The organism is Shewanella sp. Isolate13, assembly GCF_022398325.1.
Classification (GTDB): Bacteria; Pseudomonadota; Gammaproteobacteria; order Enterobacterales; family Shewanellaceae; genus Shewanella.
This window is the reverse complement of the sequence record NZ_JAKEVD010000020.1, coordinates 1-57,671: the sequence shown is the minus strand read 5'-3', so window position 1 is coordinate 57,671 and position 57,671 is coordinate 1. Positions and strand designations below refer to the sequence as shown.

Annotated in this window: 50 protein-coding genes and 1 pseudogene (1 of these 51 running past the window's edge); 28 read left to right on the top strand and 23 right to left on the bottom strand. The window is 46.6% G+C overall.

Translation table 11 applies throughout. The annotated features are described in order from the left end of the window. Both L1D44_RS13620 and L1D44_RS13615 read left to right on the top strand, forming a co-directional pair. A protein-coding gene (locus tag L1D44_RS13620; RefSeq protein ID WP_028768110.1) for a DMSO/selenate family reductase complex B subunit crosses the window boundary here: on the top strand, positions 1 to 177 show its final stretch. It extends 489 nt beyond the left edge of the window; only the last 177 of its 666 coding nucleotides appear in the window; its start codon lies beyond the left edge, outside the window; it ends in the stop codon at positions 175 to 177. A 102-nt stretch (positions 178 to 279) separates the two neighbouring features. After that, positions 280 to 990, top strand: a complete 711-nt coding sequence (locus L1D44_RS13615) for a molecular chaperone TorD family protein (RefSeq protein ID WP_239891433.1) — start codon at positions 280 to 282, stop codon at positions 988 to 990. A gap of 84 nt (positions 991 to 1,074) precedes the next feature. Here L1D44_RS13615 and L1D44_RS13610 read toward each other — a convergent pair whose 3' ends face one another. Further along, entirely contained in the window at positions 1,075 to 1,566 is a 492-nt protein-coding gene (locus L1D44_RS13610; RefSeq protein ID WP_239891431.1) for a hypothetical protein, read from the bottom strand. 174 nt (positions 1,567 to 1,740) lie between these two features. Between L1D44_RS13610 and L1D44_RS13605 the strand changes: the two genes are divergently transcribed. Continuing rightward, on the top strand, positions 1,741 to 2,088 hold the full coding sequence (locus L1D44_RS13605) for a RidA family protein (RefSeq protein WP_239891429.1): 348 nt from the start codon (positions 1,741 to 1,743) through the stop codon (positions 2,086 to 2,088). Between the two features lie 83 nt (positions 2,089 to 2,171). Here the strand turns inward: L1D44_RS13605 and L1D44_RS13600 are convergent, their stop codons facing one another. Beyond that, positions 2,172 to 2,609: a hypothetical protein gene (locus tag L1D44_RS13600; protein ID WP_239891427.1), complete on the bottom strand. Its 438-nt coding sequence runs from the start codon at positions 2,607 to 2,609 to the stop codon at positions 2,172 to 2,174. A 334-nt stretch (positions 2,610 to 2,943) separates the two neighbouring features. Between L1D44_RS13600 and nrfA the strand changes: the two genes are divergently transcribed. Further along, positions 2,944 to 4,329: an ammonia-forming cytochrome c nitrite reductase gene (nrfA, locus tag L1D44_RS13595; protein WP_239891425.1), complete on the top strand. Its 1,386-nt coding sequence runs from the start codon at positions 2,944 to 2,946 to the stop codon at positions 4,327 to 4,329. Between the two features lie 620 nt (positions 4,330 to 4,949). On the opposite strand, the gene L1D44_RS13590 is transcribed toward nrfA, so the two are convergent. The 10 genes from L1D44_RS13590 to L1D44_RS13545 form a co-directional block, all read right to left on the bottom strand. Beyond that, on the bottom strand, positions 4,950 to 5,990 hold the full coding sequence (locus L1D44_RS13590; protein WP_239891423.1) for an aminoglycoside phosphotransferase family protein: 1,041 nt from the start codon (positions 5,988 to 5,990) through the stop codon (positions 4,950 to 4,952). A 129-nt stretch (positions 5,991 to 6,119) separates the two neighbouring features. Continuing rightward, positions 6,120 to 6,776, bottom strand: a complete 657-nt coding sequence (locus L1D44_RS13585) for a 3-oxoacid CoA-transferase subunit B (protein WP_239891421.1) — start codon at positions 6,774 to 6,776, stop codon at positions 6,120 to 6,122. A gap of 12 nt (positions 6,777 to 6,788) precedes the next feature. Beyond that, positions 6,789 to 7,505 (bottom strand): CoA transferase subunit A, encoded by a 717-nt coding sequence (locus L1D44_RS13580; RefSeq protein ID WP_239891419.1) that lies wholly within the window; start codon positions 7,503 to 7,505, stop codon positions 6,789 to 6,791. 202 nt (positions 7,506 to 7,707) lie between these two features. Beyond that, on the bottom strand, positions 7,708 to 8,604 hold the full coding sequence (locus L1D44_RS13575; RefSeq protein ID WP_275660482.1) for a hydroxymethylglutaryl-CoA lyase: 897 nt from the start codon (positions 8,602 to 8,604) through the stop codon (positions 7,708 to 7,710). Continuing rightward, a complete protein-coding gene (locus tag L1D44_RS13570) occupies positions 8,605 to 8,757 on the bottom strand; it encodes an HlyD family efflux transporter periplasmic adaptor subunit (protein WP_239891417.1) in 153 nt (50 codons plus the stop codon). Continuing rightward, positions 8,754 to 10,871: a biotin carboxylase N-terminal domain-containing protein gene (locus L1D44_RS13565; protein WP_239891415.1), complete on the bottom strand. Its 2,118-nt coding sequence runs from the start codon at positions 10,869 to 10,871 to the stop codon at positions 8,754 to 8,756. Before L1D44_RS13565 ends, L1D44_RS13570 begins: the two co-directional genes overlap by 4 nt. A gap of 1 nt (position 10,872) precedes the next feature. Further along, entirely contained in the window at positions 10,873 to 11,754 is an 882-nt protein-coding gene (locus L1D44_RS13560) for an enoyl-CoA hydratase-related protein (protein WP_239891412.1), read from the bottom strand. A 57-nt stretch (positions 11,755 to 11,811) separates the two neighbouring features. After that, the gene (locus tag L1D44_RS13555) at positions 11,812 to 13,419 is read right to left on the bottom strand and encodes a carboxyl transferase domain-containing protein (protein WP_239891411.1); all 1,608 of its coding nucleotides are present in this window, start codon (positions 13,417 to 13,419) and stop codon (positions 11,812 to 11,814) included. A 93-nt stretch (positions 13,420 to 13,512) separates the two neighbouring features. Further along, a complete protein-coding gene (locus L1D44_RS13550; RefSeq protein WP_239891410.1) occupies positions 13,513 to 14,682 on the bottom strand; it encodes an isovaleryl-CoA dehydrogenase in 1,170 nt (389 codons plus the stop codon). Between the two features lie 174 nt (positions 14,683 to 14,856). Then, positions 14,857 to 15,255, bottom strand: coding sequence for a MerR family DNA-binding transcriptional regulator (locus L1D44_RS13545; RefSeq protein WP_202721612.1), 399 nt, complete (start codon positions 15,253 to 15,255; stop codon positions 14,857 to 14,859). Positions 15,256 to 15,617: 362 nt separating this feature from the next. On the opposite strand from L1D44_RS13545, the gene L1D44_RS13540 reads away from it, so the two are divergent. Beyond that, positions 15,618 to 17,522 (top strand): propionyl-CoA synthetase, encoded by a 1,905-nt coding sequence (locus L1D44_RS13540; protein WP_239891408.1) that lies wholly within the window; start codon positions 15,618 to 15,620, stop codon positions 17,520 to 17,522. Between the two features lie 833 nt (positions 17,523 to 18,355). Further along, positions 18,356 to 19,894, top strand: coding sequence for an NADP-dependent phosphogluconate dehydrogenase (gene gndA / locus L1D44_RS13535; RefSeq protein WP_239891407.1), 1,539 nt, complete (start codon positions 18,356 to 18,358; stop codon positions 19,892 to 19,894). A gap of 149 nt (positions 19,895 to 20,043) precedes the next feature. Here the strand turns inward: gndA and L1D44_RS13530 are convergent, their stop codons facing one another. After that, entirely contained in the window at positions 20,044 to 20,934 is an 891-nt protein-coding gene (locus L1D44_RS13530; protein WP_239891406.1) for a 1,4-dihydroxy-2-naphthoate polyprenyltransferase, read from the bottom strand. A 339-nt stretch (positions 20,935 to 21,273) separates the two neighbouring features. Here L1D44_RS13530 and L1D44_RS13525 point away from each other — a divergent pair, with 339 nt between their 5' ends. From L1D44_RS13525 to ompW, 6 genes are all read left to right on the top strand, one after another. Continuing rightward, complete coding sequence (locus L1D44_RS13525) at positions 21,274 to 22,206, top strand: SDR family NAD(P)-dependent oxidoreductase (protein ID WP_239891404.1); 933 nt, start codon at positions 21,274 to 21,276, stop codon at positions 22,204 to 22,206. Between the two features lie 79 nt (positions 22,207 to 22,285). Continuing rightward, positions 22,286 to 23,152 carry an acyl-CoA thioesterase II gene (tesB, locus tag L1D44_RS13520; RefSeq protein ID WP_239891402.1) on the top strand — a complete coding sequence of 289 codons (867 nt, stop codon included), beginning with the start codon at positions 22,286 to 22,288 and terminating at the stop codon, positions 23,150 to 23,152. A gap of 43 nt (positions 23,153 to 23,195) precedes the next feature. Next, on the top strand, positions 23,196 to 23,597 hold the full coding sequence (locus L1D44_RS13515) for a YbaY family lipoprotein (protein ID WP_239891401.1): 402 nt from the start codon (positions 23,196 to 23,198) through the stop codon (positions 23,595 to 23,597). Between the two features lie 91 nt (positions 23,598 to 23,688). Beyond that, entirely contained in the window at positions 23,689 to 24,297 is a 609-nt protein-coding gene (locus tag L1D44_RS13510) for a nucleotidyltransferase family protein (protein ID WP_239891399.1), read from the top strand. A gap of 145 nt (positions 24,298 to 24,442) precedes the next feature. Further along, positions 24,443 to 25,165 carry a hypothetical protein gene (locus L1D44_RS13505; protein ID WP_239891397.1) on the top strand — a complete coding sequence of 241 codons (723 nt, stop codon included), beginning with the start codon at positions 24,443 to 24,445 and terminating at the stop codon, positions 25,163 to 25,165. Between the two features lie 656 nt (positions 25,166 to 25,821). Continuing rightward, positions 25,822 to 26,469: an outer membrane protein OmpW gene (gene ompW / locus L1D44_RS13500; RefSeq protein WP_239891395.1), complete on the top strand. Its 648-nt coding sequence runs from the start codon at positions 25,822 to 25,824 to the stop codon at positions 26,467 to 26,469. Positions 26,470 to 26,558: 89 nt separating this feature from the next. On the opposite strand, the gene L1D44_RS13495 is transcribed toward ompW, so the two are convergent. After that, on the bottom strand, positions 26,559 to 27,332 hold the full coding sequence (locus L1D44_RS13495) for an SDR family NAD(P)-dependent oxidoreductase (protein ID WP_239891393.1): 774 nt from the start codon (positions 27,330 to 27,332) through the stop codon (positions 26,559 to 26,561). Positions 27,333 to 27,548: 216 nt separating this feature from the next. On the opposite strand from L1D44_RS13495, the gene L1D44_RS13490 reads away from it, so the two are divergent. Next, positions 27,549 to 27,950: a YbaY family lipoprotein gene (locus L1D44_RS13490; protein ID WP_220769601.1), complete on the top strand. Its 402-nt coding sequence runs from the start codon at positions 27,549 to 27,551 to the stop codon at positions 27,948 to 27,950. A gap of 76 nt (positions 27,951 to 28,026) precedes the next feature. Continuing rightward, on the top strand, positions 28,027 to 28,965 hold the full coding sequence (metA, locus tag L1D44_RS13485; protein WP_239891391.1) for a homoserine O-succinyltransferase: 939 nt from the start codon (positions 28,027 to 28,029) through the stop codon (positions 28,963 to 28,965). Positions 28,966 to 29,086: 121 nt separating this feature from the next. Here the strand turns inward: metA and L1D44_RS13480 are convergent, their stop codons facing one another. The 5 genes from L1D44_RS13480 to L1D44_RS13460 all read right to left on the bottom strand — a co-directional run bounded on the left by L1D44_RS13480 (position 29,087) and on the right by L1D44_RS13460 (position 34,545). Next, complete coding sequence (locus L1D44_RS13480; protein WP_239891390.1) at positions 29,087 to 29,986, bottom strand: hypothetical protein; 900 nt, start codon at positions 29,984 to 29,986, stop codon at positions 29,087 to 29,089. Beyond that, complete coding sequence (locus tag L1D44_RS13475; protein ID WP_239891388.1) at positions 29,973 to 32,162, bottom strand: fimbrial assembly protein; 2,190 nt, start codon at positions 32,160 to 32,162, stop codon at positions 29,973 to 29,975. The genes L1D44_RS13480 and L1D44_RS13475 overlap by 14 nt, the downstream gene beginning before the upstream one ends. A gap of 248 nt (positions 32,163 to 32,410) precedes the next feature. Then, positions 32,411 to 33,103: a fimbria/pilus periplasmic chaperone gene (locus tag L1D44_RS13470; protein ID WP_239891386.1), complete on the bottom strand. Its 693-nt coding sequence runs from the start codon at positions 33,101 to 33,103 to the stop codon at positions 32,411 to 32,413. Positions 33,104 to 33,163: 60 nt separating this feature from the next. After that, positions 33,164 to 33,691, bottom strand: a complete 528-nt coding sequence (locus L1D44_RS13465) for a hypothetical protein (protein ID WP_239891384.1) — start codon at positions 33,689 to 33,691, stop codon at positions 33,164 to 33,166. 182 nt (positions 33,692 to 33,873) lie between these two features. Then, the gene (locus L1D44_RS13460) at positions 33,874 to 34,545 is read right to left on the bottom strand and encodes a response regulator transcription factor (RefSeq protein WP_239891382.1); all 672 of its coding nucleotides are present in this window, start codon (positions 34,543 to 34,545) and stop codon (positions 33,874 to 33,876) included. A gap of 568 nt (positions 34,546 to 35,113) precedes the next feature. Between L1D44_RS13460 and L1D44_RS13455 the strand changes: the two genes are divergently transcribed. The 10 genes and pseudogenes from L1D44_RS13455 to L1D44_RS13410 all read left to right on the top strand — a co-directional run bounded on the left by L1D44_RS13455 (position 35,114) and on the right by L1D44_RS13410 (position 45,813). Further along, positions 35,114 to 36,304 carry an acetyl-CoA C-acyltransferase gene (locus L1D44_RS13455; protein ID WP_239891380.1) on the top strand — a complete coding sequence of 397 codons (1,191 nt, stop codon included), beginning with the start codon at positions 35,114 to 35,116 and terminating at the stop codon, positions 36,302 to 36,304. A 196-nt stretch (positions 36,305 to 36,500) separates the two neighbouring features. After that, a complete protein-coding gene (locus tag L1D44_RS13450; RefSeq protein WP_239891378.1) occupies positions 36,501 to 38,000 on the top strand; it encodes a CoA-acylating methylmalonate-semialdehyde dehydrogenase in 1,500 nt (499 codons plus the stop codon). Positions 38,001 to 38,173: 173 nt separating this feature from the next. Then, entirely contained in the window at positions 38,174 to 39,331 is a 1,158-nt protein-coding gene (locus L1D44_RS13445; RefSeq protein ID WP_220769605.1) for an acyl-CoA dehydrogenase family protein, read from the top strand. A gap of 50 nt (positions 39,332 to 39,381) precedes the next feature. Continuing rightward, the gene (locus L1D44_RS13440; protein WP_239891376.1) at positions 39,382 to 40,173 is read left to right on the top strand and encodes an enoyl-CoA hydratase; all 792 of its coding nucleotides are present in this window, start codon (positions 39,382 to 39,384) and stop codon (positions 40,171 to 40,173) included. Next, entirely contained in the window at positions 40,173 to 41,342 is a 1,170-nt protein-coding gene (locus L1D44_RS13435; RefSeq protein ID WP_239891374.1) for an enoyl-CoA hydratase/isomerase family protein, read from the top strand. The genes L1D44_RS13440 and L1D44_RS13435 overlap by 1 nt, the downstream gene beginning before the upstream one ends. A 120-nt stretch (positions 41,343 to 41,462) precedes the next feature. Then, complete coding sequence (gene mmsB / locus L1D44_RS13430; RefSeq protein ID WP_239891373.1) at positions 41,463 to 42,374, top strand: 3-hydroxyisobutyrate dehydrogenase; 912 nt, start codon at positions 41,463 to 41,465, stop codon at positions 42,372 to 42,374. Positions 42,375 to 42,385: 11 nt separating this feature from the next. After that, positions 42,386 to 43,144, top strand: coding sequence for an SDR family oxidoreductase (locus tag L1D44_RS13425; RefSeq protein WP_239891371.1), 759 nt, complete (start codon positions 42,386 to 42,388; stop codon positions 43,142 to 43,144). 100 nt (positions 43,145 to 43,244) lie between these two features. Further along, positions 43,245 to 43,352: pseudogene (locus L1D44_RS13420) on the top strand (short chain dehydrogenase); the annotation flags it as partial. A gap of 124 nt (positions 43,353 to 43,476) precedes the next feature. Continuing rightward, positions 43,477 to 43,704, top strand: a complete 228-nt coding sequence (locus tag L1D44_RS13415) for a hypothetical protein (RefSeq protein ID WP_220769610.1) — start codon at positions 43,477 to 43,479, stop codon at positions 43,702 to 43,704. A 75-nt stretch (positions 43,705 to 43,779) separates the two neighbouring features. Beyond that, the gene (locus L1D44_RS13410; RefSeq protein WP_239891369.1) at positions 43,780 to 45,813 is read left to right on the top strand and encodes a prolyl oligopeptidase family serine peptidase; all 2,034 of its coding nucleotides are present in this window, start codon (positions 43,780 to 43,782) and stop codon (positions 45,811 to 45,813) included. Between the two features lie 105 nt (positions 45,814 to 45,918). Here L1D44_RS13410 and cueR read toward each other — a convergent pair whose 3' ends face one another. Continuing rightward, entirely contained in the window at positions 45,919 to 46,320 is a 402-nt protein-coding gene (cueR, locus tag L1D44_RS13405; RefSeq protein ID WP_239891366.1) for a Cu(I)-responsive transcriptional regulator, read from the bottom strand. A 119-nt stretch (positions 46,321 to 46,439) separates the two neighbouring features. On the opposite strand from cueR, the gene L1D44_RS13400 reads away from it, so the two are divergent. Further along, positions 46,440 to 48,677, top strand: a complete 2,238-nt coding sequence (locus tag L1D44_RS13400; protein WP_239891364.1) for a heavy metal translocating P-type ATPase — start codon at positions 46,440 to 46,442, stop codon at positions 48,675 to 48,677. A gap of 321 nt (positions 48,678 to 48,998) precedes the next feature. Next, positions 48,999 to 50,591 (top strand): ABC-F family ATPase, encoded by a 1,593-nt coding sequence (locus L1D44_RS13395; protein ID WP_239891362.1) that lies wholly within the window; start codon positions 48,999 to 49,001, stop codon positions 50,589 to 50,591. Between the two features lie 233 nt (positions 50,592 to 50,824). On the opposite strand, the gene L1D44_RS13390 is transcribed toward L1D44_RS13395, so the two are convergent. Beyond that, entirely contained in the window at positions 50,825 to 52,063 is a 1,239-nt protein-coding gene (locus L1D44_RS13390; protein ID WP_239891361.1) for a ferric reductase-like transmembrane domain-containing protein, read from the bottom strand. 524 nt (positions 52,064 to 52,587) lie between these two features. On the opposite strand from L1D44_RS13390, the gene L1D44_RS13385 reads away from it, so the two are divergent. Together L1D44_RS13385 and L1D44_RS13380 are read left to right on the top strand one after the other, a co-directional pair. Next, on the top strand, positions 52,588 to 54,150 hold the full coding sequence (locus L1D44_RS13385) for a hypothetical protein (protein ID WP_239891359.1): 1,563 nt from the start codon (positions 52,588 to 52,590) through the stop codon (positions 54,148 to 54,150). 86 nt (positions 54,151 to 54,236) lie between these two features. Beyond that, a complete protein-coding gene (locus L1D44_RS13380; RefSeq protein ID WP_239891357.1) occupies positions 54,237 to 55,124 on the top strand; it encodes a helix-turn-helix transcriptional regulator in 888 nt (295 codons plus the stop codon). Between the two features lie 338 nt (positions 55,125 to 55,462). Here L1D44_RS13380 and L1D44_RS13375 read toward each other — a convergent pair whose 3' ends face one another. Both L1D44_RS13375 and L1D44_RS13370 read right to left on the bottom strand, forming a co-directional pair. Continuing rightward, positions 55,463 to 56,638 (bottom strand): multidrug effflux MFS transporter, encoded by a 1,176-nt coding sequence (locus L1D44_RS13375; RefSeq protein ID WP_239891355.1) that lies wholly within the window; start codon positions 56,636 to 56,638, stop codon positions 55,463 to 55,465. 11 nt (positions 56,639 to 56,649) lie between these two features. After that, entirely contained in the window at positions 56,650 to 57,291 is a 642-nt protein-coding gene (locus L1D44_RS13370) for a recombinase family protein (protein ID WP_345773637.1), read from the bottom strand. Between the last annotated feature and the right edge of the window lie 380 nt (positions 57,292 to 57,671).

The following is a 57,671-nucleotide window of genomic DNA, read 5'->3' as shown; positions in this document are numbered from 1 at the left end:
TGCCCACTACGTGCACTAGACTTTGACACTATGGATAACCTACGCGCTAAGTACGGTAACGGCGATGGTCATATCGCACCATTACCACCTGAGTCTATTACTTCACCGAACCTTATCATTAAGGCTAACGTGAATGGTGGACAAGGCGGCGATATCCTAAACCCAACTGAAGTATAACTTCGGTTATAAGTTCAGGTATTAGTTAGCTATCAATGCATTAGTATTTAAGGATCACAAGCGCTGCGGGTTGTATGGCCCGCTTAACTTGTAAGGTAAATTATGTCTTCAAAATCTGAGTCGTTAAGTCATTCATCTATCGCAGCAGTGGACTTTGTCGAGTACCAAGGGGTAGCGCGAATATTGCATCATTGCCTTATTCGTTATCCTGAGGCCGACTTTATCAACGGCTTAAAAGAGTGTGATGTTGCTGGCAGCTGGCCTGAGTTTGGCGGCCGCGAGCAAAATAGCGCTGGTCGCCGAATGCTGGGAGATTTTTTACAGCAATGGTCGAGCGAGGCGGGTGCAGCGGATGCAGAGAAGGCATTAATTACCTTAAAGCTGGATTACGGCCAACTTTTCTTTGGACCTGGCGAACCGACAGCTGTGCCGCAAGGCTCAGTTTACCTGTGTGAAGAGCAGTTAATTAACGATAGAACCACGGTTGAACTGATGGATTTTTATCGGGCTCATGGCGTTGAGTTACAACTCGATTATAAGCAACCCATTGACCATATAGGTCTGTTTTTTGCTGTACTCGATCAAACATTTGGTCGCTTGCAGAGCGAAACAGACAACCAAGCTTTGATCCGCTTTACTCAAGTGCTGTTGCAGCAGCACCTGTTGCCTTGGGCAATGCGCTGCTGCCAATTAGCGAATGAGCATGCCAAGACGGATTTTTATCGCGGCTTTGCCTTGTTAACCACTGACTTCTTATTGCAACTGCAGCAAGATTTCCAAGTGTTACCAGTGGATAAACGTTTATTCCGCTAATACGTTAGTGCTGATGTGAAGTCTAAAATAATAAAAAGCCCGCTATTTGCGGGCTTTTTTTTTCAGTTCAACCTTGAGTCATATTTAAAAATGACTGCCCATATTGCGACTGGAGTGACGTTTTTCACTGCGAACCTTCTCTAGCTGAGTATTGATCGTCTGCAATAGTTGGCAGAGGCGCTGGGCATCGCTGCTGAGTGTCTGTTCGGAGGTGTGGGTTGGGGTATTAATGAGTGACTGACTCCATTGATAGGCAATGGTTAGCACTAAATGTTCTGCCTGTCCTAGCTCACCTTGCTCAATCTCTTTGACAAACAGCAGACGGCTAGCGGCGAACAAGCAGTGCAGGGCAAGCTCATGCTCGAGCGGCGTCTGCTCGCTACTCTCCATTGGCGGTAGCCAAACCGGTTCGCCCTCAGCAAATACCAGTGCAGCAATGGTATTGGTGACTGTCGCTAGTGAAGTGGCACCACCAAATAACTGCTGTACTTTGTCTGACTTTTTTAAAGTTAATGCTAAGCGGTTGGCTAGAATGGATTTGCTCCATTGTTGGCCTAAAGAGCGTCTAAGAGTCATGTCGGTAACTTAAAAATTAAAAGTAAAACACACAAGAATTGAATTTTAGCATCAAAGCATATTGGGCTATGTGCGCGGCATGGCAAATTGGCGTTCTCTTTGCGATATAGCTAGGTAAATAATCTATTTCTGCTAAAATCTGCCTCTTATTTCGATGAGTTTTTAAGGTTTAAAATGGATATTCAACGCGTTAACCCATGTGCAAATTGGTCCGATGCAACAGTGTTTAACAACATCGCGCATTTTGTTGAGATTGCTGCCGATGTAGAGGGTGATATGCAAAGCCAGACTGCACAAATTTTTGAGCAGGCAGAAGCGACCTTAGCCAGTGTGGGCAGCGATAAGTCACGCCTACTATCGGTGACTATTTATGTTACTGATTTCGCAAACGTGGCAGCCTTTAATCAGGCATGGCAGGTCTGGTTGCCAGAAGGTTGTGCTCCAAGCCGTGCTTGTTTGAAAGTAGAGCTTGCAGACCCTGCTTATTTGGTTGAAATTGCCTTTGTTGCGGCGGTTAACTAAGACCCGCTGACGGGACAGAGATTAAGCCCGCCTTAGGAAATAAAACCTAAGTTAGTCTAGGTTGAGCTAGCAAAAGCACTGGCTCAATCTAGTTGCTTAAGTAGCTGACGCACTTGGGCGCGAGTATCATCAATTTCAGTCACTACCGCTTGTGCGCTGGCCTCATCATGAGGGAGCAACTCCCAATTTGATTGCCAGCTTAGTTTCAGCTCCTCTGCTGCCACACTGAGTTCCGGTTCGGTTATCATGCTTAAGTCGGCAATTAAATTGACCTTCACCCAGCCTTTACGTGGGTTGCCTAGAATCACATCTTTATCATAGTGTGCGGCGTATACAATCGATTCGAGTTCAGATAGCTGCAAAAGCAGCTCAAAACTTGCCGAACGTACATTGCTGTTGTATTCGGTGATCTCCATGCGCCAGACGTTATAACTAAATCCCACCAAAGCAAACAACATACTAAACACCGCGGTTAACTGAAACACGGAAATGGTTTGTTTGCCAGAGATATCAATTTTCAACCTTGCCCCCTTTGCAGAGTTATTTGAATTCACTCCGCCCTTGCTAAACCGACGGTGACTTATCTCTACTACTAATACTAGTAGAGTTCGCCGATTAAATTTCAAGGGTGGTAAGCCTAAATTCAGGGGCTGGGGCAGGTGACAGATACCGCTAATGTAAGCCGTGAATATCAGTGGCAGAGCTCCCCATTTTTAGCCGCTGCAATTATTACATTCATTTGCAAAATCCCCTTTGAAAATAAAAGAAAACTAAATTGCGCTAGCTTTTGACAACGTGGTTTTAGCGACTACATTTCATATATCTAAATACCCTCACATAATGGATGGATAACCTATGAAATCATGCACTATCCCTTTGATAGCTGGCGTCTGTATCAGCATTTTTAGTAGCGCTGCCGTGGCAAAATCGAATCCAGCAGATAATGCCCAGTATGAGAAGCGCTTTCCTAAGCAATATCAAAGCTGGCAAAAAACAGCTGAGAGTAAAGAGGTTACCGATGCATTATCCGCCGATCCGAACTTAGTTATCCTGTGGGCAGGATACGGGTTTTCTAAAGATTACAACGCCCCAAGAGGGCATCAGTATGCGATTACCGATGTGAGAACCACACTGCGAACAGGCGCGCCAATGAAAGAAGATGAAGGGCCTATGCCTATGGCTTGCTGGAGTTGTAAGAGTCCTGATGTGCCGCGTGTTATCGAGGGGCAAGGTGAAGGGGAGTATTTTAATGGCAAGTGGGCTAAAGGTGGCCCTGAAATCGTTAATGTCATCGGTTGTGCAGATTGTCATAAACCCGGCACGCCAAAGCTAAGAGTTGCACGGCCATTTGCCGAGCGGGCCTTTGCAGCAATAGGTACACCATTTGATAAGGCAGAAAAGAGCGAAAAGCAAAATATGGTGTGTGGCCAGTGTCACGTGGAGTACTACTTTGAAAAAACTGCCGAACATCCAAACTGGGTTAAATTTCCTTGGGATAACGGTACCTCAGTCGAAGAGATGGAAGCTTACTATGACAAGCTGAAGTTTAAAGACTGGACCCACCAATTATCAAAAGCGCCGATGTTAAAAGCTCAGCATCCGGGATATGAAACGACAGCATTGGGCATGCATGGCGACATGGGGGTTTCATGTACCGATTGTCATATGCCACGGGTAACCAATGCTGAGGGTAAGGAATACACTGACCATAATGTTGGTAATCCGTTTGATAAATTTGAGTTTACCTGTGCAACCTGTCACGAACAGACCAAAGAGCAGTTGCAAGGTCTAGTGCAGGCAAATAAAGACAAGATTAATACGCTCAAGTTAAAGGCTGAAGCTGAATTGGTGAAAGCTCACTTCGAAGCCGACGCAGCCTGGAAAGCGGGAGCGACAGAGCAGCAAATGACCGCGGCGTTAACGGACATTCGTCACGCTCAGTGGCGTTGGGATTTTGCCATTGCATCCCATGGTATTGCAGCTCACGCACCTGAAGAGGGACTTCGTATTTTAGAGACGTCATTAACTAAAACTGCAGAAGCGCGGGATAAGCTTGCAAAAGTATTAGCCACTCAAGGCGTTAAAACGGCTGTCGCTATTCCAGATATTTCTACCGAGGCCAAAGCCCAAGCTGTCTTAGGAATGGACATGGAGAAAATGAATGCAGATAAAGCGATCTTTATAGAGAAAGTCGTGCCTAAGTGGGAAGCAGACTATAAGGCAGCCAATGGCGGTGAATAGGCTTTTAGTGTTGCTGCAAGTCGGTGACAACTTTTTGTGACCCGTTCCGTGATGAGATAAGATTCCGGGAGGTTAGAAACTTCCCGGAATTTTTTTGTTGTGGAGACGGCTCTGCTAACGGTTTACCTTTAGCCCATAAACCAGTATTTGCTATTGGCATTTCAGCCTCCAGTGGTAGCAGTCACCCCATTTCTTTATTAAAAGGTTTCGCAGGTGCAGTCGCGTATATTGGTAGGAGTAAAGAGCTTAATTATCTATGCAAAGTAACTAACCTTAGTCAGAGATAAGTTAGTTGAACGGCCAAAAGTACACCCTTTTGGGCAGTAAAGTGCTTGAGTTGTAGTTTAATAGAATGATTGAAGCTGAAGGTTAACGATAGAGTTGGGGGGAAGCTGGATAAGGCATTCTTAAGCATCTTACTTGCATGTAAAAAGTTACATATAGAAAGATGGGGGCTAGCTCTGTGAAGCTCATGCAATCGCTTTACTCTTGCTCGTACTTTTTGAAGTTTTAAAGGACAGGTATCCCCGACAGTTCGACTTTCTCTGCTTTGAAGCTTGTAGAAGGTTTCAGTATTATTCCTACCCTACAAAACGTGATACCTATCTGGCGTTTTTTAGCTAGTCTCCGGTAGCCTTGCACCGAAGAGGGAAAAGGTACTGCTCAGCTTGCTTCCATCCCTTAGCCATATTGGCATGGGGAACCGTATTGAGTATGTAGCTGAGTTCACCCGTATGGCGCAGTAATGATAACGCCATACACTGCTCTACCAAGCTTTGTGTATCGTTATAATCAAAGCCATAGCCATCTAAGAAGTGAGTGAATACCTCTTTATCGCCTAGCGCCAATAACAGACCCGGTGATGTGAACTCAAATACGGGATCGGGGCAAATAATAGCGTCACCAAAGTCGATTACTCCGCTAAGCCGAACTCCATCTCTCGTGCGTTTTACTAGCAGATTTGCAGGATGCAGGTCGGTATGAATGAAATGAGCTGGGCCCTGTTTGCATTGGATATTAATGTTATTTAAGTAAGGTTCTAAGTCAGATAAGAATGGCTCAACTAAACCTTGTTGTTGTCGTTTTTGGTAAATATTATCGCGCTGCGTTTGCAAAAAGAGCGGCCAGTCTAAGGTGAGCGCTGTAGCTTCCTCTGTGATCGCCCCCGAGGCTGTGGAAACGGGGAGCCGGTGTAGCGCCTGACAGAAACCGCCTAACTGAAACGCAATATCCTGTATCTCTTGTGGCGCTAGCGTTGGCAGAAGAGAAGCGAGATTATCGCCCTCAACAAAGCTCATAAAAATATAGTCCCAATTTCTAAAACGGCCATGGCAGATGAGCTTTGGTACCTCAATATTTAGTTCAACTTGGGCTAATAGTTTAAGGCCTGCAAGTTCCGCCCTGGCTTGTTGAGACCAGTTCGGCGGTACCAACTTCAGGACGAATTTTTTCAGCCCTTCAAAAATAAACACCGGATTAGCCCCCTCGGCAACGCGCGTGCAACTGGAATAGCTAAGCTGATGTTCAGTCGCTAAGGTCTCGGTCAGAGGATGCCAGAAGTCAAAGTCGAGATAATCAATGATGTCGCAGGCCAAGTTGTATTCAGGTGCTTCTGGTAAGAAAAGGGCAGAAGGATATTGCGTTAAAAATGGCGGATTCATTGTCTTGATAATGTGTAACCTTAGGCCTCAATAAAACACAGCCTCTAGTAAGCCGTGTTTTAGCTTTAAATTAGAGCGTCAAACCGACGCTCTACTGGGAGAAGATAAGCTTAACGCTACTTTTACTCGTTAAAAGCTCATCTCTGGCACATGCTCAGGCACCACAAGCTTACCGGCTGTTTTAGAGACGATCTCTTCTACCGATACGCCAGGTGCACGCTCTAATAGATGAAACGCGCCATCTTTGATTTCTATAAAGGCTAAATCGGTCAGTACCCGTTTGATACAGCCGTAGCCAGTTAATGGCAGCTCGCACTTAGGCAATAGCTTAGAGTTTCCTTTCTTATCGGCATGCATCATAGTGACGATTATGTTATCAGCGCCAGCAACCAAGTCCATGGCGCCGCCCATGCCTTTAATCAGCTTGCCTGGGATCATCCACGAGGCGATAGAGCCCTGCTCATCAACCTCAAATGCGCCCAGAACCGTTAAGTCCACATGGCCGCCACGGATCATGGCAAAGCTTTCAGCGGATGAGAAAAACGAGGCACCATCGACGGCAGTAACTGTCTGCTTACCAGCATTGATTAAATCGGCATCGATGGTTTCCTCGGTGGGGAACTCGCCCATGCCCAATAAACCATTTTCAGATTGCAGCATTACGTCCATGCCTTCAGGGATATAGTTGGCCACTAAGGTGGGAATGCCAATACCTAGGTTGACGTAAAAGCCATCTTGAAGCTCTTTGGCAACACGTTGTGCCAGTTGTTCTCTTGATAACGCCATAGTGCTGCCTCCTTATGCTTTTGATTCAGAGCTTGGTTTAACTGTACGTTGCTCGATACGTTTTTCAAACTTGCCTTGAATAACACGGTTTACGTAAATGCCCGGTGTGTGAATATGATCTGGATCCAGCTCCCCCGGCTCGACGATATGCTCAGCCTCTACGACAGTGATTTTACCTGCGGTTGCCATCATAGGGTTAAAATTAGCGGCGGTTTTACGGAACACTAAGTTACCCATGGTGTCGGCTTTCCATGCGCGAACTAAGGCAAAGTCAGCCTTTAATGCTGGCTCTAACACATAGTGGCGGCCATCAATTTCACGAGTTTCTTTGCCTTCTGCGACTGGTGTGCCATAGCCTGTTGCGGTGAAAAATGCTGGAATGCCAGCACCACCTGCGCGAATTTTCTCGGCCAGAGTGCCTTGTGGGGTCAAGATAACGTTAAGTTCACCGGATAACATCTGTTGCTCGAAGGTGGCATTTTCCCCCACATAAGAAGCAATCATGGTGTCGATTTGGCGGCTCTTTAATAGCAGGCCTAAACCAAAGTCATCGACGCCAGCATTATTAGAGATAGCGGTTAGTCCGGTGACACCCGTTTTGACCATTTGCGCGATTAAGCCTTCGGGGATGCCACATAAGCCAAAGCCGCCTACCATGACGGTCATATCATTGCTTAGACCTTCGAGGGCCTCTTCATAGCTTGTGACGACCTTATTCAGTCCTGCCATTATTATCTCCTTATTCCTATAGTTAGGAGTGAGTTAAGCCCGTTCTATCTGCTAGAAATTAAACGTAGACCTAAGGGGGATCACATCTACGTTTACAAGCTTATATTTTTTCGTTTTAAAATCATGCTAGCACCTAGCACCTAGCACCTAGCACCTAGCACCTAGCACCTAGCAGCTTCTATTTCTTATTCGTTGATGGCGCTTAACTAAGCGCTCTGGCAACTTTAGCGCCGGACTGGCGGCCGAGGGCTTTGCTTATCTTATTGCCCGCATTAACTAGTTTAGTTAAGTCGATACCGGTTTCGATACCGAGTCCGTGTAACATGTAAACTAAGTCTTCGGTGGCTAAATTTCCCGATGCGCCTTTAGCGTAGGGGCAACCGCCAAGGCCCGCGACCGAGGAGTCGATCACGCTGACTCCGGTTTCTAAGCAGGCTAGAATATTGGCTAGTGCTTGTCCGTAGGTGTCATGAAAATGCAGTGCCAGCTTTTCAACGGGAACCACTTTCGCCACCGCTTCAACCATTCTACGGGCATTAAGCGGTGTGCCAACGCCTATGGTGTCGCCAAGGGAGATCTCATAACAGTCCATTTTGTAAAGTAATTCAGACACTCTAGCCACTTCGCTTAACTTTATCTCACCTTCATAAGGGCAGCCTAAGGTACAGGAGACATAACCTCGCACAGGCACATTTCTGGCCTTAGCAAGCTCCATTACTGGGATAAAGCGCTCGATGGATTCTTCTATCGAGCAGTTAATATTCTTTTGGCTAAAGCTTTCAGAAGCCGAACCAAAGATAGCCACTTCATCGGCGCCAGCGTCAAGTGCGAGTTCCAAGCCTTTTAAATTGGGGGTTAGCGCGCTGTAGGTGACACCATCTTTACGCGCCAATCCTTTGAGCACATCGCCAGAATCTGCCATCTGGGGGACCCATTTAGGCGATACAAAGCTGGCAGCTTCAATTCGCTTAACTCCCGCCGTCGCTAAGTCCTCTATCAAGACTATTTTATCTTGAGTGGTGACAGGTTTTTCGTTCTGTAGACCATCACGGGCGCCGACTTCAAAGATACTGACTTGTTGTGGGTAAGAGATTGCCATTTATGCGCTTTCCTCCGCTGCCACAGTTGCTGTTGGCTCAACTTCAGCTAACAGTTCACCATCACTAACGAGCTCACCAGGCTCGAAGAAGAATGCTGTAACAACACCGTCAAAGGGGGACTCTATTGCGTTTATTACATGAGTCATCTTCATCCCGCTTGTTCCTTTTCTGGGCTTATTTCTGCTTCAACTTCAGCCTCAACCTCGGCAAGTAACATACCATCACTAACGAGCTCACCAGGCTCAAAGAAAAACGCGCTGACAATGCCGTCAAAGGGGGACTCTATGGTGTATTCCATCTTCATCGCTTCCATTACCATGATGCCTTGACCGGCTTTTACGCTATCGCCAACGGCGACAAGCTGGGTCACTATGGTGCCGTTCATGGGAGCCTTGAGTTTGTCTTCTAAGTTATCTTGTTCTTCTATCACTTCAGACTGGAGCGCACGGTAGTGATAGCTAGTTGCGTCAATAAACAGGGTAAAGTCATCGCCGACTTGGCTCACGGGAACTTTGATTTTGTGAGCATGTCTCTTATGAACATGAGTTTTATGACTATTGCTTTTCGCCGCCGGTGCACTGTCATAGCTGATTTCGGCGTGTAAGGTCTCTCCAATCAGCTCGCCCGATAGGGAGAGCAAGCAGTCGTTAAGCTGCAGTTGATATAGAGACAGACCAGCGACTTGAGTCTCAATTAAATCAAGATGGTTAATCTCATGGTTATCATCTAATAACGCCACTTGGTGCTGGCTAGCGCTGTTGAGCCTAAAGCCACTGACTTCGCCCCAAGGCGAGTGGGGATCATGGCTGCTTAGTGCATCGCTTTTAGCTTGTTTTTTACGAGCACAAAGCTGATACAGCGCGGCTAATGCTAATGCTGTATCGCTACTTGGTGTCGTTGCCTCGATTGGGGCTGTTAGTAGTGCATCACCATAACGCTCGATAAAGTCGGTGCTGAAATTGGCATCGCTAAAGGCTGGGTGCTTAGCAATGTTGGCGAGGAACTCAATATTATGCTTGAGACCACTGATCTGATAATCATCTAAGGCGTGTACTAAGCGCTGCAGTGCGCGAGGACGTGATTCATCCCAAGTGATAAGCTTTGAAATCATGGGGTCGTAAAAGTTACTGATCACATCATTTTCACGCACGCCGGAGTCGATACGCACAAATTGACTTTGTGCAGGTTCACGTAAAAAGTCGAGCTTGCCGCTTGCTGGTAAAAAGTCATTTTGCGGATCTTCGGCGTAAATACGGACCTCAAAAGCATGGCCGCTAATCTTCACTTCATCTTGTTTAAGAAGCAACTCGCCACCGCTGGCCACCATTAGCTGCCATTTGACTAGGTCTTGGCCTGTAACTAACTCGGTTACCGGATGCTCTACCTGCAGGCGGGTGTTCATCTCCATAAAATAGAAACTATCATCGGTATCGAGTAGGAACTCAACTGTACCTGCGCCTTCATAATTAATAGCTTTGGCGGCAGCGACAGCGGCTTGACCCATTTTAACTCTGAGTGCATCGCTTAGGCCGGGAGCCGGGGCCTCTTCAACCACCTTTTGATGTCGGCGTTGAATAGAGCAATCTCGGTCTGAGAGATAGATACAGTTGCCTTGGCTGTCGGCAAAGACTTGGACCTCGACATGACGTGGTTGACGCAGATAGCGCTCCATCAACAGCTTATCGTTACCAAATGAGCTGATGGCCTCACGTCTTGCTGAATGGATAGCCTCTAACACCTCGCTGCTGTTTTCAACGATGCGCATTCCCTTACCACCGCCACCAAAGGCAGCTTTAATGAGTAAAGGGTAGCCCATCTTATTTGCCTCAGAAACGAGCAAGTCATCGTCTTGCGCATCACCGTGATAGCCGGGAACTAAAGGCACGTTAGCCGCCCCCATGATGGCTTTTGCGGCACTCTTGCTGCCCATCGAGTCGATCGCTGCCGCGCTTGGGCCAACAAAGGCAATATTGGCCAGCTCGCACTTGAGGGCAAACTCGGCGTTTTCCGATAGGAAGCCATAACCGGGGTGGATAGCTTGAGCGCCGGATTGTTTGGCGATATCGATTATCAAATCGCCCTTAAGGTAGGACTCAGCAGGTGCACTACCACCTAGGTAAAACGCCTCATCGGCCATGGCGACATGGCGGGCATTAATGTCGGCATCGGAATACAGTGCAACAGTGCGAACACCCATGGCTTTAGCTGTGTCGATAATCCTACAGGCGATTTCGCCGCGGTTAGCAATTAGCAATTTAGTGAACATGTTATTGGGCTCCTTGCTCGCTAGCGTCATTATTATTTTTGTTAGTACAAGATTGGCAGTGATCTGTTGTTGGCCATTGTGGGCTGCGCTTTTCAAAAAAGGCATTGAGTCCTTCTTGGCCTTCATCTGATACGCGAATACGTGCAATGCGCTCACTGGTATGCTCTAAAGTGTCTTGGTCTATTACGCCGTTTTCAAGGGTCGACAGTAGTGTCTTCACCCAAGCCATTCCCTGGGGACTGTTACTGAGCAGTGCGGCAATGATGGGTTGAGCTGCTATCTCTAGCTCATCATCGATCTCGTGAATGATCTGCAGTTCAAGGGCTTTTTGCGCGTTAAAACGTTCGGCGGTTAACATGTAACGGCGAGCCGCACGCTGGCCCATGGCGCGGGTGACATAAGGGCTAATTACGGCTGGGATCAGCCCAAGTTTGACTTCGCTTAAGCAAAAGCTGGCACGCTGATTGGCAATGGCGATATCGCTGCAGCAAATCAGGCCGAGTGCGCCACCAAAAGCGGCGCCCTGTACTAAGGCGATGGTTGGTTTTGGGAATTTGTCCAGCAATGACATGAGCTTGGCAAGCTCGTTGGCATCGCTAAGGTTCTGCTCAAAATCCATCTTGGCTTGCTTGCGCATCCAATTTAGGTCTGCTCCGGCGCTAAAGTTCTTACCGTTGGCTTTTAGCACTAAGACCTGACACTGAGGGTGATGGCCGAAGTGTTCTAGCACCTTAATCATTTCACTAATCATCACCTCATCGAAGGCGTTATGCTTGTCGGCTCGGTTGAGCACCATCTGTGCTACGCCGCCATCGAGCTCACAACTTACATACTGTAATTGTTGACTGAGTAGTGCGGTATCTATTGTGACTGAGTTGTTCATTGTTATCTGTCCATTGTGTTTTCTAAGTCGATGTTTTCTATGTATCCCAGGAATGGGTTACATACGGAATACGCCAAACTTAGTGTCTTCAATCGGCGCGTTTAGCGCGGCAGATAAGGCTAAACCAACAACGTCACGGGTTTGAGCTGGGTCGATAATGCCGTCATCCCATAATCGGGCGCTCGCGTGGTAGGGATGACCCTCCTGTTCATACTTATCGACAATTGGCTGACGGAAGTCTTGCTCTTCTTGGGCAGACCACTTAACCCCTTTGCGGGCGAGGCCATCGCGTTTGACTGTCGCCAATACGCCTGCGGCTTGCTCTCCGCCCATCACCGAGATGCGAGCATTGGGCCACATCCACATCATAGTCGGCTCGAATGCGCGGCCGCACATACCGTAGTTACCTGCGCCATAGCTGCCGCCAATAATCACGGTGAACTTAGGGACATTGGCACAGGACACTGCGGTCACCATCTTAGCGCCGTGCTTAGCGATGCCTTCATGCTCGTACTTTTTACCCACCATAAAGCCAGTAATATTTTGCAGGAACAAAAGTGGGATCTTGCGTTGGCAGCATAGCTCAATGAAGTGAGCGCCTTTTTGCGCCGACTCTGAAAATAAGATGCCGTTATTGGCCACAATACCCACTGGGTAGCCGTGAATACGGGCAAAGCCGCAGACTAAGGTGTTGCCGTAATTTGCTTTAAACTCATCAAAATCAGAATCATCGACTAAACGAGCGATGACCTCTTTTACATCAAATGGCTTTTTAAGATCGGTACCGACAATGCCGTAAAGCTCGTTGATATCAAACTTGGGTGGTTTTGTCGGGCTTAATTGAGCGCGAATTTGTTTTTGGTGATTGAGGCGAGTCACGGCCTGACGGGCAAGCTCGAGGGCATGTTCATCGTTTTGTGCCATATGGTCAGCAACACCTGAAATTTTGGTGTGCACCTCGGCGCCGCCTAGTTCTTCGGTGCTCACCTCCTCACCCGTTGCCGCTTTTACCAGTGGCGGCCCCGCTAAGAAGATGGTGCCTTGCTCTTTAACAATAATCGATTCATCGGCCATCGCGGGTACATAGGCGCCACCGGCAGTACAAAGTCCCATTACCACGGCGATCTGTGGAATGCCTTTAGCTGACATCTGCGCCTGGTTATAGAAGATGCGGCCGAAATGATCCCTATCAGGAAACACTTCATCTTGACGAGGCAGGTTTGCGCCGCCTGAATCGACCAGATAGATACAGGGCAGGTGACAGCGACTGGCAATATCTTGGGCACGTAGATGCTTTTTCACCGTAACAGGGTAATAGGTACCGCCTTTTACAGTGGCATCGTTGGCGATAATCATGCACTCGACACCGCTGACGCGGCCTATACCTGCGATAACCCCTGCTGCGGGTACCACATCTTCATAAAGCTCATAGGCGGCAAACTGGGAGATTTCTAGGAAGGGGGAGCCGGGATCCAGTAGTTTTTCGACACGCTGGCGTGGCAGCAACTTACCTCGTGAAAGGTGGCGGTTGCGAGCGACTTCTCCGCCGCCTTGCTCAATTTGCTGGAGCTTTAACTTTAAGTCTTGAACCACGGTAGCCATGTCATCAAATTTAGCTTTAAACTCATCGCTACGTGCATTAATACGGCTGCTAAGTTGCGTCACAATTTCAATCCTTTTGAATCGGTCAGAGTAAGGCGGCTAATGGCGAGCCGCCTTTATTCATTACTTATTACCTTATGGGACAGGGCATAGGCCTTACTTTGATTCGTTAAATAGCTCACGGCCAATCAACATACGGCGAATTTCTGATGTACCCGCACCAATCTCATAGAGCTTGGCGTCTCGCAGCAGTCGACCTGTGGCGTATTCGTTGACATACCCGTTACCGCCAAGCAGTTGGATGGCATCGAGCGCCATCTTGGTGGCTAATTCTGCTGAATAGAGGATGGCGCCGGCCGCATCTTTACGTGTTGTTTCACCGCGATCGCAAGATTTAGCCACGTTGTAGATGTAAGACTTGGCGGCATTCATGCCGGTGTACATATCGGCAAGTTTGCCCTGTACTAGCTGGAACTGACCGATAGACTTACCAAATTGCTCACGCTCATGAATATAGGGTACGACGATATCCATACAGGCGGTCATGATCCCAAGTGGGCCACCAGAGAGCACAACGCGCTCGTAATCGAGTCCGCTCATCAACACCTTTACACCGTTATTGAGGCCACCCAAAATGTTCTCTTCTGGTACTTCGCAATCTTCAAATACCAGTTCACAGGTATTGGAGCCGCGCATACCTAGCTTGTCGAGCTTCTGTGCCTGAGAAAAACCTTTAAAGCCACGCTCGACGATAAATGCAGTGATGCCGTGGGCACCCTTATCGAGATCGGTTTTGGCGTAGATGACATAAGTGTGGGCGTCAGGCCCGTTAGTAATCCACATCTTGTTGCCGTTGAGTATGTATCTATCGCCTTCCTTGCGAGCATGTAGCTTCATGGATACTACATCTGAGCCTGCATTGGGCTCACTCATGGCAAGTGCGCCAATGTGTTCGCCTGTGATCAGCTTAGGTAGATACTTGGCTTTTTGTTCGCTGTTACCGTTACGGTTAATTTGGTTAACACACAGATTAGAATGAGCGCCATAGCTTAGGCCAATGGAAGCCGATGCTCGTGAGATCTCCTCCATGGCGACCACATGGGCAAGGTAGCCCATATCTGCGCCACCATACTCCTCTGAAACCGTGACACCCAGCAGTCCCATGTCACCTAGAACCGGCCAAAGCTCATTGGGGAAAGCATTATCGAGATCGGTTTTTGCGGCGATAGGGGCGATTTCGTTGGCGGCGAAGCTTTGCACCGCATCACGTAACATATCGACCTCTTCACCGAGGCCAAAGTTTAGAGAGGTGTAGAGTTGAGTCATCTGCTTGTGTCCTGTCAATTTTGTTTGGATTCAAGTTCACCGATCTTCGCCGTGATACTTGTGATTTATTTCATTATTATGTGTTTACACTGTTTTTATGTGACGAGTTGCTAGCAACGCTTGCCCTTATGTTGGACCTTGTTTTATTGAGCATTGCTTTCATAAGCCAATGCGCTATTGGGCATTGTTGGCTAACGCGTCACGGCATTGCTGCTCCGCCGAGTTAAGCTCCATCAGCACGACCTTGATGTCATCCATCTGTTGCTGCAGCGATACTTTTTTCTCTTCGACTAGTTCGAGCATGGTGTGAAGTTGGCTACTGCTATTCTTATCCGCATCGTAAAGCTCAAATAGTCGCCTTGTTTCGGCCAATGAGAAGCCTAAACGCTTACCTCGCAGAATAAGCTTGAGCCTGACTCTATCCTTAAGACTGTAGATCCGTGTTTGACCACGACGCTTAGGCTTGAGAAGGCCTTGGTCTTCATAGAAACGAATACTGCGGGTAGTGATATCAAACTCTTTGGATAGATCACTGATTGAGTATGTCGTTTGTGGGAGTTGATTCTCTACCATCAAAAAACACCATATTTGTTTACATTTACTGCACGATATATGAAGTTTACGTAAAGGTAAAGTTTATGGGCGTCACGGAGAATGGTTTTCATGTCAATGGCACGTGCCACAAGAGCCAAGTTAGTGAGAGTTATCAATAATACCGCTTGTGTTTTTAGTCTTTAAAAACAATTTGTTGCGCTGTTTTTATCTAGGGTTGCTTGAGTGTGCACATTGCAGTTTACGACCTTATTCTAAGGTCTAATGGGGATTTTTTTAGCGCGGTAGCATAATGCTGTTAAGCATAAAATGGACATAAATCACTCACTATCTAGGGCTGCAAGGCGCTATTTGGCTGAGTTTTAGCAAGTGGAGTCAGCATTGTGATAGATAAAAATAAGCAACTACATGCCAAATCCATCGCCCAGCCCGAAACCTTTTGGGCCGAGGCTGCCAATGCAATAGATTGGTTCTCGTCATGGGATACGGTTTTAGATGAGACTGACGCGCCTTTTTACCACTGGTTTAAAGGTGGCAAGATGAACACCTGTTATAACGCGGTCGATAGACATGTTGACGCTGGGCGAGGCGATCAAATCGCCTTGCAATACGTCAGCCCGGTTACTGAGAGTGAGTACGGGATCTCTTATCGGGAACTGCAAGCGCAGGTAAGCCGGCTTGCAGGTTATATGGACTCTGTCGGGGTCAAGAAAGGCGACAGAGTCGTGATCTATATGCCTATGGTGCCTGAAACCGCATTTGCCATGTTGGCCTGTGCGCGTATCGGTGCGATTCACTCCGTAGTATTTGGTGGCTTTGCGGCAAATGAGCTGGCTACCAGAATTAACGATGCAAAACCTAAGCTGGTCCTTTCCGCCTCTTGCGGTATCGAACCATCCGGGGTTATCGCTTATAAGCCTTTGCTCGACGATGCGCTTGAGCAAGCCACTCATAAGGTGGAGCGCTGTTTAATATTAAACAGAAGTCAGCTAGAGGCTCATTTGCAGCCAGAGCGTGACTGTGATTGGCAGTCGGCAATGGCTGCTGCGCCTAATATCGATTGCCTTCCCCTCGATGCTACCGACCCGTTATATGTACTTTATACCTCAGGGACCACTGGTCAGCCTAAAGGGGTGGTACGTGATAACGGCGGTCATGCTGTAGCACTCGCGTGGTCAATGAAACATATCTACGACATCAATACGGGTGACGCATTTTGGGCGGCCTCCGACGTCGGCTGGGTCGTGGGGCACTCCTATATCGTCTATGGCCCACTGCTGGTGGGGGCAACGAGTATCTTATATGAAGGCAAGCCTGTAGGCACACCAGATCCTGGCGCATTTTGGCGCACGATTGCTAAGTATAAGGTGAAGAGTTTCTTTACTGCACCAACCGCTATTCGTGCGATTAAGCGTGATGATCCTAACGGGGATTATCTACAAAACGTGGATTTAACTTGCCTAAAGAATGTGTTCTTAGCCGGTGAACGTTGCGATCCCGATACGCTGCATTGGGCGGAAGATAAACTACAAAAGCCGGTGATCGATCATTGGTGGCAGACTGAAACAGGTTGGCCTGTGGCGGCCAATTTGATGGGATATGCGCCTGTTGCGGTCAAGGCTGGCTCTCCTGCATTAGCGGTGCCCGGTTATCAAATTGATGTGGTCGATGTGATGGGCGATGAAGTCGAGGCCAATGAGTCAGGTCATGTGGTGATTAAATTGCCACTGCCACCAGGCACATTAACCACGCTTTGGCAAAATGAGCAGCGCTTTCAAAATAGTTATCTTTCCATGTATCCAGGCTATTACTTGACGGGGGATGCAGGCTATAAAGATGAAGATGGCTATCTTTATATTATGAGTCGCATCGATGACATCATTAACGTGGCGGGTCACCGACTCTCAACGGGGCGTTTTGAAGAGGTGCTTTGTCAACATGAGGCGGTAGCCGAGGCGGCTGTCATTGGTGTTAAAGATGTGCTCAAGGGGCAAGTGCCCTTAGGGCTGGTGGTATTGAAGAAAGGCGCTAACTTGAGTGATGATGAACTCAACAGCCAGTTGATGAGCTTAGTGCGTCAAGAGATAGGACCGGTGGCATCTTTCAGACTGGTGAGCGCGGTGCAGAAGCTGCCCAAGACCCGAAGTGGCAAGATTTTACGTGGCACCATGCGTAATATTGCCGACAATCAAAGCTACAAGGTACCTGCGACTATCGAGGATCCTGCCACACTGGATATCGTGCGTAACACCTTAACCCGCATGGGTTATGCCGATGCACATGTTTAAAAGAAGGTTCTAGGAACGAGGAAAGCTAAGACGGTAAGGCTGAGACGGGAAGGCTAAGACGATAAGGCTGAGACGGTAAGGTTAAGACGGTAAGGCTGAGACGGTAAGGCTAAGACGATAAGGTTAAGACGATAAGGCTAAGACGATAAGGCTGAGACGATAAGGCTTAGACGGTAAGGCTAAAACGGTAAGGCTGAGACGGTAAGGCTGAGACGATAAGGCTGAGACGATAAGGTTAAGACGGTAAGGTTAAGACGGTAAGGCTAAGACGGTAAGGCTGAGACGGGAAGGCTGAGACGGGAAGGCTGAGACRGTAAGGCTGAGACGGTAAGGCTAAGGCGGTAAGGCTAAGACGGTAAGGCTGAGACGGTAAGGCTAAGACGGTAGGCTAAGACGGTAGGCTAAGGCGGGAAGGCTAAGACGGGAAGGCTGAGACAGTAAGGCTGAGACGGTAAGGCTAAGGCGGTAAGGCTAAGACGGTAAGGCTGAGACGGTAAGGCTGAGGCGGTAAGGCTAAGGCGGTAAGGCTGAGACGGTAAGGCTAAGGCGGTAAGGCTAAGACGGGAAGGCTGAGACGGTAAGAATAAGATGGTTATAAGAAAGCAGGGCCTTAAAAAGCGCTGCTTTTCTTGTTTAGGTGGCTAGCGGGTTAACCAATGGAGTTTTCGTTTATATTAGCTATAAGCTAGAGTTGTTAAGTTTTATATAGTAATTAAGTTACCAAAGTCTGTATAATCCATAACAAATAACCCTATCAATCAAGCAAACGCAATGACGTGAGCTGAACAAAAAATAGATAGGGAACTCTCTGTGACCTGCGGAACAAAATTACCATGAATAACCAATCTAATCTTTACGATATAGGTGTTATTGGCTTAGGCGTAATGGGCAAGAACCTAGCGCTCAATATTGCTGATAATGACTATCGTGTTGCTGCGTTTGACCTTGATGAACTCAAGGTGCAAGACACTGTAAAACAAGAAGAGCTTGAACGTAAGCAATTCCTTAAACAGCTGACTCAAGCACGCATACTTGGCTGTAACAATCTTTCTGAAATGATGTCTAAATTAGAAAAGCCGCGCGTGTTACTCCTTTCTGTCCCTGCGGGAGCTCCGGTGGATGGCGTGTGTCAGTCGCTGATTGAAGCGGGTATTGAAGACGATGATATCGTTATCGATACCGGTAATAGCTTATGGACCGATACGCTTGAGCGTGAGAAGCGCTACGCAAAAGACTTCCTTTTCTTTAGCTGCGCGGTCTCAGGTGGTGAAGTCGGCGCTCGCTTTGGGCCGTCATTGATGCCTAGCGGCAGCCTTAAGGCGTGGCAGCGCATCGAGCCTATCTGGCAAGCCATTGCCGCCAAGGTGGATGCCAACACTGGCTTACCTATTGAACGTTTCGAGCCGGGCAACCCTGTAACAGAGGGGGAACCTTGCACCACCTATATTGGCCCCGCGGGTTCTGGTCACTACGTTAAGATGGTGCATAATGGTATCGAATATGCGGATATGCAGCTTATTTGCGAGGCTTACCATCTATTGAGCCAAGGTCTTGGCTTGAGTGCCACTGAAGTGAGTGAGGTATTCGAGCGCTGGAATAAAGGCAGTTTAAATAGCTACCTGATGGAGATCAGCGCCGATATCCTTAAACAGGCAGATCCATTAACTGGTGCGCCATTGGTGGAGATGATTTTAGATAAAGCGGGGCAGAAGGGCACGGGCCTTTGGACAGCGGTAAGCAGTTTGCAAATAGGCTGTCCAGCACCAACGATTGCCGAAGCGGTATATGCTAGAGCGCTCAGCACGCAAAAAAAACAGCGACAGCAGCTAAGCCAGCGATTATCGGGACCGAGTCAAGCGGCGTTGCTGAATACTGATAAGCAGGCATTTATAGACCAATTGGAAAACGCCCTCTATTGCGCCAAGGTATCTTGTTATGCCCAAGGTTTTCAGCTGATGGCTATGCAAGCTAATGAGCAAGGATGGCAGTTAGATTTTGGTGAAATCGCTAAGATCTGGCGCGCAGGTTGTATCATTCGAGCCACATTCTTACAGTCGATTACTCAGGCTTATCAGCATGACGGCGAGCTTGAAAATCTGCTGATGGCAGACACCTTTGCCAAGGCTCTGTCTGAGAAACAGCAAGATTGGCGAGTGGCCACATCCCATGCTGTACTGAGCGGTATTCCTGCGCCATGTATCAGTTCGGCTTTGGCTTACTATGATGGCTACCGAAGCGAAACCTTACCAGCGAGTTTACTACAGGGTCAGCGAGACTTCTTTGGTGCCCACACCTTTGAGCGTGTCGATAAGCCTCATGGTGAGAAGTACCACCTAAATTGGAGTGGCGATCGCAGAATTAACAAGCTGTAGCTCATGCCTAGTCGCTGTTGTCGGCTGACTGTTTGTCTCAAACTGAGCATTCAGAATGAGATGCACAGGACATGAGGTTGAAAACAAAAAAAGCCTATCGAAATTGATAGGCTTTTTTAGTGCTCGTCAGCGGCGAATGAATGGCTAAACTAGGACGCAAACAGATAGATATCGACGAGTAGGCCAAGGCTGAACAGTGCACTGAAAATCATGGTCAGCTTAGCGGTGCGGCCGAGTAATGGGTTTAAGGCTGCGCCTGTCACCTCATTAAAGTCACGGCATAGGGTTCTGGCCATAACAAATGCGAGTCCTGCAAACAGCACAGGCAAACCCGGTAGCGCCCCCATCAGGAAGCCAGCGATGATGATGGCAAATGGCAGATAGAGAAAGCTTTGATAGAAAATACGCGATTGTTCAAGGCCGATGCGTACCGCTAAGGTTTGCTTACCCGCCTTGATGTCGGTATCCATATCGCGGGTATTATTGACTAACATAATCGCCGCGTTTAGAAAGCCGATAGCGCTGCCCAAAAGCCAAGCGCTAGTAGCTGTATCGCCCGCCTGCAGAAAGTAACTTCCTACAACGGCTACCAGACCGAAAAATACAAATGCTGCCACCTCGCCAAGGCCGTGAGAGGCTAGTGGGTATGGGCCGCCACTATAACCTAGGGCACCAAGGATCGCTGCCGCCGCTAAAAAGGCGATGGGTAGGCCACCATGGTAGATAAGGAAAGAGCCAACGATGAGTGCTAATACCAGACATAAGATCATGGCATTTCGTACAGATGTTGGGCTTAACATACCACTTTGGGTGACACGCACGGGCCCTAAGCGCTCTTCGGTATCCACACCACTTTTAAAGTCGAAATAGTCGTTAGCTAGGTTTACGGCAATTTGTAGCAGCAGGGCACAGAGCATTGAAACAGCCGCAATGAATAGGCTGAATTGCTCAAGGTGCAGCGCGAGTACGTTACCAACCAGCAGTGGTCCAATCGCCGCAGGCAAGGTGCGAGGGCGGATGGCAAGTATCCAAGGGTTCATGTTTTATAATTACTTACAGAGGTTTACGTCAAAGTGAGCAGACATAAAGGTAAAAAAAGTTGGCATAGCATAGCAAATTTAACAACTTCTAAAAAGTGGATTTTATAGCAGCAAAAGTGGTCGGCTTAACACTTTGCTAAGCATTACGATATTTCAGGTTGGCTTATATGAATAAATTTGAACTAGCGCACAACTGTTAGGCAGGAGTGTATGCAATATTACATCTTTAAAGAGAGCGCTAGAATATAAGCTGTCATTTTGGCATTGGCTTTAAAACTGCGGTGTCAGCAGTCAACGACTAGATTTGTAATGAACAAATTTGCTTAGAGGTCGAAAACTATGCGTTTTGAGGGACAAGTCGCAATAGTGACAGGTGCTGCTTCGGGTCTAGGTCGGGCCTATGCCATCGCCTTAGCTGAGCGAGGAGCAAGAGTCGTTTTGGTGGACAACGAAGCGAGTCAAACAAAGGATGTTAGCTCCAGCATGACAAACAGAGAGGCTGACTCAGGCTTAAAAGCCTGTGGGGCAGCAATAAACGCTTTAGGAGGCGAATTTAAATCTTTTGTCATGGATGTCAGTCGTGACGATGACGTTAATGCGATGGTCGATGATGTGGTCCAAAGTTGGGGCCGAGTCGATATCTTAATTAATAATGCGGGAATTCATCAGCCCTGCCCATTTGAGCAGATGAGTGCCTCGAGCTGGAAGCATCATCTGGATGTGGATCTCAACGGTACCTTCTACATGACCAAGGCCGTATGGCCGCTAATGAAACGGCAAGGTTACGGTCGGGTAGTGATGAGCAGTGCCAGCTCCATTTATGGCGATATGTACGAGACCAGCTTTAGTGCTAGCAAGATGGCGGTGATGGGGTTAGTTAATAGCCTTCACCTCGAGGGCGTTGAGCACGGGATCAAGGTTAACAGTATTATTCCCCATGCCGTCACATCGATGACAGCAGACCATTTAGCACCAACAGTTAGACCGCTTTTTTCAAAAACAACCGTGACAGCCGCCATGTTGTACCTGTGTAGTTCTAAAAGCCCATCGGGTGAACATCTGCTCGCGGCGGCAGGCGGAATTAGCCATGCGGCCTTAGTCGAGTTTAATCGAGGGCGCTTTAAAGCCGAGGAGTGCACCCCAGAGGTGATCACCGAACGCTGGCATGAACTCTACCATGCAAAACCCGTTACCGCTCACCGAAGCGGGGAGGCGCAGGTGCTCGCTTGGGCAAAGGCCTCGGCAAATCAGCGCAGGATCGTGTTAGAGTAGCCCCGAAGAGCGTAGAACTGGCGAGACTAGGGGATCTTGAGTTAAGCTTATGGCTTTACTGTCAGAGTTTTAGGTTGTAATGAGCCAAGTATTAGATGATCTTTTAGCATTACTCTCTTTAGAGCAGATCGAAGAAGGGCTGTTTCGTGGTCAAAGCCAAGATCTAGGTTTTGGTCATGTCTTTGGTGGTCAAGTCATGGGCCAAGCCTTGAGTGCGGCAAAACAGACCGTCAGCCCGGACCGTAAAGTGCACTCTTTACACTCCTACTTTTTACGTGCCGGCGATGAGAAGTTGCCGATTGTGTATGATGTTGAAATCATGCGTGATGGTGGCAGTTTCAGTGCCCGCAGAGTAAAGGCTATTCAGAAAGGCCGTCCCATCTTCTATATGACCTGTTCTTTTCAGACTGCTGAAGAGGGCTATGATCACCAAGCTGTGATGCCCGATGTGGTGGGGCCTGATGGTTTGCTAAACCAACAAGAACTTGCGATGACATTAAGAGATAAAGTGCCATCTAAAGTGCTAGAAAAGTTTATGGCTGATACCCCTATTGAGATGCGTTTGGTCAACCCAAGCGATCCTATCGCACCTAAAGCCCGCGAACCTATTCGTCACGTATGGATCCGCGCCAATGGTGAGCTACCAGACAAGATGTGTGTTCATGATTATCTGCTCGCCTACGCATCGGACTTTAATTTCTTAGTCACTGCGGCACAGCCACACGGGGTATCCTTTTTAACACCGGGCATGCGTATGGCGACTATCGATCATGCGATGTGGTTTCACCGTCCGTTCGATTTGAGTCAGTGGCTTTTGTATAGCATAGACAGCCCAAATGCCAGTGGTGGAAGAGGTTTTGTCAGAGGCCAATTCTTTAATCAGCAGGGTGAGTTGGTGGCGTCTGCAACTCAGGAAGGACTTATCCGCATGACTAAGAAGTCATAGTCGGCGTTTGCATCCATTATTATTTGTTAGTCAGGATAGAATCATGATCTCATTGATGAAAAAAAGCATCGTTCTCGTATGTATGTTGCTATTAACGGCATGTGTGACCGTGGAAGAGAAGCCACCTGTGGTGGTTAATGGCGCGGCGGGTTATTTAGAGAAGTTAGCTCTGCCTCAAGGTAGTTCGATTACGATTGCGATTATCGACCTCGATACACCGGGCGTGATTGTGGCGCAAAAGAGCTTCAATATCGTTAGAGCGCCCATACCGTTTAAGTTTTTACTACCGGCCGATAGCATAGATAGTAGTATCAATTATGGCGTGGTGGCGATGATCCAGTATCAAGGACAGGTAATATTTCAGACCTATGATCGCTTTCCGGTGATCAACAATAACAAGTACACCACCGAAGTGCTGATGAAAGCGGTGCCTGCACCAAGATAGAAGAAAAGGTTGATAGAAAGGAGCTTCGGCTCCTTTTTTACTGCTCGGTATAGGCCATTTATTCGGGAGTGGCATAGGATAAGGTAAGAGGATGAATATGTCCGTGAACGACTCTTTACCCGCGCAAATAGATTATCAAGAGCTGTTGAAGCGGTGGTTACTCGAAGATGAGTACCGACTTCAAGCCCTGTTAGCCGCCCAGCAGTTAAACCTTAGCGATTGGATGCTAGCGGCGGGTTTCGTGCGTAACTTAGTTTGGGATAAGTTACATGGCCTGCAAACGCCGCTTAATGATATCGACCTTATCTATTTTGACTCGAGTGACTTATCCGCAGATAAAGACAGTGCAATTGAAGCTGAGCTAAATCGAATCACCCCTATGTACCCTTGGTCTGTTAAGAATCAAGCGAGAATGCATCTGCGTAATCAACATTTAGGTTATATATCAAGCCTAGATGCCATGAGTTACTGGCCTGAGAAACAAACGGCGGTGGGGGCTAGCTGCCTGCCAGTCGCAAAATCAGTTAGCTCAATCGGCCCTGCGTCTTTGATTTTACATAGTCCGTTCGATCTAGCCTGCTTGTTTGATCTAACGCTACAACGCAATCCAAAGGCAAAGCCTGGCTTGTTTGATCTGAGAGTAAAAAATAAGCAGTGGTTGCAAACCTACCCGAAGCTACGAGATAATGGTGAGTGGTGAACTTATGAGCAGACAATATTTATTATTATTTATTGTCTGACACATTAGGGCATTGTTAGAGAGCTATGATGGCATCGTACGCATTTGTGTGTTGCTTGCTGTCGATTGTTCTAAATTTATTTTGTTGTTAATGGTGGCTTAATCGATGGAACCCTATCTTGATGCGATAAATGAGATTAAAGAGTTAGCAAACGCAGAGGAGATCCATCGGGTTGATGATGTGTCGATATATCTGGAGCGCTTTACCGATCTTGATTTAATCGCCACAGGAATTTACGCCGAGGTGTACGAACTGCCCGGAGAGCCAGATAAAGTCGTTAAGTTGTGTAACAGCAAGATCGATGGCTACTACCTGTTTGCTCGCTGGTGCATGCGTCCAGAAAATCAAGATAATCCCCATGTTCCAACTATTCACCGTGAAGACACTATTGAATTGAGCAGCGGCCGAGTGGTGCGCTTTTACGTGATGGAGCGACTTGAAGACATCACTGATGACGGTAAAGAGCCTACTCGCCCGAGTCATTTCCACGATTATGACTTTGGTAAACTCTGGGGCACATTGCGCACCATGACCTTACCATTTGCCGATCCTGAGAAGCCCTTTACCGATGAGGTTCAGACTGTCGATGAGTTTGTTGAGCAGATCCAAGAACCACGAGCGCATTTTTATATGAACTCTGCCGAACGTCAGCCGGTGGTGATCGATGATGAGATCATCGATGAGCATGAAGAGTTGCTAAAAACCCTGTTTGAGGTGCTGAGTTTTATTGATGACCACGGGGTGATGGACCTACATGGCGGTAATTATATGCTTAGGGGCGATACTATTGTGATCACCGATCCCATCTCCCATAAATACGCGAGTTAACCTGCTATTGAACGGTACGCGATTGAATTGATAACAAAAGGGCTAAATAGAACAGCCCTTTTTTGTATCGATTCAATCACAGATCTTAGCCTAGCACCTAAAGCTACTTACCCTGGGGTTGTTATCAAGCTCAACAAGATGTTGATACGCTCTTTACTGCATCAGAGGTCATCACTGAGATGGTCCAAGGTGAGTCACTTGAGCTGCTGAGTCGAATTCCCCAATTACTGACGCCAGTAGTCGTTGAGCATACCCACTCGCCACACTACCTACAAAGACTTATCTCTCGCTACGGATCTCGATAGGAGTGTGTTAGTAAAATTAGCGCACACCTGCTTATTTTTCTTAGTCTAATTTTAAACAATTCTTGCTGGCAAGAGAATGTTAATAGGCTTGATTTTGCGATTGTTTTTGATAATTGAGTTGCTGGTTTGTTTTGTGAACAATGCGTGCGCGCCTCACATAAATTAAAGCTGCAACTTCAATAAGTGTTTAATTAGTGTGATCGAGATCCTTTTTTGGTTATCTCCAACGGGGTATTTGATTTTGACTTTGATTTAGATCAAAAAACGCTGTTAAGCATTCTGGCAGGATTCACGCAATTGTAAGGATATTGATAATAAAAACAGCGCTAAGTGTTGTATTAATGGAGTAGTATGATGAACAAAAAAATCGTTTCTAGCTTAATTGCCACCGCCCTACTAACTACAGGTTTTACCTCTTCTGCATTAGCCCATCAAGCTGGCGATATTATCGTCCGAGCAGGTGCCGCCGTCGTTACGCCGAATGAATCTAGCCAAGATGTTTTAGGGTTAGGTGAGTTTAGTGTTGGTGACAACACTCAGTTAGGTCTGAACTTCGGTTACATGTTGACAGACAATATAGGTATCGAATTGTTAGCCGCTACGCCATTTAGCCACGACGTATCCTTAGACGGTGTGGGCAAAATTGCTGAAACTAAACACTTGCCACCAACATTAGTCGCTCAGTATTACTTTGGTGATGCGCAATCAAAACTTCGTCCATACATTGGCGCGGGTGTTAACTTCACGAACTTCTTCGATAATGAATTTACCAACGACTTAGATGGTGCGTTGACCGATCTTAGCATGTCTAACTCATGGGGCTTAGCGGCTCAGGTTGGTCTCGATTATCAAATTAATGACAGCTGGTTAGTCAACGCATCTGTTTGGTACGCGCAGATCAGTACCGATGTGAAGTTTAACTACTTAGGCGATGCACAGAAAGTTGAAACAGACATCGACCCTTGGGTTTACATGATTAGCGTAGGTTATACCTTCTAATCAAAAGATATTTGGACTAATCCCACCCATAAAAAAGGAGCCGTTTGGCTCCTTTTTTATATTTGTACAATGTAATGACTCTGGGCGTTTTACTTAGACGCTTTCTTCGCCGCACGCTCGGCTTTCTTTTGCGCTTTAGTTTTCCAGTGGCGAGTATTGTAAACAAACTCGGGTAAGCCTTTGGTCAACCATGCGACTAAACGCCAGCGTTTAGTCACGTAGGCTCGGCGCTTACCTGCTTTCATCGCCTTAATAATTTGACCAGCCACAACTGGCAGTGGCGACAACCATAGACGATTTTGCTGCATCGCAGCCTTATCTAACATGCCTAACTGAATATTGGTAATCGTAATCGGCAGCTTCAAACGCTGGGCATGCATGCTCAAGCCTTCGAAATAGTTCTGCGCATAGGCTTTTGATGCATGATAGGCCACACTCGGACCGCCTCGTAGTCCTGCGATAGAGTTAATCGCCGCTAATTGACCATAGCCTTGATCGCGAAATAGTCTAAAGGCCGTATTGCAAATCGCTGAAAAGCCTTGCACATTAACTGTGATGATATCTTGCTCTGGCTGCCAAGGCAGCTCGGGATCGTAATGGGTGAGTCCAGTATTAACCAAAATAAGGTGAGCACCGCCTAGTGATTGCCAAACGGCATTCATGGTACTGATAATGGCTTCTGGCTCGTCGATTTGTAGCGGAAAAACTTGCGCCTTAGTGGGCAAGGATTGGCTAAACTCGATAAGAGATTGTGGATCTTGTGCTAATAGGGCCAGTTCAACGCCTTCATCTGCAAGTTGTTTTGCAATTTCACGGCTAAGTAATGAGCTAGCGCCCACAATTATTGCAGTAGCTTGTGTCATATGGGTATTCGACTTCGAATAGGTAACTTATCATAGAAAGATAAGTGTATTAGAACAAGATTAATTGTCTGTTGCTGTGATGCGGATTGTGAGAATCTCGTTTCTCAATTAAGCATCTGTATGAATGCGTAAAAGACTTTTCGTTTAACTGATATAAAATTCAAGTCTGGACATATAGACTTCTAGAAGTCTTAATGTATTATTAGGAGCGTAAATATGAAACAGTGGTTTAAGCCTTTATTACCTTTAGCGGTAGCAGCAAGCATGTTGACGGGTTGTGCAACATCCAATGCTGTGGTGGAGATCCATGGTGAGGTTTGGTACAAGGAGCGTATGGCGCTACCTGAAGACGCAGTGATCAGCGTTCAGGTTCAAGATGTGTCTCGTATGGACGCTCCTGCTGAAGTCATTGCAGAGTTTGAGCGTAATGATGTCAGTACCCCAATCCCATTTCAGTTTTTAATTAATAGAGATCAATTTGAAGATGGCCACACCTATAATATAGGTGCCCGTATCACGCTGGATAATAAATTGATGTTTATTAATACCCAGGCTTACCGAATCGATCTGGACTCGAGTGAGCCAATGTCTGTATTAGTACAGAGGGTGGCACGTTAACTAAATTAGCTGTGAGTTAGTCTAGCTGGCGCGTCTCTTTCTGATAGGTTACATAATTAGAATAAAGAGGCGCGTTATGCCGGTTAAAATCCCCGACGATCTGCCCGCAGCAGGGATCTTGGAGTCTGAGAATATCTTCGTTATGTCCGAAACTCGGGCGGCCAATCAAGATATTCGTCCAATGAAGGTATTAATCCTTAACTTAATGCCCAATAAAATTGAGACTGAAACTCAACTGCTGCGCCTCTTAGGTAATACTCCTTTGCAAGTCGATGTCGATCTGCTGCGCATTCACGATAAAGCGTCCAAGCATACCTCAATTGATCATATGAATAACTTCTATCGAGATTTTGAGCAAGTCAGGCAGAAAAATTATGATGGGCTGATTATTACTGGTGCTCCTCTGGGACAGATAGAGTTTGAAGAGGTGTCGTACTGGGATCATATTCGCGAGATCATCGATTGGTCGCAGCAGCATGTTACCTCGGTGCTCTTCCTATGCTGGGCGGCTCATGCGGCGCTGTATCATCTATTCGGTTTAAACCGCTCACTACTGACAACAAAACGCTCTGGGGTATTTGTCCATAAGCGCACCTCTGAGCATTATCCCTTGCTGCGTGGTTTCGATGATGAATTTTTTGCGCCGCACTCCCGTTTTGCCGAGATGGATATCAATACGTTAAAGGCGCATCCAGAGCTTCAGGTGTTAACTGAGTCTGAGACGGCAGGTGCCTATATGGTGCTCTGTAAAAACAATCGTAACCTGTTCGTGATGGGACATCCTGAGTATCAAAAATCGACCTTAAAAGATGAGTATTACCGAGATCTTGAGCAGGGTTTAGCGCCCGAAGTGCCGCAAAATTACTTTACTAACGATGATCCACAGCAAGCACCTATTGCCCGTTGGCACAGCCACGGTAGTCTGCTGGTGAGTAATTGGCTTAACTATTATGTCTATCAGCTGACGCCATATAACCTCGATGATATGACGGGTATTACCCCTTGGGAATCATAGTAAGCAGTGGCGTTATCGCGCTAGCAGCATTAACGCTTCCTAAATTATGTTATTAAGGACTTGTCTATACGGACGTATCTATCCGTAGAGACTAGTCGATAGCTGACTTACATTAAATAAGTCATTTTGCAAACAAGTTAATCGTAATGATGTCTTCATAATAACCGGCACGGGCAAAAGGCATTGGATTGTTTTGAAACGTAATTGACATCTTTTGACCATTTAAAAAGCGGTTATTGATGTTGAACTCTGCATCGTTAAGCAAATTGACTTGTTGGCCGCGAAATAGCAGTTGATAGGGCACTTTGTTTTTCTTATTGGTGATGTTTACTAGATGACCTTTGTTTAAAGACGACATCGATATGCCAACGTAGCTATTACTCTCGATAAAAAGTGGTAATTCCTTGCGGTTTTTTTGGGTTAAATTGCCTAAATGCACCCTTATAGATGTGCCTGTCGGTGGTAACCAACTGTCATTGCTATTTGCAATTTTTGCGCGAACATAAGCTTCTACTTGGAAGTTAAAAGAGTAATTAGTTGTCGATATGATGGTATTGATATCGCTCTTTAGTTCAACATCTAATATGCCTAGGTAGGAGCCTGGATAAAAGTCTTTACCGTTTGGGATATAGGCCCACAGATTAATTTTTCGTTGACCTAAAACAGGTAAAATATAGTTATTTCGTCCCGTCGTATTAATTGACTGGCGTGATGTGTTTTTTAATTCGTACCTATGCACTGAAGTCGTTCCTCGTAGCAGAGGTTCGCCGCCTTGAGGCTGTTTTATTACAATTTCTTTAGCACATTGTGCAAGTGCTCTATCAAGGTAAATCGTACCAGGGATCCACACTCCTCGTTGGCCTTTCTTCTCCGAAGTTGAGGATTGAGTTTTTAATTCAATATGCCAGTTACCATCACATATAGCTGTTTTATCTTCGGATCCGGCATGAGATAAATTAGCAAAAACAATGCAAACTATCGCTAGCATTAAGCTCTCTTTCTTGAAGCTACAAACTTTCATCGCAGTTCTCCTTAATACAGGTGATGTTGAGTGTGCCTAGCTCGATTAAGTGGCTATCGACCTGATCAATAACCAGAGCGCTAGGCTTAAAGTTATCACTCAAAATCGTGATGATATATTTGCCCGGACCTATACCTTGGATATAGAACCGGCCAGACTTATTGGTAAAGAAAGGTAAGGATACCCCTTCACCTGTAATCGTTCCTTGCAGGTATGATAGGGGCTCCCCATTGTTTGCTTTTAACACACCCTTGGCAGTGTATGAGCTATTTGAACCTATCATGAAGTAGTGGCCGGTAGCGGCCCCTGGTGAGACGGTTAATCTACTTTCTCCCCAGTCATAACCAATGGGGGCATCTGGTACGTTAAGATCAATAACATTGTTTATATAAGGCACTTCCAGTGGAAGTAGCGCACCTATTATAGAAGTACCAGAGGCTTGGTAGTCATGCTTTTGGTCTATACCAAGCATGACTTGCTGCTGTGATAATGATGGATGTAGCTTCGAAATAATAAATGGACCGTCTTGTGCGCGTCCCCAGCCGACTTGACCATCAACAAGACCAATAGCGGTATTACCTCTTACGGAAGCTGAATAGGAGGCCTCGCTATCGGCGTTAAGGTTACTGTTATTTCGCTCGACTTCGACTTCGACTCTGAGGCGGTTTGCCGTGTAATCGAATTGAGCCTGTTGGCTATCGCGTCCATCTTCATACTCCGCTTTTGCTCGATATCCAAGACTGCCGACCCTGTCGTTACCGGTTTTACTTGCCTCTAGTCGGGCGTAGTTGTTAACACTATTATAGTTTGCGGCTAGGTTAGGTTTGTTTTGGGTATTTGAGCGTCTCCAATCAAGGGTGACAAAGTATTCAACATCGGCATTGTCATAGGTATTGGTGTCGTTATAGTTAACACCAGAACCTAAAGTCCAGTCACCCATCCTCCAGTTCAATGTCATTGACAAATTACTTTGCTCAACATCATGGGTGTCTTTGTAGTAAGAGCCTGAAATAGTAGTATCCCATGCGTTATTAATGACCCAAACGTAATTTGCTAGATAGCGCTCATAAGATGTTGCTAAAATGTCTTTATCCCAAGGAGTTGAAGTAAACGAATCTGAAAAGTCAGCACTTAATCTAAGGTTAGGGGCGTTGTTAGAGTTACCTACAACCGTGCTTTCAAAGGTAAAAGAGACGACATTACCTATGCCTGTACCTTCTAGATTGCTAAAAGATAGACGGCTAGAAAGATTACCCCAAGAGGTGCCAAATGTTGCGGTTGTACCTAATATTTGGCCGTATTGCGCGGCAGCGCCGTTAACCCCAAGTGTTAACCAAGACGACACCCCATATTCAGCAAAACCTATCACAGTCCAAGTATCTAAATACTCAACACCATTCTCAGCATAGATAGAGGGCGCACCTGCGGTAAGTCCAAAATTGAGCATATCTTGGTTCAGTAGCTTGTTATTGTAAAACTGACTAAAGACAAACCGCTCTGTTTTTCCTGATAGGTAGGTAACATTAACAATGATGTCATTGGCGCCATTGGTCATGGGCAAATTATTAAGGTTAAAGCGGCCCGCGTCTTGGCGGCCACTGAAAATGATTTGTCCATTGACGGTAATTTCAACTTCGGCACTTTCTTTAAGGATTAGCTCCTGATTATTATTAGGACCGATAACCCGATCTGGTTGCAGTTCCGCATAATCACTCTTTATTGAAAAGCCGCCTAAGCTAGTACCTGATAAGTGGCCGGAAACACTGGCTCCTGACTCAACATCCCCCATTGCAACTCTAAAAGGAGCGCTAGGCCTATCGTAAAAAGCGGTCCATTCTCCTCGCAAGATATTGGTGTCGCTATCGCTGCTCTCAAGGTGGTTCGCAAGCGTGACATTGAGTCCGTTTGCACCGCCAAAGTTCATCTGCGCCAGCCAGTCTGCGGTAGAGAAACGGCTGCTTGTTTTTGGCTCCCAGCTTTCTGTATGGGTAAAGTTAATGCTGTTGAGCCAGCTGAATGTGCCACTTTTCGAGGGGACAAAAGAGTTAAACTGATCACCGAAGTCAACGTCATATTGGCCAAAAGCGTCAGGGGATATTTTAAGATCTAAGGTTAAAGTCGATGAGTTAAACGTTATATCTAAACCTTTCTGAGCTAAGAGGGTAAGAGCGATCATCCGATTATCGCTCTCATTTGGTGTGGGAAAACTTTGCCAAACCTCATTGGTTATTCTACTGCCAAGCAATGTCTTTAAAGAATTCAACGAAACGGATTCGACTTCCGTCCCCTTTAGACTTACAGGGATAGTTCCTAGTTCTCGGCCTTCAATTTCGAGAGGTAGTGAAAAGCTCATTGCATAAGTCTGTAAAGGGAGAAGCAATGCTAATGACAAACTTAGCCACAATGGCAGTGAGGTAACGCTTGTCACCGGTTTTCCTTTATATCCACCTTTGCTTGGCTGTCTTTAGGCGAGAGCAAAGTGTCCATAGCAATATCGACCGATTCTCCCGGCACCAAATATTGTTGATTTAATAGATGTTGAATATCCTGCCATTTCCAGCTGTGTCTAGCGTGGTCACTTGTTACCTCAAAAGACAGTTGTGGGATAATGACAACACCATCGCCTGTGTTAGCAAGCTTCATCGAAGTGGGGGTATTAGCTTGATAATGAATGTCTGCACTTATTGTGTTGGCCACATTATCTGGTGACACAAACACTAACGCGCCAATTTGAAATAACATCTTTATGCTGCTTTGCTTTACTTCATCCTTAATAGGTAGCTGGCTAAAGACAACTCGGTAAGACTGAGATGTGTCGACTAAGTTACCGATATATTTAACCTTGACCATTTGAGTGCTTTTTGGAGGAATAAGCACTTGCGGAGGAAAGACAAAGAAATCTTCTGTGTCGGCAAGTAGCTCGGTATCACTAGCTGAGATTTGTCTTTGTTTAACAAAAACTTCTAACGGTAATGCCTGCTCTGTGGTGTTGTTAACCTGAAAAAACTGTTCACTTTTACTGCCTTTGGGCGAGAAGAAACTCACCATAGGAAACAGTTCAAAGGCATAGGCCATTGGGTGAGAGAGTAAAAGTATTATTAATAAGAATATCCGCATAAGTCCTCAAGTGGGGCCCAAAGGCCCCATGTCGCTATATCACTGCAGAACAATGAATGTTTATCTTGGATAAAGTGCTACATACATTGATGTTTGATATTCGCCAGCTTTTTCCCAACCATTAATTACTGGCTTAATTTTTAAAGTGTTATCAGCACTTAAATATCCTTCAGTGCTATTACTTACATCCATTCCCACTTCAATTGCATGGCTGTTGTTAGCGTTATTTTCGGCATCAATCATGCCAGAAGTGCCATTAAATGAGACTTCAAGTGGAATGACATCGATTCCGTTGCTGTTTTTAAATGCTTGTGCGCCAACGACTAGGGTGCCTTTCGAGTTATCGTTGTTACACCAAGCTTGGAATTTGAACTCGCTCGCGGCTTCATAGGGGGTTTTTACATCTAGCTCAATTGAGCGATCTTGTGTTGAATGCATATAGCAGCGCTGTGGAATTTCGCCCGTTAGGTTTACATTAAATTGAGTTGCGCCGTTTGGATGTTCATCAGGGTTGCTTGACCAGTTATTTGCTGCTACACCAGCAGAAAAAAGTAAAGCTACCGCTACACCACCAATTAAAGTTTTCATTTTATTCTCCGAAGGTTTATTAAGTATTCTTGGACGATTAAAATATATATATTCAAGGCCGACTTTTATATCGACCATTGGACTAATTAGTTGTCATCTAGAGAACTAATTTAGACCTATTTAACGAGAGTGTAGCTGGTCAGCTAATTTAGAATTTTTAGATGTTAAATATGGGGTTAGATTTAGCTAACCCTGATTTGGCTGTGGTTTTCTGCATCCAATAGCAGCATGTTTATTTGAGAGCGGCTGCGTTTTCCTGTTTTTAATAAAATGCTAGAAACATGGCACTTAACGGTACTGGGACTGAGGTGCAGTAGCGCCGCAATATCTTTGTTGCTTTTACCATGTAAAAGATGCAAAAACACCTGTTGCTCTCGGCAAGAAAGGGTGTATTTTGCCCCTAATATGTTTACTGAGTGGTGAGTCGAACCAGCCGAACTGACCAGATGCTTTAGCGTTTGAGACATGGCTTCTCGGCTGAACCATAATTGGTCTGAAGCAATTGTGCGTAGTGCTCTTGGTAGCATCTCCAAGGTAAAAGGTGAGACTATTAGGCCTGAAAAACCCAGTGCAATGGTTCCTGCCACACTTTGTTCATCGATCGAATCGCCATTGACTATCAACCACTTTCCTCCTCGCTCAGCAGGAGAAATACATAATGATGAAGGGTTTCCAAGGCTCGACTTATCAAACACGACAATGGTCTCTTGCGGCAATCCCCAGAGTTTTTCAACGGATGTTTCTATTTTAAATGAGTAGCATTCGAATGAAGTAGCTAGGCAAGCAACAGCCACCTTTGTCCATGCTGTATTTCCAGACACAATAAATACGGTCTGTTTCTTAAGGTTTTTCAATGATCAGTCCTTGATGTTGAGTTAGGCTACTAACACATATTGAGTCGTTATTGTTAAGTGCGCACTTTCCATTTTGGCAAACTAAAAGTGACAACTTGCGTTTCATTTTATATCACTGTTAGCCAATTTTGTATAAAGTATTTACTTGAATAAAGGTTTAAATGATAAACCTTTATTCAAGTAAATAGAAACACTCGAGCGCTGTTACCATAGCCTGTGTCCCTACAGCGTTTGCCGTAACTTGTCATTTCCTTAGGCAATCTTTTCATGCATTAATTTCAGCATGTCGAAAAGAGTTACCACTTGTTAACTTTTCATTCATTGAGTACCGCCCTTCCTGTAAATTCTATGTGACATCTCAACCCTATACTTTGGTAGATATTTGAACAATAAGCGCTTGCTTTACGTTCGCGTAAACGTCAGAGTGGTAAATGTTGAGCAAGATCACACTTATGTTAACTAGGCAATAGCCTGAGAACGGTCAGTAAGGCAAGTCGCACAACCCTACAGTCAGCGCGACTTTGGACTGCTTCTATTAGAGGTTACCTAGCGTATTACCGGAGTAATTATGAGTTCAGTTCTGTCAAACCAAGATATTGTTATTGTTGCAGCAAAGCGTACCCCAATGGGCGGCTTTCAAGGCGCGTTGTCTAGTGTTAGCTCTCCTAAATTAGCGGCGACGGCGATTAAGGGCGTGATTGCGCAAACCCAGCTTGCCGGTGAGCAGGTCGATGAAGTCTTGATGGGCTGTGTGCTGCCAGCGGGTTTAGGGCAGGCGCCAGCAAGGCAAGCAACATTGGGTGCTGAGTTACCACTATCGGTTGGCGCAACCACGGTTAACAAGGTATGTGGTTCGGGGATGAAAACCGTGATGCTCGCTCATGATTTGATTAAAGCGGGCAGTGCCAATATTGTGGTTGCAGGCGGGATGGAAAGCATGAGCCAGGCGCCTTACTTACTCGATAAGGCCCGTGGCGGTATGCGTATGGGTCATGGCAAGGTGATGGATCATATGTTCCTCGATGGTCTCGAAGATGCCTACACGGGTGGAGCCATGGGGACATTTGCTCAAAACACCGCCGATGACTTTAAACTTACCCGAGAGCAGATGGACAGCTTTGCGTTGAGCTCACTGGAAAAGGCCAATGCCGCTATCGACTCGGGGGCATTTAGCGATGAAATTACCCCTGTTACCGTATCGAACCGCCGCGGCGATATTGTGGTCGATACCGACGAGCAACCCGGTAATGCACGCCCTGATAAAATTCCTACTCTGCGTCCTGCCTTTGCCAAAGACGGCACGATTACCGCTGCCAACTCAAGCTCAATCTCCGATGGTGCAGCAGCACTTATGTTAATGAGCCGCGAGCAAGCATCTGAGCTTGGCCTCGATGTGTTAGCCACCATTAAGGGCCACACCACACACGCTCAAGAGCCATCTATGTTTACCACTGCGCCAGTTGGCGCCATGAATAAGCTGCTCGAAAAAGTGAACTGGAGTAAAGATGAGGTGGATCTTTATGAGATCAATGAGGCCTTCGCTATGGTGACCATGCTGGCTATTTCAGAGCTTGGACTCGATGCCGCCAAAGTCAATGTCAATGGCGGCGCCTGTGCTCTTGGTCATCCTATAGGCTGTTCGGGCGCGCGTTTGCTGGTGACACTTATTTATGCTCTTAAGGCGCGTGGTCTCAAGCGCGGTGTGGCATCACTGTGTATTGGTGGCGGTGAAGCCACAGCGATGGCGATTGAAATATAAACTCAGGTTTAAAGCAGTTAAACACCAGTATTTAACAAGACTTTATTCAACAAGACTTTATTCAAAAAGACAGGGTTTAACTTAGGACCAAGGCTCTAACGGCAGCATTGCTGTTAAGGCCAATATAAAAATCTGGCCAAGTTGAATCATCATTTTGCAGTAGCCAATAACGGGCACTGCCAAAGTAGGAAGCGATATGACAACTCAAGTGAAGCATTACATCGACGGTGAATGGGTATTAGGTCAAGGCGATAAGCAGATAGCCGTGACAAATCCGGCCAATAACGAAACGATTGCAGTGGTTAATGCAGCGGTTGACGCCGAAGTATTAACGGCAGTAGCCAGTGCGAAACAGGCCTTTCAAACTTGGAAAGAAGTGCCAGTTTCAGAGCGTGCACGTGTCATGTTGAGATACCAGCACCTACTGAAAGAGCATCACGATGAGATAGCAACCATTCTTGCCCAAGAGACGGGTAAGACATTCGATGATGCCAAAGGGGATGTTTGGCGTGGTATCGAAGTTGCCGAGCATGCCTGCAATATCGCCTCTATGATGATGGGCGAGACCGTTGAAAATGTGGCGCGCTCCATCGACACTTACAGCTATACCCAGCCCCTGGGCGTATGTGCGGGCATCACCCCGTTTAACTTCCCGGCGATGATCCCACTGTGGATGTTCCCCTTAGCGATTGCCTGCGGTAACACCTTCGTGCTTAAGCCGTCAGAGCAAGATCCTATGACACCCCAGCGCCTCATCGAACTGTTTGAAGAGGCTGGCGCGCCAAAAGGCGTGGTGCAGCTGATCCATGGCGATAAAACGGCGGTGGATATCCTGCTTGCTCATCCAGATATTAAAGCCATTTCTTTTGTCGGCTCGGTGAATGTTGGTCAATACATTTATAAAACCGGTACCGATAATCTAAAGCGTGTTCAAGCATTTGCGGGGGCGAAAAACCACTGCGTCATCATGCCCGATGCCAATAAGCAGCAGGTAATTAATAACCTAGTCGGCGCCTCAGTTGGTGCCGCGGGTCAACGCTGTATGGCACTGTCTGTTGCGGTATTTGTCGGCGCGGCCAAAGAGTGGATCCCAGAGCTCAAAGAGGCGATTGCTAAGGTAAAACCTGGGCTTTGGAATGATAAAGATGCCGCTTACGGACCTGTGATCAGCCCTGCAGCGAAACAGCGTATCGTTGGTTTAATCGCGAAGGGCAAGGAAGAGGGAGCCGAATGCTTACTCGATGGCACAGACTTTACCGTTGAGGGTTATGAGTCAGGCAACTGGGTTGGCCCAACGATGTTCGATAAGGTGACCACGGATATGAGCATTTACCAGGAAGAGATCTTTGGTCCTGTGTTGTGCTGTATGAACGCTGAGTCTCTTGAAGAAGCGATTGCGATAGTTAACGACAGCCCATACGGCAACGGCACCTCTATCTTTACTGCAAGTGGTGCCGCAGCCCGTAAATATCAGCATGAAATTGAAGTGGGGCAGGTGGGAATTAACGTTCCAATTCCGGTGCCATTACCTTTCTTCTCATTTACTGGCTGGAAAGGCAGCTTCTATGGCGATCAGCACGCCTACGGTAAGCAAGCTGTGCGTTTCTATACCGAAACGAAGACCATCACCGCTCGCTGGTTCGAGTCGGATATCGCGGTGGCTTCAACGCCAAATATGACGATTGAGCTTAAGTAATGCATTAGACAGATTACGCTCCGGCAGCGTCTTTGAAGATGGACATTGTTGGAGTGCAGATCTAATTTAAAAACTAATAGAGGTCAGCAGCAATATATGTCTGCTTAAGGCCCGCTGCCTGCAGAGCTAGAACCTAGAGCCGAGGCAATTGACAGAACAATAGGAGTACCCAGATGGATTTCAACCTGAATGAAGACCAACGCCAATTTAGCGATCTTGCTCAGCAGTTTTCAACCGAGGAGCTCGCGCCGTTTGCTGCCAAGTGGGATGAAGAGCATCACTTTCCAAAAGATGTGATTCAAAAAGCGGGAGAGTTGGGTTTTTGCTCGCTATATTCGCCAGAGTCTGAAGGTGGAATGGGACTGTCGCGTTTAGATTCATCGATTATTTTCGAGCAGCTGTCGATGGGCTGTACCGCGACAACAGCCATGCTCACTATCCATAATATGGCCACTTGGATGGTGACCAGCTTTGGTGGTGAAACACTGCGCCAAGAGTGGTCTGAGCGTCTCACGACTGGCGAAAAGTTAGCATCATATTGCTTAACTGAGCCAGGAGCGGGCAGTGATGCCGCTGCGTTGCAAACCAAGGCAGTGCGTGATGGTGATGAGTATGTGATTTCAGGTTCGAAAGTCTTTATCTCTGGCGCGGGCGCTACCGATCTATTAGTCGTGATGTGCCGTACCGGAGACGCTGGGCCTAAAGGGATCTCGGCGATAGCCGTTCCAGCCGATGCTGCTGGCATCATCTATGGCAAGGCGGAAGATAAGATGGGCTGGAATGCTCAGCCGACTCGTGAGATCACCTTTGAAAATGTGCGTGTGCCAGTCGCTTACCTACTCGGTGAAGAGGGGCAAGGTTTTACCTTCGCCATGAAGGGACTCGATGGTGGCCGCATTAACATCGCCACCTGTTCAATCGGTACCGCTCAGGCCGCACTCGAGCGAGCGACACAATATATGAACGAGCGTAAGCAGTTCGGCAAGCCTTTGGCGGCATTTCAGGCGCTACAATTTAAGCTGGCCGATATGGCGACCGAGCTGGTAGCCGCTCGTCAGTTAGTGCGTCTAGCAGCTTTTAAACTCGATCAGCAAGACCCCGAAGCCACTGCATACTGCGCCATGGCAAAACGTTTTGCCACCGATATCGGTTTTCAGGTGTGTGATGCTGCGCTACAAATTCATGGTGGCTATGGTTATATTCGTGAATACCCGCTAGAGCGTCATGTTCGCGATGTGCGAGTCCACCAAATATTAGAGGGAACTAACGAAATCATGCGATTGATCATCTCTCGTCGTTTATTGGATGAAAACGCGGGCGCAATCCTCTAAGCGCCTTGCATCAGCTTTAAATTGATTTCAGTTTTATAAAGGAGTTATTCATGTCTGTTGAGAATAAAAAGTCTCTGTTAATCGAACAGATTGTTGGTCATACCGCAGTGATCAGCATGAACAATCCACCTGCTAACACTTGGACCGCCGAGAGCCTGCAAGAGCTAAAGCAAAAAGTGCTCGCCCTCAATGAAAAAAAAGAGGTATATGCCTTAGTGATCACCGCCGAAGGCGACAAGTTCTTCTCGGCTGGCGCGGATCTAAAACTGTTTGCCGATGGTGATAAGCAAAATGCTGCCGATATGGCGCGCTATTTTGGTGAAGCCTTCGAAACCTTAAGCACTTTTCGTGGTGTATCGATTGCGGCCATCAATGGTTACGCCATGGGCGGCGGCTTAGAAGTTGCACTTGCCTGTGATCTCCGTATTTGTGAGCAGCAGGCGCAGATGGCGCTCCCAGAGGCGACGGTAGGCCTACTGCCTTGTGCGGGTGGTACCCAAAACCTAACTGCGCTTGTGGGTGAAGGCTGGGCGAAGCGAATGATTTTATGTGGCGAGCGTATTACTGCCGTGAAAGCCGAGCAGATAGGCCTAGTCGAAGAGGTCGTTGAACAAGGCAATGCCTTTAACGCAGCAATGGCATTGGCCGAGAATGTGGCGAACCAGAGTCCAAGCAGTGTTAAGGCCTGTAAGCAGTTGGTTCAAGCGGGACGTAACATGCCAAGATCCCAAGTGCTGCCCTTGGAGCGAGAGTATTTCGTCAATCTATTCGATACGGAAGATCAGGCTGAAGGGGTAAATGCCTTCTTAGGTAAGCGCAAAGCTATTTGGAAGAACGGTTAATGGGCGGGGCAAATTTGGACGCTGCAGTAAAAAGCAGTGCAGCAGAGCAGGTGCTATTTAGCACCTTAACAACCGACAGTGGCAAGCAAGTCGGTGTGGCGACACTCAATATCGAAAAGGCGCTCAATGCGTTAAACCTAAACATGGTGCAGATGTTAACGGCCAAGCTAACAGTGTGGCGTGATGATGACAATATTGTCGCCGTGGTACTCGATGGGGCTGGTGAAAAAGCTTTTTGTGCCGGTGGAGATGTGCGCGCCATCTATCAAGCGTCGGTGAAGACGCCGGGCGAAGTCACAGATGCGGCAACCGAATTCTTTAAGCAAGAGTATGAGCTTGATTATCTGCTGCATAGCTTTGGCAAGCCCGTGGTGGTTTGGGGCGATGGCATCGTCATGGGCGGCGGCCTAGGTTTGATGATTGGTGCGAGCCACCGTATCGTCACAGAGCGTTCACGTATCGCCATGCCTGAGGTCACTATCGGCTTATACCCAGATGTGGGTGGCAGTTATTTCTTAAACCGTATGCCGGGCAAGACCGGGTTATTTTTAGGCATGACTGCCTATAACATGAGCGGCGCAGATGCCCACTATGTTGGCATAGGGAATCATTATCTTAATGGTGATGATAGAGCGGCATTCCTCGATGCATTGGTTGGCGTTAATTGGTGTGATAACCAAGATGATAACCATCAAGCTTTGCACAGCTTACTCGATATGATGCAGGGCAAATGCGCCACCCCACTGGCAGCGAGTCAGCTTGAGCAAAACCAAGGTCTTATCGATGAGCTGATGACGGGGTCATTGGACGAGATCGTTGCCCGTGTCAGCGCGCTCGATGAGCAAATTGCGACGGCACATCCTTGGTTAGCCAAAGCGGTTAAGACCCTATTAGCGGGTAGCCCAATCAGCTTAAGTTTGGTGCATCTGCAGTCAGGACTGGGTGAAGAGCTGAGCCTAGCCGAGTGTTTTAAGTTGGAGCTTGGTTTAAGTGTTAATTGTTGTGCCAAGGCCGACTTTGCAGAAGGGGTTCGCGCTTTGCTCATCGATAAAGATCGTAACCCACAGTGGCGCTTTGCCAATGTTGCAGCGATTCCAGAGGGATATGCGCAAGCGTTGCTGAAATCGCCTTGGAATGATGAAAACCATCCGCTTAAGGCTATGGGCTAAAAAGTAGATAAACTCTCTGCAGAGGCGATGCCTCAATAGAAGATAGACGTGAGCGGCGGCTCATACTGCCGCTATAAGGGATTAAGTACCAAGCACTCACAAGGTGAGTTGGAGCGAATAATGAGTACTGTTGCATTTATTGGTTTGGGAAATATGGGCGGCCCGATGGCGGCCAATCTGATTAAGGCGGGTTTTACCGTTAAAGTATTCGATCTGGTGCCAGCAGCGATGCAAGCATTAGCGCAGCAGGGTGCGCTCACGGCGACAAGTGCCTGTGGCGCAGCAGCCGGGGCAGATATCGTTGTGACTATGTTACCTGCGGGCAAGCATGTACGTAGCCTTTATGTAAGCGATGATACAAATAAAGGTCTTATCGATGTGGTGGCGCCGGGAACCTTACTTATCGACTGCTCAACCATAGATGCTGACAGTGCGCGATTTGTGGCTGAACATGCGGCCAACAAGGGTCTTGAGTTTATCGATGCGCCAGTCTCTGGCGGCACAGCAGGTGCGGCTGCTGGTACATTGACCTTTATTTGTGGTGGTAGCGATAAGGCATTTGAACAGGCGCAGGGCGCACTGAATGCTATGGGCGCGAATATCTTCCACGCTGGTGGTCCTGGTGCTGGGCAAGTCGCTAAGATATGTAATAATATGCTGCTTTCGGTATTGATGGTTGCCACATCGGAATCGCTACAGATGGGAGTCGATCATGGACTCGATCCTAAGGTCCTATCCGATATCATGAAAGTCAGTAGTGGTGGCAATTGGACGTTAGATAAATATAATCCTTGTCCAGGTGTGATGGAGTCTGTTCCTTCGTCAAACGATTATCAAGGTGGCTTTATGGTCGACTTGATGGTGAAAGACTTAGGGCTTTCTCAAGAGGCGGCATTGTTATCTAATTCAAGCACACCTATGGGCGCATTAGCGCGTAGCCTCTATGTGAATCATGCGAAGCAGGGTAACGGTAAACGAGATTTTTCGAGTATTTTTGAGCAGTTTGCTCATTCAAAGCAGATAAAAAAATAAAGGGTGTTCCAATGGATTTAAAAGATAAGGTTGTTGTTATTACAGGTGGTGCAGGTGGACTAGGTTACGCCATGGCGGAAAATTTAGCGGCTGCAGGTGCCAAATTAGCACTTATCGACGTTGACCAAGAGAAGTTGGAAAAAGCCTGTGCCAATATCGGTGCAACGACTGAAGTTCAAGGCTATGCCGTTGATATTACAGATGAAGAAGATGTGTTTGCCACTTTCCAATTCATTAAAGAGGACTTTGGTCAGGTCAATGTGTTGGTGAACAACGCTGGGATCTTGCGTGACGGTCTGCTGCTGAAGGCAAAAGAGGATCAGGTATTCGACCGTATGTCGTTCGAGCAATTCCAATCGGTGATTAACGTTAACCTAACGGGATCATTCCTGTGCGGTCGCGAAGCGGCTGCTGCAATGATTGAGACCAAGCAAGAAGGGGTCATTATTAATATCTCTAGCCTTGCAAAAGCGGGTAACGTGGGCCAGACAAACTATGCTGCATCTAAGGCCGGTGTCGCGGCAATGAGCGTGGGCTGGGCTAAAGAACTTGCACGTTACAACATTCGTAGCGCTGCGGTCGCACCGGGTGTGATTGAAACCGAGATGACAGCAGCCATGAAGCCTGAAGCGTTAGAGCGTTTAGAGAAGATGGTGCCTGTTGGACGCTTAGGTCAAGCGCAAGAGATCGCATCGACTGTTCGTTTCATCATCGAAAATGACTACGTTAACGGCCGAGTATTCGAGATTGATGGTGGCATTCGTTTGTAAGCTTAGGCCAAACGCGAGAGCTCGCATTGGCGCAAGGTTTTATCATAGAAGATGATTATGTGAGCAGATGAGTAAACAGAGTCGATGGTAACATCAGTTTGGACGCTTAGGTCAAGCACAAGAGATCGCATCGACAGTTCGTTTCATCATCGAAAATGACTATGTTAACGGCCGCGTATTCGAGATTGATGGTGGCATTCGTTTGTAAGTCTTGATTACAAATGAAAAATAACGGGCTTAGGCCCGTTTTTTTATGTGAGGATACGACGATTTGAACAATTGCTTAGCAATAGGCCATAATAGCTTCATTGTAAAAGGAATATGGCAGCAAAATGGATAAGCTTGAAAGAGCGACAAAATGGATGATGCTAGTCGTAGGTTGCGTCGGTCTGTTGGTGATCTATTTTGGCTTTTTTTATCTTCTTTTTACGGGCAGAAGCACGGCGGCCATCCCTTGGTACATCTTGCTGTCGCCTTGGGTGTGTATTTATTTTGGCCTAAGCCAGAAAAAGCAGTTGGCTGTCATTCGATGGTTTGTGAATAAATGGCCGCGAAAGTGAGTCGTTTGCTTGATACATCGTCATTTAGTTAGCAGGGTTAACTTGAGCTTTTAGGGCGTAATTCCTAGGTATAAAATGAAAGCGATTAAAACAACATTGTTAGCTTTAGCCGGCCTGTTAACCCTAATAGGCTGTGATAATGCATCTAAAAGGAGCGAAGTCATTGCTCCTAAGCCCGCTATCGAAGGGAGTCGTGTAGCCGAGTTTGGTAGCTGGGCTTCTCCGGTAACGCCTGAAGATGTATATGATCTCACTGATGATATCAGTGATGTGCGTGCGACATCTCAGGGCATTTATTTCGTGCAATCTAATGCAGACAATGAAGATAAGAAAGGCGTATATCGGTTAGAACGTGATGGCAGTGCCAGTAAGGTGGTATCGTCAAACTTCGATATCCGTAGCCGTGTCCATGAGTATGGTGGTTCGCCCTTTGTCGCTATCGGTAATAGCTTGTTTGCCACTAAATTTTCTGACCAAATTTTATATCGTATTGCGCCTAATCAAGCCCCCTTTCCCCTAACGCCAAATGGCACGCGTCATGCGGGCTGTATCTCAAACTCTAAGGCTTCACGACTCATCTGTATTCGTGAAGATCATCGCGGTAAAGGTGAGCCTGTAAATAGTTTAGTCGGTATCAACTTAAGCTATGCCGATGAAGGCGTTTCACTGGTGTCTGGTGCCGATTTTTACTCAAAACCGGTGCTATCTCCTGACCAAAGCCAGCTGGCGTGGGTATCATGGCAGCACCCGAATATGCAGTGGGACCAAACTCAGCTGTGGATCGCCGATATCGATGCCAAAGGGGCGATTCAAAATCCACGACAGATCCACACACAGCAGAAAGGCGCCATTACTCAGCCTCTGTACAGCCCGACAGGGCAACTTTACTTTATCGCCGATTTCAACAATTGGTGGAATATTTACCGCTTAAATGAGGCCTATGAGGTCGAAATTGTTTTAGAGCAGCAAGCCGAGTTTGCCGATGCAGACTGGCGAGTCGGCAAGTATAACTACGCCTTTGAAAATGAACACTCGCTAGTGGCAAGTTATAGTCATGAAGGCCAAGCGCATCTGATCCGTATCGATACCATGAGTGGCACAGTGGATGCGATAGCGGTGGATTTTGCAGAGATAGCCTACGTAACACAACATGAAAATGAAGTGTTATTTGTCGGGGCTAAAGAGACACCAGAGAAGGGAATTTATAAAGTACAGGGGCGCTCGGCTCAGCTTGTTTATGCGCCTAAGTTACCAGTGATGGATCCTAATTTTATCTCTAGAGCCCAGAGCTTGAGTTTTAAAACCGCCGATGGGCAGACCGCTTATGGCTACCTGTATCAGCCCAAGAACCCTAATTTTCAAGGCCCTAAGCATCAAGAGCCTCCTTTGGTTATGATGATGCACTCAGGGCCAACGGCAAAGGCGAGCCGCGCCTTTAGGCGGGATATTCAGTATTGGACTAGCCGAGGTTTTGCTGTCTTTGATGTGAATTACCGCGGCAGTACCGGTTTTGGACGAGATTATCGTAACAGTCTCTATGGTAATTGGGGCAAGTCAGATGTGGAGGATGCGGTGCGAGCCGCAGGCTTCTTGGTCAACAGTGGATATGTCGATGGGCGAAAACTGGCGATAAGAGGTAACCGTGCTGGTGGTTTTACCGCGCTGTCGGCGGTGGCCTTTTACAGTACCTTCGGCGCGGGCGTCAGCTACTCTGGGATCAGCGATATGGAAGAGTTTAAGCGTCACTCCCATAAGTTTGAGTCCCACTACTTATTGCGATTGCTCGGCAATATCGATAACTATCACCAGCGTTCGGCGATGTCGAATATTAAAGGCGTGAACGAGCCTTTACTGCTTATTCAGGGGGTGAATGACTCGCTTATTCCCGCCGAACAGTCGTTGATAATTTATCAGGCTGTAAAGAACAAGGGAGTGCCTGTTGCTTACCTCGAGTTTAATGAAGATGCGGTAAATCGAGTTTCAGCCCAGAGCAAGAAGCTGGCTCTGGAAGCCGAGCTCTCTTTCTACGGTCAGATCTTTGGTTTTACTCCCGCGGGCAGCTTACCGGCATTAGCGATCGAAAATATCGACAACCTACGCCGCAGATAAGCCGTAAATCGTTTCTGTAGCCTGTAGCGAGCTTATGTTGATAGTGTCTCGTCCTAAAATAGGTTGATAGTTTTGAGTATGCTAGCCAGCAGCCTTAGGGGGGCATTAGCCAGCGCCATTTTGCTTTTGACTCAGGCCCGTGAGTATGGCGCAGTTGGGCTGCTCACCGCCTTGGCAGTCGTGAATAAGCTGAGCCAGTTGCTCTCTTAAGTTGCTTAGTTGGGTAATGCGCGTTTCAATATCCTGTAAGTGGTGCATCGCGAGCGCCTTCACATCGGCTGCATTACGGTCTGAGTTATTTTGTAACTCGAGTAGCGTCTTACATTCCTCTAACGCAAAACCGAGTGTGCGGCAATGTTGAATAAACAGCAACGCTTCAATTGAACTTTGACTGTATTCACGATAGCCATTGTCACCGCGCAGACCGAGTACTAGCCCAATATCATGATAGTAACGGATCCTCTTGACCGAGAGTCCGGTTAATTTTGCTACCTCTCCAATTTTCATTAGAAGTCTCCTAAAATTAATTCAACTAATTTCAATTTAGCTCAACTTTAGCTTTGACTCTCCCCTTATGGGAGACATTACCCTGAGTGACATCAAGAAACAAATTGGGAACTGTTCTAATGGCTAACATAAGTTTATATGTACCTAAGATGAGCTGTGCCAGCTGTGTTGCAAAGGTTGAAACAGCCTTTGCCGATGCCAGCCAAAACGGCCAACGTGAAATCAGCGCCAGAGTGAATTTAGCCGATAAGTTGGTATTGGTGTCCGGTGATATAGTAGCAAAAGAGGCACTCGAGATAATTAGTCGTGTGGGTTATGACGGTGAGTTGGTGATCGATGCCCGTACCGCCGCTGAGCAAAAAAGTGATGATGAACGCAAAGAGTATCGCCTAAGGTTAATACAGGCGGCCATTGGCTTAGGTCTCGGTGTGCCGTTAATGCTTTGGGGCTTACTCGGCGGCGAAATGATGGTGAACAATGCCCAGCAGCAATTAGCTTGGGGCGTAGTCGGTGTTATCACCTTGTTGGTGATGCTATTCACCGGAGGTCATTTCTACCAAGGCATGTGGCGAGCCATTAAAGCCAAGTCAGCCAATATGGACACCCTTATCGCATTAGGCACTAGCGCTGCTTGGATCTATTCCATGATGGTCGTAACAGCGCCCGAGTGGTTTCCAGCCGATACGCGCCATGTGTACTTTGAGGCCAGTGTAATGATCTTAGGCTTAATCAATCTTGGCCATGCTTTAGAGCTGCGCGCGCGGGGTAAAACCAGTGAAGCGGTGCAGCGTTTGCTGGGGTTACAGGTGACCACTGCGATAAGGCTGACCGACAATGGTGATGAGGAGGTTGAGATTAATCTCCTACGGGTGGGAGATAGATTACGCCTTAAGCCTGGCGATAGAGTCGCATTAGATGGTGAGATCTTATATGGGCAGACAACTATCAATGAGTCCATGCTGACCGGAGAGCCTATTCCGATTCATAAAGCGGTAGGCGACACTATTAGCGCGGGCACGGTCAACGGTAACGGCGCAGTTATCTACAGAGCTACCGCAAGCGCTCAAGATACTAAGCTGTCGAAGATCATCGAATTAGTGCAGCAGGCGCAGACCTCTAAAATGCCCATAGGCCGCTTGACCGATAAGATCTCCGCCTACTTCGTTCCTGTAGTTGTCATTATTGCGCTACTGAGCTCGTCATTTTGGTATCTGTTTGGCCCATCACCTGCGCTGTCCCATGCTCTGGTCGTACTGACTAGCGTGTTGATCATTGCCTGTCCTTGTGCACTCGGCTTAGCCACCCCTATGTCGATCATGGTGTCTGTTGGCCGCGCGGCGCAGATGGGGGTTTTGGTGAGAAATGGTGAGGCGCTGCAAACTGCCAGTAAAGTCACAACTGTGGTACTCGATAAAACGGGCACCATTACGGCCGGTAAGCCCGAAGTCCATGAGGTTGTGATACTACAATCTGAGCTCGATGAACTCAGCCTGCTGGGTGATGTCGCTGCACTGGAGCAACACTCGGAGCATCCTCTTGCTAGCGCGATTATCGATAAGGCGAAGACGGTAGCAGTTAAGTTTATTGAGCCAGAAAGTTTCACCAATATACAAGGAAAAGGCATTGTCGGCACCGTCAATGGTAAGCACTATAGCATTGGTAATTTGAGCCTGATGCAGCAAGCTGGCATCGATAATCTTGCTGATTATCAACCGCAGATCTCAGAGTTTGCTAATCAAGGCCAGACGCCCGTGTTTGTGGCTAGCGACAGGCAATTACTGGCTATTATTGCCATTGCCGATCCAATAAAGCCCGATGCCATGCAAGCGGTGCAGAAGATGCAACAAGCGGGACTTAAGTTGGTGTTACTCACCGGAGATAACCAACTGACGGCGCGAGCGGTTGCCGATAAAGTCGGGATCACTACGGTATTTGCCGAGGTGTTACCTGAAGATAAGCAATCGAAAGTGATTGAGCTCAAGCGCGCCGGCGAAGTGGTGGCCATGGTGGGAGACGGTATTAATGATGCGCCCGCATTGATGAGCGCGGATGTGGGGCTTGCCATGGGAAGTGGCACAGAGATCGCTATCGAGAGCGCCGACTTTACCTTGTTATCAACACGGCTAGTGGTGATTGCCGATACGCTTTTACTGGCTAAGGCGAGCATGAGAAACATCAAGCAAAATCTGTTTGGGGCATTTATTTACAATACCTTAGGGATCCCTATCGCAGCAGGCGTATTATTTCCCTTTACAGGACTCTTATTGAGCCCTGTGATTGCAGGGGCGGCCATGGCGCTATCATCACTAACTGTGGTGAGTAATGCCAATCGGTTAAGGCGCGTAGCACTTAGCTAGGTAACGCACTCAGTAGCTAACAGGTTGCAATAGCTTGCATGGCCATTAGCTAGCCGAGTTTAATGGGCGTAATCAGCGCGTTAATCTACAGACAAAACCGTGAGGGCGAAATTCGTCTAAATGTCACCTCAAATGGCTATTGGCAGTTGATAAATTAGCCTAAAATGCTATAGTATCGCGCTTAATTTTACAGGCTTGGCGCCAAGCGGCGTCAACCTTCGGCCAGTAGGTCGGTATCGGGTAAAATCTTGGTACTGGGCTACTGGTTTTTGTTTTATCTATGATGACGTTAATCATATAACCAAGAGCGGAATTGTCACTTTGATTACTACAGCTAATATCACCATGCAGTTTGGCGCTAAGCCACTGTTTGAAAACATCTCAATTAAGTTTGGCGGCGGAAACAGATACGGTCTGATCGGCGCGAACGGTTGTGGTAAATCAACCTTCATGAAGATCCTTGCTGGTGATTTAGAGCCTACAGCGGGTAACGTTTCATTAGATGTAAACGAACGTCTAGGTAAGCTAAGCCAGAACCAGTTCGGCTACGAAGAGTTCAGTGTTGTTGACACTGTAATCATGGGTCATGCTGAGCTTTGGGAAGTAAAGAAAGAGCGTGATCGCATTTACTCACTTCCTGAGATGTCTGAAGAAGACGGCATCAAGGTTGCGGAGCTTGAGATGGAATTCGCTGAGATGGACGGTTATACCGCTGAATCTCGCGCGGGTGAACTGTTAATGGGCGTAGGTATTGGCGTTGAGCAACACTTTGGTTTAATGAGCGAAATTGCACCAGGCTTCAAGCTACGTGTACTTTTGGCTCAAGCACTGTTCTCAGATCCAGATGTACTGCTTCTTGACGAACCAACCAACAACTTGGATATCGACACCATTCGTTGGTTACAAGAGATGCTAAACCAACGTAACAGCACCATGATTATCATCTCGCACGATAGATATTTCTTGAACTCAGTTTGTACTCATATGGCTGACTTAGACTACGGTGAACTACGTGTTTACCCTGGTAACTACGATGAGTACATGATGGCTGCGCAGCAAGCTCGCGAGCGTTTAATGTCTGACAACGCTAAGAAGAAAGCACAAATTGCTGAGCTTCAAGGCTTCGTTGCACGTTTCTCTGCTAACGCTTCTAAAGCTAAGCAAGCTACATCACGCGCTAAGCTAATTGATAAGATTAAGCTAGACGAAGTAAAAGCCTCTAGCCGTGTTAACCCATTCATCCGTTTCGAACAAGAGAAGAAATTGTTCCGTAACGCACTAGTGGTTGAAGATCTAGCGAAAGGTTTTGACCACACGCTATTTAAAGATCTAAACATCATTGCCGAAGTGGGCGAGCGTATCGCAATCTTAGGTGAGAACGGTGTGGGTAAAACCACCTTGCTACGTACCTTAGTACACGATATCCCACAAGATAGCGGTACTATCCAGTGGTCTGAAAACTCATCTATTGGCTACTATGCACAGGATCACGAGTCAGATTTCGCTAACGACATGACTTTGTTTGACTGGATGAGCCAATGGCGTAAACCAGAAGATGACGATCAGTCTGTTCGTGGTTACTTAGGCCGTATGCTATTTAGCTCTGATGACATCAAGAAGTCAGTAAAAGTGCTATCGGGTGGTGAGAAGGGGCGTATGCTGTTTGGTAAGCTAATCATGCAAAAGCCAAACATCCTGCTACTCGACGAACCTACTAACCACATGGATATGGAATCGATTGAGTCATTGAACAACGCGCTTGAAATGTACGAAGGTACACTGTTCTTCGTCAGTCATGACCGTGCATTCGTATCATCTCTGGCGAACCGTATCCTTGAGATCACCCCTGAAGGTGTGAATGACTTCAAGGGAACTTATGATGAGTTCCTTGCGAGCAAAGGTATCGAAGGTTAATCCACTTTTGCTGGTTAACTTGTAAAAAATAAAGCCCGAGTAATCGGGCTTTTTTATGTTTGGAACATTTATGTCACTCTTTCTTTTAAGAGCGTCCATGGATGGAACTTTCTGTTAAACTAGGGTTTTCTTTCCATTCAGCGCATAGCAAACAGCTCCTGATGATAGTCAGCGGGGAGCAGTCCATGCTGCACGAAATCTTGTCGCAGTGCGCTGCCAAATTCTGATGGACCTCAAAACCAAAAGCTAGCGCTTTGCCATTCTGGCACAAGGGTACGGATCCGTTCAGGTGTTAAACGGCCATCTTTGGGGGTTATGGTGATATGTAATCTGATATTGGCCTTTTTAGCCGTTTCCTTAAGTTTATCAATAGCATCTTGATCGTAGTCCGCTGTGACATGGAAGAAGTCTACTTCGCGGTTTCCACGGTCTTTGATGAGATGCTGCATCTTAGCAATAAAAGGTGTTACGCCAATACCTGCCCCAATCCATATTTGGCGGGGGCGATCATCTTTAAAATTAAAACAGCCGTAAGGCCCCTCAACAGAAACCGGCATTCCCACTTTAAGCCATTGGTTCAGCTGCCCAGTCCAGTCGCCAAGCTCTTTGACAACAAAGGTCACACAGGACTCCTGCTCATTCCAAGCTGATGCAATTGTATATGGGTGCGCTCCTTCAGATTTTTTTGAACTGACGAATGCAAATTGTCCAGGTCGATGCCCTGACCAGCCCGGGCTAAGCTTAATGGTACTGGCAATAACCCGGACTCCAGGATAGGAGGTCAGTGAAGTAATCTCGCCCTGTACTTTACGGTTACGACCGACTTGTCCGGTTAGCACTATTAAGGAGGATAGGGTTCCGACAATCAGCAATAGCATCATCAGCCAGCCAATCGGCTGAGACCAATAGTCATACTTAATCAATACGGCCGAATGATACGCCAATAACAAATAGACTATTGCCAGTAATTTGTGAGTTTTCAGAAAGAGGTGATAAGGAAATGATTTTAGTAAGGCCAAAATAATCAGTAACATAGCGAGGTAAAATGCCCACTCACCGATTGATTCTGCTAAACCACGCTGATCCAGTAACCATTGTTGCAGTTGAGGCAGTGCCTCAAGATCTTGTGCCTTTTTTTCTGGACGTATTAACCAGCCCCAACCCACCATCCATTTGGTGCCTTGTGCCCACCACCAGTGAAGAGCTGAAAGCACCAGCCCTGTAATACCAAGCCACTTGTGAAGTCGATACATCTTATCTAGCCCATTAAGGGGACGTTCTAGCCATTTGGGCCTAGTCGCTAACAGCATGGATATACTCATCACAGCAATGCCGATGACACCTGAATACTGAATGAAAACGGAGCGAAAGCTGAAGTAAGTGAAAGGGGGGTGGGCAAAGCTGTCGGCCAGCATCCACAAAGCCGTAAGAGATAACAGGCCAGTTATGAACACTATCTTGATATGTCTCATCGGTGAGAACCCTCAGTGGTTTAACTAACTCCTCTACAACTAAATACTACTCATGGATAATTAGCAAATGGGTCGGCATAGAAAATTACCAAACTAGGGGCAATGTCAAAATACTCTATGCCCAGCAATAAGCGCAGTGTTACTTATCACTCTATATGTAAAGGTTGTACTTTATAGATCGCTTTAGACATGGCTGAATTCATTGGTAATGAGAAGATAGATAAGGTAATCATTAAGCTTCGCTCAGATAGTCATTAAATGTGGCTCTTTTCGTATAGCTTCCGCCATTACGTCCCGATGAGCTTGTTGACTTTTCGCTAATCCTCGACAAATTAAGCTTCTAAAAACCGTCATTTAGACATGCGACAATTGGTTTTAATACTCATAATTAGGTAAATGAAGAGGTGGTTCACAAAACGTTCCAGTGGTGCTGAAACGACAATTCCGGGGCCATAAATGACCTGTCTTGATTCTTTCCCCTTTATTACTCTTTTAGTGCGAAAGCAATAAAATTAAAAGGAGTTATGATGATGAGAAGACATGTAACTGAACATGGTCGCCGGACACTAATCGCCAGTACGCTAATAGCGCTTATGGTTGGTTGTGGCAGCGATAATAATGACAATAACGATAATAATGAAGATGTTAATAAACCTCCAGTGGCTGGCAGTTTATCTGTTGTTGCTGTCATTGGTGAAGAAACTGCCATTGATGTGCTGGCTGAGTCCAGCGATCCTGAGGGGGGGGAGCTAACACTGTCTGAGGCTACAGTTATAAGTGGCGTCGGTGAGGTGCGGATGCAAGATGACCAACTTTGGTTTGAATCAGATACTTATGGTGTAGCCCAAATTGAGTATGTCATTTTGGACGACCACAGTAATGAAGGACGAGCAAAGGTTGATGTGGAAGTGAAGGCCAGTTTGCGAGATTACGTTGGTACTGAAACTTGCCTTAGTTGTCACACTGATAAGGCGAGCTTCCAAGAAACTGGCCATAACTTTAAGTTTACTAAGGTTGAAAATAATCAGATGCCGGAGTTTCCTTTCATGACGATGGAGGGGATATTTGACCATCTAGAGGGTGTCGAGAATAGTTTAGGGGCACCGAAGAGCTGGGCTGATGTTAGCTATGTGCTTGGTGGTTATCAGCGACAAGGGATTTTGCTGGATAAAAATGGTTATATGGTTAATGGTACCAAAGCTATGGTAGATGTGGTGCCAACAGGGGGAGTGATCACTGCAGATAGAATGGTTCCGTTTGCGCCAGGTGCAGGTGCTGATGCTATGCCCTATAAATGTGGTACCTGCCATAACACAGGTTGGCGAGATTACACTTCTGAACCAGGTGATCACCGTAATCGTAATCGTCAGGATGACTTAATCGGCATGGAGGGAACTTTCGCTCTGCCTGGTGTGCAATGTGAGGCGTGCCACGGTGCTGGTAGCGAACACGCTAAGCAACCAAGTAAAGATAATATCACCCGTAAAGCTGAGGGGCGTCTGACCGCGGACTTGACGGCACTGAATATGGCCTATGGAGAGCCTGTAGCCTGTGGTGAATGTCATACAAAAGAAGGGGAACGCTACTACCCAAGCTATCAGACACCTTATAATGCTGACTTTGGTGGAGACACTGTTGGTGGTCGTTATAAGGAATACTTTGAAGAAGGTCGTACCGCTGGAGATGCCTTAAGAGCAATTGACCCTGATACAGGTATACCGAGTGGCTCAAAGCGTCATCTTCACTGTGCTGATTGCCATAACCCACATCTATCGACTAACTTCCAAGATAAACCTGGACACGAAAAGGCATTGATAAAAGAGTGTCAAGATTGTCACGGGGTTAAGGAATTTGCAGATGGAGCAACCAAGGTTCATGCCGCAGTGGCAGACTGTGCAGATTGCCATATGCCAATAAACTCCCACCTGTTCAAAATAGATCTGTCTGAACCTTCTGACAGCCCATATCATTTCTCGAAAGATGGTAAGTTCCGTCAGCCTTGGTTAAGACCTTCACAGTCATGTAAAGCGTGTCATGCTGAAGACTATGATGAGAGAGCCTCACGAGTTGAGCTAATGCACCGTTAAGCTGTTCACTTTAGGACACCGGACAAGGCCGGTGTCCTTGTGTGTCAAAGTGGAATCCGTTACCATTTTTAATGGAGATAAATATAATGGTTTCTTTAGAGAATATTTCAATTACAGAGCATAATGATTCGGACTCTTGTGAGTCCAAAATTGATGTGGTGGAGCTGGAGCAGATTTACACTCATCAAAATCAACATTTCAGTAACCCATTTCAGCCTCAATTTGCCAACTATTTTAGTTTCATCTATATCGAGAAGGGGCAAGGGAAGCACTTAGTGGATGGCGTATTGCATTCTTATCAGAGTGGTGATGTGATCTTTATCAATCAGGGGCAGCACCATGCATTCGATGCAGCTGATTCCCCCCAAGGTAAGATGATCATTATTACCCCTACTTTTTTCTCTGAGTGTTCCGCCAATATTCGCTATTCTTATTTTATTCCGTTTCATTTAAGCCTATCGTGTGCTTCGGTACTGCGGCTTGAGCCTCAGCAGAGCCAAAATTGTCATAGTATGATTAATCTTATATCAGACGCGATCGCTGAAAAGAGAGCTGATTCAATAGAAGTTAAATTACTATTTTCAGCCGTGGTGCTTAAGCTGGCTCAGTTACGTAGTTCACAACAAACTATGGCTGATGGTGAGCATAGGCAACGCTTCAGCGAGTTTCTTAGCTTAGTGGAAAAGAAGTTTCACTGTGAGCGTGAGGCTAAGAGTTATGCGAAGGATATGCATCTAAGCTATAAAGCTTTAAATCAATTATGTAAATGCTGTAGTGGGCGCACGGCTAAGCAGATTATAGATTTTCGTTTGAATTTAGAGATTTTACGTAAGCTAAGAATGCAAGGGGATTGTGTCCAGTCTATCGCTTTCGAGTTGGGTTTCGATGACATTACAAATTTTGTACGCTACTTCAAGCGGCTTAATGGACAAACACCGTCGTGCTATCGTTCGGCCTACAATGCCGTTAACTAATGTCGCTTGACTCTAGTAGGCTTTAAACTCTAGTTCACTAATACAAGGTGAGTTAACAGGTATTATTTAGGGGGAGTTAGTTAGGAGCTTGGGAACAGATGTGATTGCTGTGGGGGGACCCAACAGATAAAGATTAATAATGTTGTTCTCTTCAATCACATTTTGCCACCGTGGACCCTCAACCTGCTTATCGTGCCTAAACATATTTATTTTAGATATTTTAAGGGGGTCTCTGATTTATACCATCGCATTAAGTGACTTTTTACTGGTCTTAATTGATTGACAGCTCTTTCCTGCACATCCTCCCTATAGTGATCTATTGAGTATTATTGCTTCTTCTAGATTGATTGCAGCGCTTCTTGAGTGGCAAAGCCCCGTATAACATTAATGAGCGTGATAACGGCAAAGACGATAATGATTAAAGAAAGGTGCCAGGCTTGGCTCACCCCTAAATGAAGCAGTACCATGCTGACGATCGAGGAAACCACCATCTGACCGCCCCCTGACATCGCCGCTGCCGCTCCAGCTTGTTTCTTGTATGGTTGCATCACCATAGCCTGTACACAAGGTAAGGCTATGCTGTTACCTAAGATCATCAATAGTTGTCCCAACATTAAATATAAAGGCTCGACTGGGCAGAGAAATAACCATAATGCAGCGGCAACATGTAGCACGGGAGTACATAGCAGCAATTTCTTACTGCCGATTAAGGGGCGTACACGATTACAGATGCTGGTACCCGCTAACATACCTAATGCTGGGATGAGCGCCCACATTGCGTATTTATCAGACGTCATACCAATTTGGTCTTGCATAATAAATGGCATCAGCGAAATAGTGGTGATCATTAAACTAAAATTGAGCCAACCTATGCTGGCAAAACTTATGAAATAACGTGAACTTAATAGCTCACGATACTGAAGTAACATCTTCTTTGGAGAAGGGAGTGCTGAGGGCTCGTCAAGGGTTTCTTGAAATCGTAACGCGACAATCGCCCAAACAAGAGACAGGTAGCCCAGCAGAGAGATGAACACCATAGTCCAACCAAAATGGAAGTTGATGAAACCACCTATCACTGGAGCTATCAAAGGTGTTATCGATGCGGCCATTGCGATGTAGGACATAGCAACTGGCAGTTCTGCACCACTGAAGCTATCTCGTGTTGAGGCTCGCGCTAGCACAGCACAGCATCCAGTACCTAGACCTTGAAGAAAGCGGCCTAATACCATGCCTGTAAACGAATGGCTGAGAAATATAATCATCAGTAGACCTAACATTGCTATCACAAGACCGAGCAACAGCACTTTCTTGCGCCCAATTGCATCTGAAACTGGGCCATAGATAAACTGTGATGGGCCAAAGCCTAGCAAGTAAACACTGATTAAGATCTGAACTTGTTCGTGGGAAACCTCAAAGTCTTTGGCGATCCAAGGGAGTGACGGGAATACTAATCCCATACTCAACTGCCCGACACTGATAATTAAACATGCTATTAAAATTGCTTTAAAATTCATTATTCTGTCCGCTATTTATCATTTGAGGATGAGGTCTGTTTTCCTCTGCGCCTTAAGCTACCTTCATCGTCAAATGTAGCCAACTTGGCCTTAACCCGTTTTACCGTAGATAAACTGACGCCGCACTGCTCGGCAACACTGTGTAGAGTCTGCCCTTCAAGTAACAATGTGGCGATCTGCTGATGCTTTTCTTTATTTGCTGGTCTACCGCTGAATTTTCGGTTCCATTGTTCAGGGTCTTTCTTGAGTGCATTTCTCCCTTGCTCTGCAGCGAAAAGCCGATGTTGGGTTTGTATGTTTGCGTAGCCTGATATGAGAGCCAGTAATGCATGGTTATGAGGAAAGTCTGCTTCGAATTTTAGAGGTTCACAGCGAGTCTCTAATATCACGCCCTTTTCCAATAAACGCTTAATAACCTCTAACGTTTGACTAAAATCATGACTAAAGTCAGTTAACCACCAAACAATAACCGTATCCCCAGATTTAACAGAGTTAAACAATTGCTTAAATGCAGCTCGAGCCATTGGAGGAATGTCACCGCGCACTTTATCTTGAAAATGCTCAGCCTCGGGGGTTAATGCTAGCATCGCAGCGAGTTGACCTTGGTAGGCTTTATTCTTAGGAGAGTAACGACTGTAAAGGTAGGTCTTTATAACATCCTCTTCTTATGGCTTATTTGGAGTTGTGGTTCATAATTGTAGTTCAGTTATTTGATCTGTACAAGGCTCATTGAGCTGTGAGCAATATTTGCTTGGGTCATTGTGAGAATATTTAACTGAATTAACCAGTTAAACCTGAAAATTATTTTTCTAATGGCCGCGTTAAAATGAGTAGATAGAGTAGAGCTAAGCTTAAATAAGCACTCAAAGGCATGGTTATAGGTGCGCACTAGTATGTTGTAGTTAGGTTTATAGTCGATAAAAAACAATGCTTATGAGTTATACCATTGCCTACTCTATTTTTTGTGCCTTTTAACTAAAACAGTTTTTGCGCTAAAGCAAGTCGCTTCACGTTTATCAACACCCTAGTGAAG

Bases quoted from the DNA above. Each gene is read 5' to 3' on its own strand.
- L1D44_RS13615 (WP_239891433.1), top strand. From the start codon at position 280: ATGTCTTCAAAATCTGAGTCGTTAAGTCATTCATCTATCGCAGCAGTG.
- L1D44_RS13610 (WP_239891431.1), bottom strand. From the start codon at position 1,566: ATGACTCTTAGACGCTCTTTAGGCCAACAATGGAGCAAATCCATTCTA.
- L1D44_RS13605 (WP_239891429.1), top strand. From the start codon at position 1,741: ATGGATATTCAACGCGTTAACCCATGTGCAAATTGGTCCGATGCAACA.
- nrfA (WP_239891425.1), top strand. From the start codon at position 2,944: ATGAAATCATGCACTATCCCTTTGATAGCTGGCGTCTGTATCAGCATT.
- L1D44_RS13590 (WP_239891423.1), bottom strand. From the start codon at position 5,990: ATGAATCCGCCATTTTTAACGCAATATCCTTCTGCCCTTTTCTTACCA.
- L1D44_RS13585 (WP_239891421.1), bottom strand. From the start codon at position 6,776: ATGGCGTTATCAAGAGAACAACTGGCACAACGTGTTGCCAAAGAGCTT.
- L1D44_RS13580 (WP_239891419.1), bottom strand. From the start codon at position 7,505: ATGGCAGGACTGAATAAGGTCGTCACAAGCTATGAAGAGGCCCTCGAA.
- L1D44_RS13575 (WP_275660482.1), bottom strand. From the start codon at position 8,604: ATGGCAATCTCTTACCCACAACAAGTCAGTATCTTTGAAGTCGGCGCC.
- L1D44_RS13570 (WP_239891417.1), bottom strand. From the start codon at position 8,757: ATGAAGATGACTCATGTAATAAACGCAATAGAGTCCCCCTTTGACGGT.
- L1D44_RS13565 (WP_239891415.1), bottom strand. From the start codon at position 10,871: ATGTTCACTAAATTGCTAATTGCTAACCGCGGCGAAATCGCCTGTAGG.
- L1D44_RS13560 (WP_239891412.1), bottom strand. From the start codon at position 11,754: ATGAACAACTCAGTCACAATAGATACCGCACTACTCAGTCAACAATTA.
- L1D44_RS13550 (WP_239891410.1), bottom strand. From the start codon at position 14,682: ATGACTCAACTCTACACCTCTCTAAACTTTGGCCTCGGTGAAGAGGTC.
- L1D44_RS13545 (WP_202721612.1), bottom strand. From the start codon at position 15,255: ATGGTAGAGAATCAACTCCCACAAACGACATACTCAATCAGTGATCTA.
- gndA (WP_239891407.1), top strand. From the start codon at position 18,356: ATGAATAACCAATCTAATCTTTACGATATAGGTGTTATTGGCTTAGGC.
- L1D44_RS13530 (WP_239891406.1), bottom strand. From the start codon at position 20,934: ATGAACCCTTGGATACTTGCCATCCGCCCTCGCACCTTGCCTGCGGCG.
- L1D44_RS13525 (WP_239891404.1), top strand. From the start codon at position 21,274: ATGCGTTTTGAGGGACAAGTCGCAATAGTGACAGGTGCTGCTTCGGGT.
- tesB (WP_239891402.1), top strand. From the start codon at position 22,286: ATGAGCCAAGTATTAGATGATCTTTTAGCATTACTCTCTTTAGAGCAG.
- L1D44_RS13515 (WP_239891401.1), top strand. From the start codon at position 23,196: ATGATCTCATTGATGAAAAAAAGCATCGTTCTCGTATGTATGTTGCTA.
- L1D44_RS13510 (WP_239891399.1), top strand. From the start codon at position 23,689: ATGAATATGTCCGTGAACGACTCTTTACCCGCGCAAATAGATTATCAA.
- L1D44_RS13505 (WP_239891397.1), top strand. From the start codon at position 24,443: ATGGAACCCTATCTTGATGCGATAAATGAGATTAAAGAGTTAGCAAAC.
- ompW (WP_239891395.1), top strand. From the start codon at position 25,822: ATGATGAACAAAAAAATCGTTTCTAGCTTAATTGCCACCGCCCTACTA.
- L1D44_RS13495 (WP_239891393.1), bottom strand. From the start codon at position 27,332: ATGACACAAGCTACTGCAATAATTGTGGGCGCTAGCTCATTACTTAGC.
- L1D44_RS13490 (WP_220769601.1), top strand. From the start codon at position 27,549: ATGAAACAGTGGTTTAAGCCTTTATTACCTTTAGCGGTAGCAGCAAGC.
- metA (WP_239891391.1), top strand. From the start codon at position 28,027: ATGCCGGTTAAAATCCCCGACGATCTGCCCGCAGCAGGGATCTTGGAG.
- L1D44_RS13480 (WP_239891390.1), bottom strand. From the start codon at position 29,986: ATGAAAGTTTGTAGCTTCAAGAAAGAGAGCTTAATGCTAGCGATAGTT.
- L1D44_RS13475 (WP_239891388.1), bottom strand. From the start codon at position 32,162: ATGATCGCTCTTACCCTCTTAGCTCAGAAAGGTTTAGATATAACGTTT.
- L1D44_RS13470 (WP_239891386.1), bottom strand. From the start codon at position 33,103: ATGCGGATATTCTTATTAATAATACTTTTACTCTCTCACCCAATGGCC.
- L1D44_RS13465 (WP_239891384.1), bottom strand. From the start codon at position 33,691: ATGAAAACTTTAATTGGTGGTGTAGCGGTAGCTTTACTTTTTTCTGCT.
- L1D44_RS13455 (WP_239891380.1), top strand. From the start codon at position 35,114: ATGAGTTCAGTTCTGTCAAACCAAGATATTGTTATTGTTGCAGCAAAG.
- L1D44_RS13450 (WP_239891378.1), top strand. From the start codon at position 36,501: ATGACAACTCAAGTGAAGCATTACATCGACGGTGAATGGGTATTAGGT.
- L1D44_RS13445 (WP_220769605.1), top strand. From the start codon at position 38,174: ATGGATTTCAACCTGAATGAAGACCAACGCCAATTTAGCGATCTTGCT.
- L1D44_RS13440 (WP_239891376.1), top strand. From the start codon at position 39,382: ATGTCTGTTGAGAATAAAAAGTCTCTGTTAATCGAACAGATTGTTGGT.
- L1D44_RS13435 (WP_239891374.1), top strand. From the start codon at position 40,173: ATGGGCGGGGCAAATTTGGACGCTGCAGTAAAAAGCAGTGCAGCAGAG.
- mmsB (WP_239891373.1), top strand. From the start codon at position 41,463: ATGAGTACTGTTGCATTTATTGGTTTGGGAAATATGGGCGGCCCGATG.
- L1D44_RS13425 (WP_239891371.1), top strand. From the start codon at position 42,386: ATGGATTTAAAAGATAAGGTTGTTGTTATTACAGGTGGTGCAGGTGGA.
- L1D44_RS13415 (WP_220769610.1), top strand. From the start codon at position 43,477: ATGGATAAGCTTGAAAGAGCGACAAAATGGATGATGCTAGTCGTAGGT.
- L1D44_RS13410 (WP_239891369.1), top strand. From the start codon at position 43,780: ATGAAAGCGATTAAAACAACATTGTTAGCTTTAGCCGGCCTGTTAACC.
- cueR (WP_239891366.1), bottom strand. From the start codon at position 46,320: ATGAAAATTGGAGAGGTAGCAAAATTAACCGGACTCTCGGTCAAGAGG.
- L1D44_RS13400 (WP_239891364.1), top strand. From the start codon at position 46,440: ATGGCTAACATAAGTTTATATGTACCTAAGATGAGCTGTGCCAGCTGT.
- L1D44_RS13390 (WP_239891361.1), bottom strand. From the start codon at position 52,063: ATGAGACATATCAAGATAGTGTTCATAACTGGCCTGTTATCTCTTACG.
- L1D44_RS13385 (WP_239891359.1), top strand. From the start codon at position 52,588: ATGATGATGAGAAGACATGTAACTGAACATGGTCGCCGGACACTAATC.
- L1D44_RS13380 (WP_239891357.1), top strand. From the start codon at position 54,237: ATGGTTTCTTTAGAGAATATTTCAATTACAGAGCATAATGATTCGGAC.
- L1D44_RS13375 (WP_239891355.1), bottom strand. From the start codon at position 56,638: ATGAATTTTAAAGCAATTTTAATAGCATGTTTAATTATCAGTGTCGGG.